We start from the raw sequence: 57,033 nt of genomic DNA on the forward strand, positions 1-57,033 counted from the left end.
CTCGCCGAGTTCGACCGCGAGGAGTCGCACCTGGTGCGCCTGGTCGGCCTTCGTCGCGGAGTAGGCGATGTTGTTCGGGCCGGCGAAGACGCTGTTCTTCGACGAGATGTAGATGACGTCTCCGCCCATCTTCTGCTCGATGAGGGCCTTGGCCGCCGCCTTCGACACGAGGAACGACCCCTTGGCCATGACGTCGTGCTGCAGGTCCCAGTCCTTCTCGGTGGTCTCCAGCAGCGGCTTCGACAGCGAGAGCCCCGCGTTGTTCACGACGAGGTCGATGCCACCGAAGGCGAGGACCGTGGCGTCGATCGCGGCCTGCACGCCCTCGGCATCCGCCACGTTCGCGGCGACCCCGATGGCGACGTCGGTCGATCCGAGCTCGGCCGCGACGGCCCGGGCCTTCTCGAGGTCGAGGTCGGCGACGACGACGCACGCGCCCTCGGCGGCGAGGCGGGTCGCGATGGCCTTGCCGATTCCGGATGCCGCTCCCGTGACGAAGGCGATGCGCCCCTGGTGCGTCTTCGGCTTCGGCATGCGCTGGAGCTTGGCCTCTTCCAGCGCCCAGTACTCGATGCGGAACTTCTCGGCATCCGAGATCGGAGCGTAGGTCGACAGCGCTTCCGCGCCGCGCATGACGTTGATCGCGTTGACGTAGAACTCGCCCGCCACGCGCGCGGTCTGCTTGTTCGCGCCGTACGAGAACATGCCCACGCCCGGCACGAGCACGATGAGCGGGTCCGCACCGCGGATCGCGGGGCTGTCGGCATCCGCGTGCGCGTCGTAGTACGCCTGGTAGTCCTCGCGGTACGCGACGTGCAACTCCTTCAGGCGCGCGATCGAATCCTCGACCGAGGCGTCGGCCGGCAGATCGAGGATCAGCGGCTTGACCTTGGTGCGCAGGAAGTGATCGGGGCAGCTCGTGCCGAGCGCGGCGAGCGCGGGAGCCTTCTCGGATGCCAGGAAGTCGAGCACCACGTCGGAGTCGGTGACGTGACCGACCATCGGCTTGTCGGTCGAGGCGAGACCGCGGATGGTGGGGGCCAGGGCCGCGGCCTTCGCGCGGCGCTCGGCCTCGGGCAGGGCGGCGAAGCCCGCGCGCACCCCGCCGAACGGCTCGGCCGCACCGTGCTCGTCGATGTAGGCCTGCGCGGTGTCGATGATCCACAGGCTGTTGCGCTCGGCCTCCTCGGAGGTGTCGCCCCACGCCGTGATGCCGTGACCGCCCAAGATGGTGCCGATCGCCTGGGGGTTCTTCTCCTTGATCGCGGCGATGTCGAGACCCAGCTGGAAGCCCGGGCGACGCCACGGCACCCACACGACCTTGTCGCCGAAGATGGTCGAGGTCAGCGCCTCGCCGTCGGCCGCGGTCGCGATCGCGATGCCCGCGTCGGGGTGCAGGTGGTCGACGTGGGCGGCATCCACGAGTCCGTGCATCGCGGTGTCGATCGAGGGGGCGGCGCCCCCCTTGCCGTGCAGGCAGTAGTCGAAGGCCGCGACCATCTCGTCTTCGCGCTCGATGCCGGGGTAGACGTCGACGAGCGCGCGCATGCGGTCGAGCCGCAGCACCGCGAGGCCCTTCTCGGTGAGCGTGCCGAGGTCTCCCCCGGAACCCTTGACCCACAGCAGCTCGACCGGCTCCCCGGTGACGGGGTCGATGTCGGTGCCCTTGGCGGAGGTGTTTCCGCCGGCGTAGTTGGTGACCTTCGGGTCGGAGCCGAGGCGGTTGCTGCGCGCGACGAGGTCGGCGGCGGTGGAGCTGGTCATGACGTTCCTCACGGGTGAGAGCGACGGGAAGGAGAACCGGGGCGGCGGTGATTCAGGGCCCACCGCCCCGGTGGTCGAAGGACCGTCGGCGGGCCGACGGTGGGAGGAGGGTCGAGACGGTGGTGAGGCCGCCTCGAGGCCCGGGGCAGCGGGTGACGCGCCGCCCCGGGAGTCGATCAGGCGCCCCAGCCGGCCTGGGTGCCGCCGACGCGCTCCTCGGCGATGCGGGGCAGGTAGCCGGATGCCGCGAACGCGGCCATCGGGTCGGCGGGAAGCCCGCGCGACTCACGCCACTCGGCGAGGGCCGGGCGCACGTCGGTGTAGAAGGCGTCCATGAGCACCGCGTTGGCGCCGAGCACGTCGTTCGCCTGCTGCGCGGCATCCAGAGCGGCACGGTCGATGAGGAGCGCGCGCGCCGTCATCTCCTGCACGTTCAGCACCGAGCGGATCTGCCCGGGGATCTTGTCCTCGATGTTGTGGCACTGGTCGAGCATGAAGGCCACGTCGGGGTTGTTCAGGCCCCCGCCGCGCACGACCTCGGTGAGGATGCGGAACAGCTGGAACGGGTCGGCCGCGCCCACGATGAGGTCGTCGTCGGCGTAGAAGCGCGAGTTGAAGTCGAACGAACCGAGCTTTCCGAGGCGCAGGAGCTGCATGACGATGAACTCGATGTTCGTGCCCGGCGCGTGGTGACCGGTGTCGAGGCACACCATCGCCTTGTCGCCGAGCGAGGCGACCTGGGCGTAGGAGGTCCCCCAGTCGGGAACATCGGTGTGGTAGAACGACGGCTCGAAGAACTTGTACTCCAGCACGAGACGCTGGTCGTCGCCGAGGCGCGCGTAGATCTGCTGCAGCGAGTCCTGCAGGCGGTCCTGGCGGCCGCGCATGTCGTTCTGGCCGGGGTAGTTCGAGCCCTCGGCGAGCCAGATCTTCAGGTCGCGCGAGCCCGTGGCATCCATGACGTCGATGCAGGCGAGGTGGTGGTCGATGGCTTTGCGGCGGATGCGCTCGTCGTGGTGGGTGAGGGCGCCGAACTTGTAGTCCTCGTCCTGGAAGGTGTTCGAGTTCACCGTGCCGAGCTTCACGCCGAGGTCCTCGGCGTGGCGGCGGAGGGCCGAGAAGTCGTCGACGAGATCCCACGGGATGTGCAGGGCCACCGAGGGGGCGAGCGCCGTCAGGCGGTTGACCTCGGCGGCATCCGCGATCTTCTCGAACGGATCGCGGGGCGTCCCGGCGGTGGGGAACACGCGGAAGCGCGTGCCGGAGTTGCCGAACGCCCACGAGGGCAGCTCGATGGCCTGGCCTTCGAGGGTGGAGAGGATCTCGGGAGACAGCGTCGTCATGGGCGGGTGCTTTCGGTCGGGGCGGATGCCGAGGACTCGGCGTTGACGGAGGGAACGGATGCCGCGGGCGCGGCCGCGGCGAGCTGGTCGGCGAGGTGGAACACCTCGGTGAGCGTGGTCGCCGCCTGGTCGGGGCGCCCGTCGAGGCCGAGGAAGAAGGGGGCCATCTCGGCCTCCCATGCGGCTGCGACCGGGGACGCGGCGAGATAGGCCTGCGCGGCCGCGTCGTCGTCGGTCTCGTAGTAGCCGATGAGGCGTCCGCCCGCACCGAGGAAGAGGGAGTAGTTGCGACGACCGGCTGCGGCGATCTCGGCGAGCATGTCGGCGCGGACCGGGGTGTGGCGGGCGACGTACTCGTCGACCCGCTCCGGGTGGACACGGAGTTCGAAGCAGACGCGCGTGGTCTGTGCGGACATGGGGTGGGTCTTCTCTCCCTCGAGAATGAATCGTTTCATCGCACGATACCACAGCGCGTCGGACGGTGCGATATCGTCAACGGATCATGCCGGTGAAGATCAAGGACGTCGCGGCGCACGCGGGTGTCTCGGTGGGGACCGTCTCGAACGTGCTGAACGGTCGCGCGACCGTCTCGCCCGCCGCCGTCGAGCGCGTCCGCGCCGCGATCGACGCCCTCGGCTACGTCCGCAACGACGCCGCCCGGCAGCTGCGGGCGGGACGCAGCCGATCGCTCGCGCTCATCGTGCTCGACGTCGGCAACCCCTTCTTCGCCGCCGTGGCGCGCGGGGCCGAGGCCCGCGCCGCCGCCGACGGGTACATCGTGCTGCTCGGCTCGAGCGGTGCGGACGGCGACCACGAGCGCCTCTACCTCGACCAGTTCCGCGAGCAGCGCGTCGCGGGCGTGCTGCTCACCCCGGCCGACGCCGACGGCGACGTCGTGGAGCACCTGGCGTCGGCCGGCATCCCGGTCGTGCTCGTCGACGAACAGGCCACCGCGGGCGAGGTGTGCACCGTCTCGGTCGACGACGTCGAGGGCGGCCACCTCGCCGTCGCCCACCTGCTCGCGCAGGGGCGGCGACGCATCGCCTTCGTCGCCGGCCCCCTCGCCACCCGCCAGGTCGCCGACCGCCTCACCGGCGCGCGCCGCGCGGTCGCGGAGGTCGAGGGCGCCACGCTGGAGATCATCGAGACGGCCGCCATGACGGTCCTCGCCGGCCGCGCGGCCGGTGAGGGGCTGCGCGAGCGCTCCGACCGCCCCGACGCCGTCTTCGCCGCCAACGACCTGCTCGCCGTCGGGGTGCTGCAGGCGCTCACGATGCTCGGCGACATCCGCGTGCCCGACGACATCGCCCTCGTCGGATACGACGACATCGACTTCGCCGCCGCCACCGTCGTGCCGCTCACCTCGGTGCGTCAGCCCGCCGAGGAGATCGGCTCGACCGCCGTCGATCTGCTGCTGCGCCAGCTCGACGGCGAGCTCGACCCCGCCGAGCGCCAGGTGCGCTTCCGACCCGAGCTCGTCGTGCGGGCGTCGAGCCGCTAGCGCCGTCGCGCGGGCCGGGTGCGTTCCCGCGAGCCGGTCCGTCCGTCCCGTCGCGCGGCCAGGTGCGCTCCCGCGAGCCGGTCCGTCCGTCCCGTCCCGCGGGCCGGGTGCGCTCCCGCGAGCCGGTCGGCCCGCCCCGTCAGGCGCCTCCGCTCCCACCGTTGAGCGTCCAGAACACGCCGTGCACCGCCCCGCGGACGCGGCACGTTCTGGACACTCAACGGGAAGCCCCCCCCCCCCGGTCGAGTGTCTGAGACACCCGGAGACCGCCTCCACGGCATCCGGGATTCGCGGACGCTCGCGGGGCCGGCCGCCGCGGGGCGGGGAAGCCGCGGAACCGCCGAGGCCCGGGGCCGACCTCGGACCCGGAACGCCGACGTCCCGGAACACCGACACCCAGGAACACCGACGCCCCCGGAACGCCGACGCCCCGACCGCCACGAGGGCGGCCGGGGCCGGTGCGGGGCGTCGACTCAGAAGTCGAAGTCCGCGATGTTCGAGGAGTCGAACACGTAGGGGTCACCGAGGAGGACCGTGGCGTCGGCGCCGACGGTGAACTCGCCGAGCTTGCCCGCCTCGAAGGAGTCGCCCTCCTTGCCCGTGATGGTGCCGTCGATCAGCGCCTTGGTCGCGTACGCCGACAGGTAGCCGAGGTCGGCGGGGTTCCACAGGGCGAACGCGGTGATGGTGCCGTCCTGCACGTACTCGCGGAGCTGGTTGGGCGTGCCGAGACCGGTCAGCGCGACCTTGCCCTTGTACTCCGAGGTCGAGAGGTAGCGACCGGCGGCGGCGATGCCGACGGTGGTCGGCGAGACGATGCCCTTGAGGTTCGGGTACGTCTGCAGCAGGGCCGCGGTGCGGTCGAACGAGGTCTGGTCGTCATCGTCGCCGTAGACGACGTCGACGAGCTCGATGTTCGGGTGGTTGGCGGCGAAGTCCGCCTTCATGAGCTCGATCCAGGCGTTCTGGTTCGTCGCGTTGGCCGCGGCCGACAGGATCGCCACCTGACCGGCGTCGCCGATCTGCTTCGCGACGAGGTCGACCTGCACCTTGGCGATGCCCTCGGCGGTCGCCTGGTTGATGAAGAGGTCGCGGCACTTCGCGTCGGTGTCGGAGTCGAACGTGACGACCTTGACGCCGGCGCTGCGTGCCTCGTCGAGCGCGTCGCAGATGGCCGAGGGGTCGTTCGCCGAGATGACGAGGCCGCCCACGCCCTGCTGAGCCGCGGTCTGGATGTACTGCACCTGCGACGTGGGCGTCGCCTCGCTCGGACCGACCTGCTCGAAGGTGCCGCCGAACTCGCCGATGGCCTCCTCGCCGCCCTTGTTCGAGGTCTCGAAGTACGGGTTGCCGAGGTTCTTCGGCAGGAAGGTGATCGCGAGATTGCCCCCGTCGCCCCCAGAACCGGAGCCTCCGCCGGAGCCGCCGGAGCAGCCGGTGGCGACGAGGGTGACCGCCAGGGCGAGAGCGGCGGCAGCGGTGCCGACGCGGGTCTTGCGCGTGAATGCGAACATCGTTGTTTCCTTTCGTGATGCGGGTGTGGTGAGCAGGTCAGACGGTGGCGGCGGGGGCGGAGGCACGCGCGTTCCTGCGCTTGCCGAGGGCGGCCGCTCGGCGGGATTGCACCCAGGCGAGCAGGCTGGCCGACACGACGGAGAGCACGAGGAGCACGCCGGTGATGACGTTGATGATGTCGCTCGTCACCCCCGCGAGCCGCAGCGCGCTGCCGAGGGTGCCGATGAGCAGCACGCCGGCGATCACGCCGTGGAGGGCGCCGCGGCCGCCGAAGATCGACACGCCGCCCAGCAGCACTGCGGCGATGATCTGCAGCTCCATGCCCATGGCGTTCTCGCCGCGGGCGTTGCTGTAGAGCAGGGTGAAGTAGACCCCCGCGAAGCCCGAGACCGTGCCGCTGAGCACGAACAGGACGAACTTCGTGCGGGCCACGTCGATGCCGGAGAACTGCGCGGCCTCCTTGTTGAGGCCGATCGCGTACAGCGACCGCCCGAACGGGGTGAGGTGCAGCAGCACGGCGAACACGATCGCGAGCACCGCGAACGGGATCATGATCAGCGGCAGGGGCGTTCCGGGGATGTTCGCCTTGGCGAGGTCGGTCCAGGTTTCGGGGAACTCCGTGACCGCCTCGGTGCCGAGGAGGCCCACGGCGATGCCGCGGAAGAGCGCGAGCGTCCCGATCGTGACGGCGAGCGAGGGCAGTCCCACGACCGTCACGAGGAAGCCGTTGATCGCCCCGGCCACCAGGCCCACGACGATCGCCGCGAGGGCGGCGACCTCGAACGGCCAGCCCGCCTGCGTGAGGACGCCGACGGTGACGCTGGAGAGACCGACGATGCTCGCGACCGAGAGGTCGATCTCCTCGGTGATGATGATGAGCGTCATCGGCAGCGCGATCAACAGGATCGGTGCGATGTCGCGCAGCAGGTACGTGACGGTGAGCGGGCTGTCGAAGTTGCGCACGGTCGCCAGCGAGACGACGATCACGAGCAGCAGGATGCCGATGATGGCGGCCTCGCGCGTGAGCAGGGCGCGACGCCAGAACGGGCGTCCGTGCGCGCGGTAGGTGCGGGCGCGTTCGCCGACGGTGGTGGAGGTCATCGACCCGTCTCCCTCTCTGCGGTGAGCTTGCGGGACTGCCGGACGGCCAGCACGCGGTCGAGCACGATGGCGCCGAGGATGAGCGCGCCGACCACGGCGCGCTGCCAGAAGTCGTCGATGCCGAGGATCGGCAGCGCGCGGTTGATCGTGAGGAGCAGGTAGGCGCCGATGGCCGCACCCCAGACGGTGCCGACGCCGCCCGAGATCGCGACGCCGCCGATGACGGCCGCCCCGATCGCCTGCAGCTCCCAGCCGAAACCGGCGTTGGAGGCGACGGTGCCGTACCGGGCGGCGTAGAGCACGCCCGCGAGACCGGCGAGGGCGCCGCTGGTGACGAACGCGCCGATGATGCGGCGGTTCACCTTGAGGCCGTACAGGTGGGCGGCGGCCGGGTCGGACCCGATCGCGTACAGCTCGCGCCCGCTGCGGAGGTTGCGCAGGTACCAGGCCGCGACGATCAGCACCACGACGGCGAGGATCGTCAGGATCGGGATGCCGAGGATCTGGCCCGTCCCGAGCCCGCGGAAGTCGGCGGGCAGGTCGGAGGCGTTGACGCGGTTGCTCCCCGCCCACGCGACGTTGATCCCGCGGTAGATGTACATCGTGCCGAGGGTGATGACCAGCGCGGGCACCTTCGCGTAGGCGACGAGCGCGCCGTTGACGAAGCCCAGGATGCCGCCGACCACGATGCCCGCGAGGAAGACGACCACCAGCGGCAGCCCGGGCACGTCGATGAAGAGGCGCCCGGTGAGGTAGGCGGTCAGCCCCACGACCGAGCCGACCGACAGGTCGACGTTGCGCGTGATGATGACGATCGCCTGCCCGACGGCGACGAGCAGCAGCAGCGACGGCGTGAGCAGCAGGTCGCGGAAGCCGTCGGGCGAGAAGAGGAACGTCGGGTTGTTCAGCGTCGCCACGACGATGATCAGCACGAGCGCGAGGACGATGCCGCTCTCGCGCGCCGTGGCGACGTGCGAGACGAGCTTCGCCGCGGGGCTGGTGCCCGGACGGACGGGGGTGGCGGTGCTCATCGGAGGCTCTCCGCTTCAGGGGTGGTCGGGACGGGGAGGAAGGATGCCGCGCTCACAGCGATGCCCCCGCCTCGGCGGTCGCGGCGAACATGACGGCCTCGGGGGTGGCATCCGCTCGCGCGAACTCCCCCGTCAGTCGTCCTTCGCGCATGACGAGGACGCGGTCGGCCATGCCGAGGACCTCGGGCAGTTCGCTCGAGATCATGAGGATCGCGAGGCCCTGCTGCGCGAGCTCGGAGAGGAGGCGATGCACCTCGCTCTTGGTTCCGACGTCGATGCCGCGGGTGGGCTCGTCGACGATCAGCACCTTGGGCTGCGTCGCGAGCCACTTGCCGATGACGACCTTCTGCTGGTTGCCGCCGCTGAGCGTTCCCGTCGTGGCATCCAGGGCCGCCGTCTTGACCTCGAGGCGGCTCGCCCATTCGCGCGCCGCGCGGTTCTCATCGGAGCTGCGCAGGAGTCCCCAGCGCGAGAGCTTCTGTCGGATCGCGAGGGTGATGTTGCGCGAGACGCCCTCGTCGAGGACGAGCCCCTGCTTGCGGCGGTCTTCGGGCACGAGCGCGAGGCCGCGTGCCGTCGCCTGACGCACGGCGTTCTTCGGCAGCACGCTGCCGGCGAGGCGCACGGTGCCCGATTCGTAGGGGTCGACGCCGAAGATCGCGCGGGCGACCTCGCTGCGCCCGGCGCCGACGAGTCCGGCGAGACCGACAATCTCGCCGGCGCGCAGCGTGAACGAGATGTCGCGGAAGACGCCCTTGCGGGTGAGCCCCTCGACCTCGAGCACGACCTCGCCGGGGGTGGACGGCAGCTTCGGGAAGAGCTCGGTCACGTCGCGGCCGACCATCTGCCGCACGAGGTCGTCGACCGTCGTGTCGGCCAGGGGCGTCGTGTGGACGTATGCCCCGTCGCGCATGACGGTCACGGTGTCGCACAGGGCAAAGACCTCGTCGAAGCGGTGCGAGATGAACAGCAGGGCGCGGCCCTCGTCGCGCAGGCTCCGCGCCACCGCGAACAACCGCTCGACCTCGACGCCGCTGAGCGCCGCGGTGGGCTCGTCCATGATCAGCACCCGAGCGTCGAGCGAGATGGCCTTGGCGATCTCGATGATCTGCTGGTCGGCGATCGAGAGCCCCTCGGTCACCCGATCGGGATCGAGGGCGACGCCCAGGCGGGCGAAGATCTGCGTCGCCTCCTCGCGCATCGCGGCGCGGTCGATGCGTCCGAGACGGCCGGTGGGCTGGCGGCCCATGAAGATGTTCTCGGTGACCGACAGGTCGGGGAACAGCGTCGGCTCCTGGTAGATGACCGCGATCCCCGCGGCCTTCGACTGGGCGGTGCTGACGAAATCGACGCTCTCGCCGTCGAGCAGGAAGTCGCCGTCGTCGCGACGGTAGAGGCCCGCGATGATCTTCACGAGCGTCGACTTGCCCGCGCCGTTCTCGCCGATCAGCGCGTGGATCGAACCACGGTCGAGCACGAGGCTCCCCGACCGCAGGGCCACCACGGGGCCGAAGGACTTCATCACGCGGCGCAGCTCGAGGGCGTGGTCGGACGGGGCGTGGGTCGCGTCCATCGCGTCAGCCATGCGGCCTCCTCATTGAGGGTCGGTCCGGTTTCCCGGGTCGAATCTGAAACGTTTCAGATCGGATGCCAGTCACTGTAGGGTGAGCCCGACGACGTGGTCAAGTCGGGATCGCGTCGAGACCGGATCGTGACGTGAGGAGGCGCCGTGTCGGTGAGCATCCGCGATGTCGCGACCCTGGCGGGCGTGTCGGTCGGGACCGTCTCGAACGTGCTCAACCGCCCCGACGCCGTCTCCGCCTCGTCGGTCGAACGCGTCAACAGTGCGATCGAGCAGCTCGGCTACGTGCGCAACGACGCGGCGCGCCAACTGCGCGCGGGAGTGAGCACGACCGTCGGCTTCGTGGCACTCGACGGCCGCAACCCCTTCTTCGCCGACGTCGTGGGCGGCGCCGAGCACGAGGCCACCGCGCGCGGTCTCGCCGTCCTGCACGGCAACAGCGACGAGGACGCCGCCCGCGAGACGCTGTACATCGACCTGTTCGAGCAGCAGATGGTGCGGGGCCTGCTCATCGCGCCGTTCGGCGACGTCACCGCGCGACTCACGCGGCTTCGCGCCCGCGGCATCCCGTCGGTGCTGATCGACCGCTTCTCCGGCGACGGACGCTTCTCGTCGGTCTCGGTCGACAGCGTGGCCGGTGGACGACTGGCGGCCGAGCACCTGCTCTCGCGCGGTCGTCGCCGGATCGCCTTCGTCGGCGGCTCCTTCGACATCCGTCAGGTCACGGACCGTCTCGCCGGAGCCCGCAGCGCGGTCGAGAACAGCGCCCACCCCGCCACGCTCGAGGTCGTCCCCACCCACGCGCTCACGGTCGACGAAGGAGTGGCCGCCGGGCGGCGGCTCCTGGCCCGCGACCGCGCCGATCGCCCCGACGCGGTCTTCGCCGCCAACGACCTCCTCGCCCTCGGACTCCTCCAGGGCCTGGTCGTCGACGGCCGCATGCTCGTGCCGGACGAGATCGCCGTCGTCGGCTTCGACGACATCCCCTTCGCCGCCGCGGCGGCCGTGCCGCTCACCTCCGTCCGCCAGCCGAGCGCGCTCATCGGGGGGACGGCGATGCGCATCCTGCTCGACGAGGCCGACGATCCCGGGCGCCCGACGCGGCAGACGGTGTTCGCGCCGGAGCTCGTCGCCCGAGCGTCCACGGGGGCGCCGTAGCCCGACGCCCCCGCGCCGGCGTCAGTGCGCCGGCATCCCCTCCACGGCCTCGGCCTGCTTCGGCGTCCGCACGAACGCCGCGAGCACGACCACCGCGATCGACAGGCACGCCGCGACGAAGAAGGCGGTGTGGATGCCGGAGGCCGTCGCATCCACGGCACCCGCTCCCCCGCCGGCCGCCGACGCGGCGCCGACGGTCATGAGGGTCACGAACACCGCGGTGCCCGCCGCTCCCGCGAGTTGCTGCACGGTGGACACGATCGCGGAGCCGTGCGGGTAGAGCGCACGCGGCAGCGAGCCGAGCGCCGAGGTCATGAGCGGGGTGAACATGAACGCCAGGCCCAGGCTGAGGACGCAGTGCACGGCGATGACGAAGCCGATCGGCGTCGTGGCCGAGAGCGTCGCGAAGCCCCACAGCGCGACGCTCGCGACGACCGCGCCCGGGAGCACCAGCGGGCGCGCGCCGAAGCGGTCGAAGAGGTTGCCGACGATCGGCGCCATGAGACCCATGAGCAGTCCGCCCGGCAGCAGCATGAGGCCGGTGGGGAGGGTTCCCAGGCCCAGGACGTTCTGCAGGTACAGCGGCAGCAGGATGAGCACGCCGAAGAGGGTGGTCATGGCGACGACGACCAGGATCACGGCCACGGTGAAGGTCGAGTGGCGGAAGACGGCGAGGTTCAGCAGGACGCGTTCGGTCGCGCCGAGCCGCACCTGCCGGACGACGAAGGCGGCGAGCGCGACCGCACCGACCACGAGCGGGATCCACACGGGCACGAGGGCGTGTCCGCCGGCGGCCTCGCCGATGCTGGAGAGTCCGAAGATGATGCCGCCGAAGGCGAGGGCCGACAGCACCACCGAGAGCACGTCGAGGGCGACGCGCCGGGTCTCGGTGAGGTTCTGCACCCAGCGGGCGCCGAGCGCGATCGCGACGAGGGCGATCGGCACCATGACGACGAACATCGCACGCCAGGGGAAGACCGACAGGATGAGTCCCGACACGGTCGGCCCCACGGCCGGGGCCACCGAGATGACGATCGAGATCAGGCCCATCATGCGCCCGCGCCGGTGGGCGGGGACGACGTTGAGCACCGTCGTGAACAGCAGCGGGATCATGATCGCCGTGCCCGACGCCTGGACGATGCGCCCGAGCAGCAGCACACCGAAGCCCGGCGCGACGGCGGCGACGACCGTGCCGAGGGTGAACAGCCCCATCGCGGTGAAGAAGAGCGTGCGGAGCGGGAAGCGCTGGATGAGGAAGCCGGTGGTGGGGATGACCACGGCCATCGTGAGCAGGAAGGCCGTGGTGAGCCACTGCGCGGTGGCGGCGGCGATGTCGAGCTCGCGCATCAGCTCGGGCAGGGCGACGCCCATGATCGTCTCGTTCAGGATGACGACGAAGGCGGCGACCACGAGGAGGGCGATGACCGCACCGGGGCGGACGCCGCTCCTGCCGGGCGGCGTGGCGGTGGTGGGGACGGTTCCGGTGGAGACCATGGGCGACCAATCTGAGCAGGTTCCGACAAGTTGGCAGTTACTGCCAATAAGACATGGACTACTGTATCGGACATGAGCACTCCCGCGGCCCCCGTCGAGGGCCTGCGCGACCGCCGCCGCCGCGAGACCGCCGTCGAGATCTGCGCCGCCGCTCTCGACCTCTTCGAGCAGAAGGGGGTGCAGGGCACGACGGTCGACGAGATCGCCGCGCGCGCGGGCGTGTCCGCACGCACGTTCTTCCGCCTCGCCGGCACGAAGGAAGACGCGGTCTTCATCGACGACGGCCGCTTCGCCGACGCCCTCGCGGGGGTCGGCGACGCCGGCGACGGCATCCGCGCCCTCCTCTCGGCTCTGCGCGACGTCTTCGCCCGTGAACTCCAGCTCCTGGATGCCGACGCCCAGGCGCGCGAACGGTACCTACGCGTGCGGCGACTCATCGCCCACGAGCCCGCCCTGCTCGGCGCCGCCGTGCGCCGGGAGGTCACCTCGGCCGACCGCTTCGTCCCCGAGATCGCCGAACGGGTCGGGCTCGCCGAGCTCGACGTGCGCACGGCCCTCGGAGTGGCCGGCCTCGAGATGCGGACGACCCTCGACGAGTGGGCGCGCCGCTACGACCGCGGCGAGGCGAGCACGCTCGAAGGTCTGCACCGCGAGGTGCGGGCCCGGCTGACGGACGCCGTCTGACTCGCCGACACGACCGCGGCGGTCACGTCTCGCGCGTGATCGTCACCTTCACCTTGAGGTTGCTTTTGCCGGGGCCGGCGTAGACGCCGCGCAGCGGAGGGACGTCGTTGTAGTCGCGGCCGCGACCGACGAGCACGTGACGGTCGCCGATCTCGATGTTGTTCGTGGGGTCGAAGCCCTGCCAGTCGCCCGCGAACCACTCGACCCACGCGTGCGACTCGCCCGTGACCGCCTCGCCGACCTCCGCGGACGGCTTCGGGTGCAGGTAGCCCGAGACGTACCGGGCCGGGATGCCGACCTCGCGCAGCGCTCCGATGGCGACGTGCGCGATGTCCTGGCACACGCCCTTACGGGCCTCCCACGCGTCGATCGCCGTGGAGGTCACGCCCGTGACGCCCTGCATGTACTCGATCGCGTTCCCGATCGCCTCGGCGATGGCGTGCGCGGCCGGGCCGGGACGGTCGTGTTGGGCGGCGATGGACCGCGCCAGTTCGGCCACCTCGGCGTGCGGGGTGGTGCGGCGGGTCTGCGACAACTGCTCCACCGTCGAGATCGATCGGTCCGCCTCGGCGGCGAGCTGCTCCCACGTGATGTCGGCGTGCTCGATCGGTCGAGGGCGCACCTCGACCAAGGAGCGCGCCGTGATCGTGAGCGCGGCATGCGGCGAGAGGACGTCGAACGCCGCGACCCGCGTGCCGAAGTAGTCGACGTACTGGTTGACCGAGGTGGAGGGCTCGATGTCGAGCGACGAGCTCAGCACGAACTGGCTGTCGGTGGAGTGCGGGAGCATGCGCGCCTCGTTGTACGAGGCGACGACGTCGCCCGGGTACACGAAGCCGGTCTGGTGCTCGATGCGCAGGCGCTTCATCGCAGACCCCCCGGGGTCGTCGCGATCGCCGCGGTCATGGCATCCATCATGAGATCTCCCCGATCCAGCTCGGCTCGGCCTGCGTCGGGAAGAACCGCGAGCGGATCGCCTCCGACGCCTCGCGCGTGACCGTCTGCACGCGCTGCATGTGCTCCGGCAGGTCGGTGAGCACGTCGCTGACCGGCCGGTACTCGAGGTCGTTGCGGATCTGACCGAGGGCCCGCAGCACGGTGTTGGAGTGCCCGACACGGTCGGCGCGCGGGTCGATCGCGCTCATGCAGTCCTCGGCCCGCTGGATCGAGTAGATGATCGAGCGCGGGAACAGGCGGTCGAGCAGCAGGAACTCCGCCGCGTTGCGGGCGCTCGGCATGCCTCGATAGGTGCGCAGGTAGGCCTCGTAGGCGCCGCACGACCGAAGGATCGTGGTCCACGACGGCCCCGACACCTCGGTGAGCGACCGGGTCGCGAGCAGGCGGGCCGTCATGTCGGTGCGCTCGATGCTGCGGCCGAGGGTGAAGAACTGCCACGCCTCGTCGCGGTTGGTGGACGAATCGACGATGCCGATCGCCAGGGCGGCGCGTTCGCGCACCCACTGGAAGAACTCGTGCACCTTGTCGGTCTGCAGCCGCCGCGGCATCCGCGAATTCGTGGTGTTGAGGATCTCCCACAGCTCGGTCGAGACGATCTCGCGCGCGCGGCGGGCGTTCTCGCGGGCCGCGGTGAGCGAGTAGGCGATGCTCGACGGGTTCATGCGGTCGACCGCGAGGCGGGCCAGCACGTCGTCGCGGCGCACTGAGTCGACGTTCTCGGGCCAGGCCGAGCCCATCACGCTCAACAGCGACCGGCACGCGGTGTCCTCGTCTATCCAGGGATCCTCGAGCAGCAGCTGCAGGTGCACGTCGAGGATGCGCGCGGTGCCGTCGCTGCGCTCGATGTAGCGCCCGATCCAGAACAGACTCTCCGCGATGCGGCTCAGCATGATCCCCGCTCCCCTCCGTCACCAGCGGGCGCGGCCGAGCGCACAGAGGACCCTGGGCGCACCGAGGACCCTGAGCGTGTCGAAGGGTCCGGTACCCCCTCGCGCGCCTGCTGCTGCTGCTCCGCCTGCGGGCCGTGCTGCACCCCGGCATCCTGCTGCTGCTGTTCCTGCTGCTCCTTGCCGGAGCCCGGGCGCGGGTCGCGCGGGGAGGTGGTGGGCGCGGGCTGACCGTCGTAGATGATCGGGATCGCCTCGGTCACCGCCGCCTGGTCGGCGACGAGACCCGAGACGCCGTTGCCCTGGCCGTACTCGACGTGAGACGGCGCGGATCCGCCGACCACCCATGTGTCCTTCGAGCCACCGCCCTGGCTCGAGTTGACCACGAGCTGACCCTCGGGGAGGGCCACGCGGGTCAGGCCGCCGGGCAGCACCCAGATGTCGTCGCCGTCGTTGACGGCGAAGGGACGCAGGTCGGCGTGCCGCGGTCGCATCCCGTTCTCCACCAGCGTCGGGATGGTCGAGAGCATGACGACCGGCTGCGCGATCCAGCCGCGGGGATCGGCGAGCAGGCGTTTGCGCAGCGCGTCGAGCTCGGCCGGCGAGGCGTCGGGGCCCACGACGAGCCCCTTGCCGCCGGAGCCGTCGACCGGCTTGACGACGAGCTCGGGCAGGCGATCGAGCACCTCTTCGAGCGCGCCCGGGTCTTCCAGCCGCCAGGTGTCGACGTTCTTGAGGATCGGCTCCTCCGCGAGGTAGTAGCGGATGAGATCCGGCACGTACGTGTAGAGCAGCTTGTCGTCGGCGACGCCGTTGCCCACGGCATTGGCGATGGTGACATTGCCCAGGCGCGCCGCGAGCATGAGGCCGGGGGCGCCGAGCATCGAGTCGGCGCGGAACTGCAGCGGGTCGAGGAAGTCGTCGTCGACGCGGCGGTAGATGACGTCGACGCGCTGCGGTCCGCGCGTGGTGCGCATGAAGACCTTGCCGCCGATGCACAGCAGGTCGCGTCCCTCGACGAGCTCGACGCCCATCAGACGCGCGAGCAGCGTGTGCTCGAAGTACGCCGAGTTGTAGACACCCGGGGTGAGCACGACGATGTTCGGGTCGTCGATCCCGGGCGGGGCCGACGCCTTGAGCGCGGCGAGGAGCTTGTTCGGGTAGTCGCCGACGGGGCGGACGCGCATCGACACGAACAGCTCGGGCAGCGTCTGCGCCATGACCCGACGGTTGGAGATGACGTATGAGACACCCGAGGGCACGCGCACGTTGTCTTCGAGCACGCGCATCTCGCCGTGCTCGTCGCGGATGAGGTCGATGCCCGACACCTGGATGCGCACGCCGTTGGCACTGCGGATGCCGGCGGCCTGGCGGTAGAAGTACTGCGACGACGAGATGAGACCCGCGGGCAGGATGCCGTCGCGCACGCAGTGCTGATTGCCGTAGGCGTCGTCGAGGAAGGCCTCGAGGGCGCGCACCCGCTGCTTCACGCCCGCCTCGATGCGCGACCACTCGTCGTAGGCGATGACCCGGGGCACGGCATCCAGGGGGAAGGGCCGCTCCTCGCCCGCGAAGTCGAACGTGACGCCCTGCGCCAGGTACGAGCTCGCCAGAGACTCAGTGCGGCCGCGCAGCTCCTCCTGGGTCATCTGCGCGAGCGTCTGGTAGAGCTCCCGGTACGCCTCGCGAGAGGGGGCGGCGTCTCCGGGCGAGGCCGGGACGCCGAACATCTCGTCGTACGCCGGGATGCCGGATGCGGTCTTGCGCGGCGCCAGCGTGGAGCCGTAACCGTCGAACAGGTCACCCATGCTGAGACTCTACTCAGCACCGTGTTGCGGGAACGTTTCCCCCACACCTCTCCCACGTCCGCACAGCCGATGGATAGAGTGACGCCCACCGTCCGCCGCAACGACCAGGGGTGCCTCCATGCGCGTGCTCGTCACCAGTTCCCGTAACACCTTCGCCCTCGACCTGATCCGCAAGCTCGGCAGCGTCGGACACACGGTGTTCGCGAGCGACACCTACGACGGCGCCGTGGGCAACCACTCGCGCTTCCTCTCCGGGCACCTCGCCACCCCGTCGCCGCGGTTCGAGACCGACGCCTTCATCGCCGCGGTGAGCGACTACGTCGAGAAGCACGACATCGACGTGATCATCCCCACGTTCGAGGAGGTCTTCTACCTCGCCGCCCGCGTGGCCGACCTTCCCCCGGGCGTGCGCCTGTACGCCGGCAGTTTCGCCGATCTGGCGCGCCTGCACGACAAGGCGAGCTTCCAGCGCCTGGCTCAGGATGCCGCGGTGCCCATCCCCGAGACGGTGGTCGTCATCTCGCCCGAGGAGCTGCGCGAGGCGATCGCCTCGTTCCCGCGCTACTTCGCCCGCGCGGCGTTCTCGCGCGGCGGCGTCGGCCTGCTGACCAACACCGGTCCGCTCGCGGGCAAGATCCCGGTCGACGAGTGCGTCCCCACGCCCGAGCAGCCGTGGCTCGTGCAGCCCTTCGTCGATGGACCGATGGTGTGCACCTACAGCGTCGTCGTCGACGGCAAGGTCCAGGCGCACACCACGTACAAGGCCGCCGAGCAGTGGGCGCATTCCACCGCGATCGCGTTCATCGCCGTCGACAGCACCGACACGCTCCGCTACACGCAGCAGCTCGTCGACACCCTCGACCCGGGCTTCACCGGACAGATCTCGTTCGACTTCGTCGACCACGGCAGCGCCGCGGCCCCCGACTACAAGATCATCGAGTGCAACCCGCGGCCGACGAACGGCGTCATCCTGCTCGAGGCCGACGACGTGTCGAAGGCCATCCAGGGCGAGCTCGCCGAGCCGGTCGTGGCCGTGCCCGGCACGGAGCGGCAGATCACCCTCGCCGTGCTCGCCGACGCGTTCACGGAGCCGCTGAAGCACCTGCCGAAGACGCTGCACGACCTGCTGCACGTCCGTGACGTGGGCGCGGGGTGGTGGGACGACGCCGCGATGCTGTGGAGTCCCGCGACCATCGTCCACGGCGCCAAGATCTCGCACGGCGATCGCAAGGAGATCCTCGCGGCCCTCGGCGACGACATCGTGTGGAACGGCGAGCCGATCGAGGGGATGACCCCGGCGGACGCCGAGGCGCTCGAGGCGGTGCACGCCGGTCGGGTCTGACCCTCCGGCATCCGCGATACGTACGCGCGAGTCGCCAGGAATCGTCGCTTCCGGTGCGTTCAGGGCGACAGATCCTGGCGACTCGCGCGCCCGGGATCAGGGGCGGAGCACCACCTTGATGCAGCCGTCCTCCTTCTTCTGGAACGTCTCGTAGAGACCGGGAGCGTCCTCCAGCGGGGCGTGGTGGGTGACCAGATCCATCACGCCGAGGGGGTCGGCGGAGTCCTCGACGAGCGGCAGCAGGTCATCGATCCAGCGCTTGACGTTGCACTGGCCCATGCGCAGGTTCAGCTGCTTGTCGAACATCGTCTTCATGGGCAGGATGTCGGCCTCGCCGGCGTACACCCCGCTCAGCGACACCGTGCCGCCGCGGCGCACCAGGTCGATCGAGGCGTAGACCGCGGCGAGGCGGTCGAGGCCGGCCTTGTCCATGAGCTTCTGCGCGAGGGCGTCGGGGAGCAGCCCGACGGCGTTCTGCGCGAGCTTGATGCCGCCGTTGCCGTGGGCCTCCATGCCGACGGCATCCACCACGCCGTCCGCCCCGCGTCCCTCGGTGAGGTCGATGAGCTCGTCGACGACGGTGTCGGTCAGGTCGTAGGTCAGGATGCCGTGGCGCTCGGCCATCGCGCGGCGCTCCGGCTCGGGCTCGATCGCGAGCACCCGGTAGCCCAGATGCACGCCGATGCGTGCGGCGAACTGCCCCACCGGGCCGAGACCCATCACCGCGAGCGTGCCGCCCTCGGGGACGTTCGCGTACTTCACGCCCTGCCAGGCGGTGGGCACGATGTCGCTGAGGAACAGGTAGCGGTCGTCGGGCAGGTCGTCGCCGACGCGGATGTGGTTGTAGTCGGCCAGCGGCACGCGCAGGTACTCGGCCTGACCGCCGGGGACCTGCCCGTAGAGCTTGGTGTAGCCGAAGAGCGCCGCGCCGCTGCCGTACTCGCGCACCTGCGTGGTCTCGCACTGCGACTGCAGACCGCGGCGGCACATGAAGCAGTGCCCGCACGAGATGTTGAAGGGGACGACGATGCGGTCGCCGACCGCGAGGTTCGTCACGGCCGAGCCGACCTCGACGACGACGCCCATGGGCTCGTGGCCGAGCACGTCTCCCTTGTCGATGAAGGGGCCGAAGAGCTCGTAGAGGTGCAGGTCGGAGCCGCAGATCGCCGTGGAGGTGATCTTCACGATCGCGTCGGTCGGCTCGAGGATCTCGGGGTCGGGGACCTCCTCGACGCTCACGTTGCGGGTGCCCTGCCAGGTCAGTGCCTTCATGGTGATGCCTCTCGTTCCGGGGGACGGCTAGTCTGCAGCGAGACCGGAAGACCGCCGAGGTGGTTGACGAACCCCCGCCTCGTGGGTCAGGCGCCGGTCTCGGCCAGTGGTGGGGAGTCCACCCACGCGTGCACACGGCGCAGGAACGCGGCGTATCCCGCCGGGGTGCGTCCCGTGAACCGCCCCGACGTCTCGACCTCGTGGGTGTCGCTCGCGCGCACCGTCGCCCCGATGGCCCGCACCGCGCGGACCAGGGCGACGTCCTCGTGCTCGGCCAGATCGGGGATCCCGCCGGCCCGCGCATAGACGCTCGCGCGCACGCCGAGGTTGGCGCCGTGCACGTTGCCGGCGGGTTCACCGCGCCGGTGCGTCGCACGCCAGTACGCCGCATGCCGCGCGCTGAGATCGGCGAAGTCGGGACGCACCGTGCCCAGGATGAGATCGACACCGGCATCCATCAGCTCGAGCTGGTGCGTGATCCAGTCGCGGGGCACCGTGGTGTCGGCATCCGTCATCGCGATCCAGGTGTGCGCCGGGTCGCTCCCGAGAAGGCTCAGAGCCCGCTCGACGCCGAGGCGGCGGGCGGTGCCCACGCGCCGCGCCGTGAGCTCGACCGCCTCGATCCCGCGGCGCCGCACCTGCGCCGCCGTGGTGTCGGTGCAGGCGTCCAGGGCGACCACGACCACCGCCGACAGCCCGGGGTCCCGCTCGCGCGCGTGCGCCACCGCCCGCTCGACCGAGGCCAGGCACCGACCGATCAGCGCCTCCTCGTCGTGGGCCGGGATGACCACCGCCAGCGCCGTCACGCGAGCAGGCCCGCCTCGGCCGCGACCGATCGGGCACCCGCTCGCCCGAACACCTCGAGCAGGAAGTCCTCTTCCTCGTGCCGCACGAGGCGCACGAGGTCGGGTCGGGCGCCGATCGCGGCGTGCACCTCGTCGCCGCTCCGCGGGTATTCGGCGACCGGATGCCGCCAGTGGCAGGCGACGAGGTGCCCGTCGGCGCTCAGCGTCGACACGGCCGCCGCGAGCCCCCGCTCGAGGTCGTCGCCCGCCCAGTAGTACGCCACCTCCGACAGCACGATGAGCTCGAACGCCCCCTCCGGCCAGTCGGCGGGCAGCGTCGCTCTCCGCAGCTCGACGTTCCGACGGTCGGCGAGGCGCGCGCGGGCGCGCTCGAGCGCAGCGGGGGCGAGGTCGACGGCGATGACGCGGTCCGCGCGATCGGCGAGCTCGGCGGTGAGCGCGCCCGTCGCGCAGCCGGCCTCGAACACCGCCCGGTAGCGCCGGCGCGGAAGCGCCGCGAGCAGCGCTGCGCGTTTGCGGTGCTCGTACCAGCGCGAATCGAACCCCCACGGATCGTCGTGGCGCGCGTACATGTCGTCGAAGTAGTCCTGCCCGACGGAGGGCGCGGCGGGCATCGCCACCGCGTCCCGCGCGGTCGGTTCTGCGACGGGCTCCGGGGCGAAGAACACCTCGCCGTCGCGCTCGAAGTGCGCGCGCATGCCCGCGTGCACCATCGGCTCGTCGCCGGGCGCGGGCGACAACGCCTGGAGCTGACTCGCGTGCGTGTCGAGGGCGCGGGTCTTGGCATCCCGAGCCGCCGCGTCGAGGGCGAGGCGCTCCGCGCGCTCCCACGGCACGTCGTCGACGCCGCCCCAGTGCCAGAGCCAGATCGGGAAGGAGCGCGAACGCACCCCGCGCGCCGCGCACACGTCCTCCACGATCTCGCCGACCACCCGGTGGTCGCGGTGTCCGTCCCCGCGCCACGGCGAGAGCACGAGCACCCGGTCGGAGGGCTCACGGTCGACCGCGCGCAGCACCGCCGCGGCGATCGCGTCGCGGTGGTCGTCGGTGCCGCCGTCGGGGAGTCCGAGGAACACCGGCTCGCTCTCGATCCCCACGATCGACGCGGCCTCCCGCAGTTCGCGGCGGCGGGCCAGGGCGAGGGTCGCGGGGCTGTGCGTGGGCGAGTCGGGGTGCGACCCCTCGCCGTCGGTCACGACGAGGAGGTCGACCGGGATGCCGCGGGCGGCGGCCGTCGCGATCACGCCGGCGGCGCCGAGGGTCTCGTCGTCGGGATGCGCGGCCACGACGATGACCCGGTCCACGTCGAGGGCGAGCGCCGGGAGCTCGCGCCGCAGGGCGGGGCTCCACACGCTCTCGGCGGTCCCCGGATCGCGGTGGTCGAAGCTCACCACCCTCCGTCCCCCGCGGCGACGTCGGACCCGATGCGGGCGAGGTCCCGCTCGGCGTGATGCTGACGCACGTACACCTGGAGGTCGGCCACCCGCCGGGCGTGCGCCTCGTCGGCGACGAGCGGCGCCGGTCCGAGGGCGTGCGCGGCCGCGGCGATCGTCTGCTCGACGGCGTCGACGACGACCGTGCGCGCGCGGGTGGCGCGCAGACCCGGGGATGCCGACCCGCCGCCGTCGAACACCGTCGCCGTCTCCACCAGGACGGCGCGCGCCGCCCACAGGGCCGCATCGGCGCGTCCCAGGTGCACGCGCGAGAGCTGATCGGCCCGCTCCCCCGCGGCCGCCGCGGCGAGCGCGTCGCGCAGGGGCATCGCCCCTCCCCACCAGCACGCCGCGACACCGACCCCGCCGTGCGCGAATCCGGGTCGGCGCAGGTACCAGCCCGGATCGCCGACGGGGACGGCGATCGCGCCGTCGACGTCGATCGGGGCGCTCACGACCCGGTCGAGGCCCCGGGCGTGCCACGGTCCCGAGCGCGCCGACACGGCCGGGCCGCGCAGGTCGAGCGCGAAGAGCTGCCGGTGGTCGTCGTCGACCCAGGCCGTGACGAGCGCGTGGTCGAGGTCGGCGGCAAGGGAGCACCAGGGCTTCGTCCCGTGCAGGGTCCAGGTGCCGGCATCCCGTCGCGCCTCGAGGCGCGCGCCCGGCCCCTCGGCCGCGAAGACCCCCCACGAACCGTCCGTTTCGGTGTCGAGCACGATCCCGTCGGCGGCCGCCTCGTCGAGGATGGCGAGGGCATCGAGATGCGGCTCGAGCATGCGGGCCGCGGCGACGTCGCGGGCGGCGACCCCGGCGAGCAGCTCCCAGGTCGCCGCGAGCGACCGCGGCCGGGGGACCCCGGTCGCCCAGGCGAGCGTGGCGGCGAGATCGGTGCCGAGGGTCTCCACGGCATCCGCCCGCTCGAGAGCCTCACGGACGCCGTCGAGATCGACCGCGCCGGGCGCGAGGAGCAGGGGGAAGCGGGGATGGTCGCCGTCTGTCACCGACCCACCCTCGGCGCGGGGAACGTTTCACGACAGAGCCTTGACACCGACCCGCCGACGGACAGCGGATGCCGCTCGTCGGCGCCGCGGCTCAGCGGCGGCGGAGCACGCGGCGGCGGACCAGGGCGTCCAGCCGCGCGATCTGCACGAGAAGCGACGGGAACGACGCCGACACACCGGTGCGCGGCAGCCGGTCGAGCGCCGGCTCATCGCCGGGGAGAGCCGCCTGCTGCCCGCGCACGAGCCGCCGGATGGCGTTCAGGAGTGCCATCGGATGGGTGTCGAGGGCGCTGTGACCGTTGTGGAGGCGCACGAGGGTGGCATCCGGAGCCGACGCGACCACCCGCTCGGCGATCGCGGCCGGGGTGCGCAGGTCGCGATCGCCTGAGAGCACGACGAGCGGCCAGTCGAACCCGCGCACGGCCTCGAGCAGGTCGTACGGCTCTCCCGCGAAGGCGGGGTAGCGCGAGGCGAGGGGCAGGTAGGTGCGCACCGGGTCCAGCGGATGCCCGTCGAGGGTGCCCCCGTAGCCCAACTCGCGGAAGGCGATCGTGCCCACGAGGTCGAACTCGTAGATGCGCGGGATGTCGGCGATCTCCGCGTCGCGCGTGGCGTAGGCGGTCAGCGCCCGCCACGCGAGACCGGGCTCGTGACGCACGAGCGGGTGGACGAGGTCGGTCCCGCCGAGCTCGTACGCGGCGCGGACGACGTCGAGCACGATGCGCTCCGAGACCCCCGCCGTCACGAGACGCCGCACCCCGCGGGCCATGTCGTCGTCGGCATCCCAGAACAATCCTCGAACGGCAGCGCGCTCGATGTCGATGTCGTGGGCCGACTGCAGAGCGGAGTCGAGCAGCATCGACGCGACCCGTTCCGGATGCCGCGCCCCGAACGCCATCGCGAGGTAGCTGCCGTAGGAGGAGCCGACGATCACCGCCCGATCGACGCCCTCCGCGTCGAGCACCGCCGCGACGTCGTCGAGCACGGCGGTGATGCGCATCGCCGCGGGAGGGAGCGGGCGGGCGTCGAGGTCGCGGCGGGAGCGCCCGATGCCGCGGTGCTCGATCATGATCACATCGAGCCCGCCGCCGGCCGCCCGTCGCCGCAGGCCGCGGTACGGCAGGACCGACGCCAGTCCCGGGCCCCCGGGGATGATCACGACAGGGGTCGCGCCGCGCGGTCCCGTCCGTACGTACGCCAGGTCGAAGGCGGGCGTGCCCTCGGCCGCCGGGCGCCGGACGTGCCGCAGGCTCTCACGCATGGGGGAACGCTACCGCTGCGGAGCGTGGGTGGGCCCGGATGCGCGCGGACGGTTCCGGTTGGCTGTGAGTTCCGCCCCCGGCGGCACCGGCGCGGTCGGCGCTCCCTAGGCTCCGAAGGTGACCCCCGCTCCCTCCCGCCTGCGCGATCTCCCGGCCGTCGTCGCGGGGATCGCCGCGACCGTGCTCGGGGCGGGTCTCGGCGAGCTCGCCGCGGCGCTCGTCGCCCCTTCCGCGAGTCCCTTCGCGGTCATCGGGGGCGCGATGATCGATCTCGCCCCCGCGTGGGCGAAGGACCTGGCCATCGACCTGTTCGGCACGGGCGACAAGGCCGCGCTGCTGGTCGGCATCGCCGTCCTGCTGCTGGTGGTCGCCGGGGTGGCCGGCGCGCTCGAGAACCGTCGTCCGCCGTGGGGCCGGGTGGTGCTCGCGGGTCTCGGCGCGCTCGGCGCCGTCGTGTCGCTGACGCGCGCCGATGCGGGGCTGCTGTCTCCGGTGCCGTCGCTCATCGCGGGAGCGGGGGCGGCGGTCGTGGGCGCCCTGCTGGTCGGCCGCCTCCGTCGTCCGCCCCGGCGGCCCGTCGCCGATCCGCGCGCGGACGAGGGGGTCACCCGTCGCGGCGTGCTCGCCCTCTCGGGCGTCGCCGTCATGGCCGGCGCCCTCGCCGCCTTCGGTTCGGTGGCGCTGAGCGGCGGCGCGCGGGCGATCAGCGCCGTGCGTTCCGCCCTGCGCCTGCCGCAGCCCGCGACCACGACCACGGTTCCGGATGCCGCCGACCTCGGCATCGACGGCCTCTCCCCCGTCATCACGCCGTCGGCGGACTTCTACCGCATCGACACCGCCCTCGTCGTGCCCCAGGTCGATCCCGCGACCTGGACGCTGCGCGTGCACGGCCTCGTCGAGCAGGAGGTGGTGCTGCGCTGGGACGACCTCGTCGCCCTCCCCCAGAAGGAGACCGTGGCCACCCTGGTCTGCGTCTCGAACGAGGTCGGCGGCTCTCTCATCGGCACCGCGCGGTGGCTCGGCGTGCCGATCCGCGACATCCTCGCGCGGGCGAAGCCGACCGCCGAGGCCGACATGGTTCTCTCGCGCTCCGTCGACGGGTTCACGGCATCCAGTCCCCTGGAGGCGCTCACCGACGACCGCGACGCGCTGCTCGCGATCGGCATGAACGGCGAACCGCTGCCGATCGAGCACGGCTTCCCGGTGCGCATGGTCGTGCCAGGACTCTACGGCTACGTCTCCGCGACGAAATGGGTGAGCGAGCTCGAGGTCACGCGCTTCGACCGCGCCGAGGGGTACTGGACCCCGCGCGGATGGTCGGAGCGCGGACCGGTGAAGCTGCAGTCGCGCATCGACGTCCCCCGCGCGGGTGCACGCGTGGAGCCCGGCTCGACCGTCATCGCCGGGGTCGCCTGGCACAACCACGTCGGCGTCGCCGGTGTCGAGGTGCAGGTCGACGACGGCCCGTGGCAGCCGGCGACGCTGGCGACGGCCATCTCCGCCGACACGTGGGTGCAGTGGAGCCTGCCGTGGGAGGCGACGAGCGGCCTGCACACCGCGCGCTGCCGCGCCATCTCGGCCGACGGCAGCACGCAGACGTCCGACCAGGCCCCTCCCGCCCCCGACGGCGCGACCGGCTGGGACGAGGCGACGATCTCGGTCGCGTGACGCTCACGCGCGAGATTCCGGGATTCGTCGCCGGAGCGGACTCCGAAGAGACGAAATCCGACACCTCACGCGAGAGCGGGTGCGGTCAGGCCGCCAGCACGTGCTTGAGCTGCTCGACGGCCCAATCGAGTTCGGTCGCGCGGATCGTGAGCGGCGGCGCGATGCGGATCGTCTGGCCGTGCGTGTCCTTCACCAGGACGCCGCGGGCCAGCAACTTCTCCGCGATCTCGCGACCGGTGCCCACGGCGGGGTCGATGTCGACACCGGCCCACAGCCCCGCGATGCGCACGGCCGTGACGCCCTGGCCCACGAGCGTCCGCAGGTTCTGCTCGAGGTGCGCGCCCAGCGCCTTCGCGCGGGTCTGGAACTCCCCGGATGCCAGCATCTCGACCACGCGCAAGCCGACGGCCGCGGCCAGCGGATTTCCGCCGAACGTCGAGCCGTGTTCGCCGGGACGGATGACGCCGAGGACGTCCTCGTTCGCGACGACCGCCGACACCGGCAGGATGCCGCCGCCCAGCGCCTTTCCGAGGAGGTACACGTCGGGCACGACGCCCTCTCGGTCGCACGCGAACGTCTCTCCGACGCGGCCGAGACCCGACTGGATCTCGTCGGCGATGAAGAGCACGTCGTTCTCCGTGCAGATCTCGCGCACGCGACGGAGGAAGCCTTCCGGCGGGACGACGACGCCGGCCTCGCCCTGGATGGGCTCGAGGAGCACCGCGGCTGTGTTCTCGTCGATCGCGGCGGCGATGGCATCCGCGTCTCCGTAGGGCACGTGGACGAAACCGGGCGCGTACGGGCCGAAGTCGTCGTGCGCGGTGGGGTCGTCGCTGAAACCGACGATCGTCGTGGTGCGACCGTGGAAGTTGCCGGTGGCGACGATGATGGTCGCGGCGTCCGCGGCGATGCCCTTCGTGCGGTAGCCCCAGGCGCGCGCCACCTTGATGCCGGTCTCGACGGCCTCGGCTCCGGTGTTCATCGGCAGGACCAGGTCTTTGCCGCACAACTGCGCGAGCGCCGTGGCGAAGGGGCCGAGCTTGTCGTTGTGGAACGCGCGGCTCGTGAGCGTCAGCCGGTCGAGCTGCTCGCGGGCGGCGGCGAGGATCGCCGGGTGTCCGTGGCCGAAGTTCAGCGCGGAGTACGCCGACAGCAGGTCGAGGTAGCGCTTGCCCTCGACGTCCGTGACCCAGACGCCCTCGGCGCGCGCGGCGACGACCGGCAGCGGGTGGTAGTTGTGTGCGAGGTGCGCCCCCTCGGCGGCGATGAGCTGCGCGCCGAGGTCGTCGACGGCGGTGCTCATCGGGTGCCCCCGCGCAGTTCGAGCGTGCAGCACTTGATCCCGCCGCCGCCGAGCAGCAGCTCGGACAGATCCACGAGCACGGGCGTGTACCCGCGCTCGCGCAGCTGCGCCTCGAAGCCCTTCGCGCGCGGCGAGATGATGACGTTTTTTCCGTCGCTGGCGGAGTTGAGACCGAACACCGAGCCGTCGGCATCCGAGACCCGGATGGCGTCGGGGAAGCGCTCGCGCAGGATCGCCTGGCTGTGCTCGTCGAAGGCGTTCGGAAGGTACGCGATGTTCGCCTTGTCGACGCCGCCGGGGCCCTCGACCGGGTCGAGCACGGCGAGCGCGGTGTCGAGGTGGTAGAACCGCGGGTCGGTGAGCGTCAGCGACACGACCTCGCGCGAGAACACCTCGCCGACCTCGCGGTGGCTGTCGCCCGTCGAACGGAAGCCGGTGCCCGCGAGGATCGTGTCGCCGACGAGCAGGAAGTCGCCCTCGCCCTCGTTGACCTCGACGGGCTCGGCGACCTCGAAGCCGTTGGCGGCGAACCACTCGATGAACGCGGGCGCCTCGGCGGCCCGCTCGCGGAAGCGGAACTTGGGGCCGTACGCGACCCCGTCGATGACGAACCCGCCGTTGGCCGTGTAGACCATGTCGGGCAGCCCCTCGAGCGGGTCGATCAGGTCGATCTCGTGACCGAGCTCGATGTAGGTGTCGTAGAGCGCCTGCCACTGCTGCACGGCGAGATCCGTGTCGGTGGGACGCGAGGGCTCCATCCACGGGTTGATGCTGTAGCTCACCGTGAAGTGCGAGGGCTTGCACATGAGGTACCGGCGGTGCTGCTGGACGCGCTCGGTCGTCGCCTCGGTGGCGGTGGCGGGGGTAGCGGACATCTCTGCTCCTCGGAGGAAAGGTGCGGCGGACGCTGTCCTGGGGCTCGGTGGCCCTTCGACCCGGAGGCGCCGCTCGAATCGCTGCGGCGCCGTGCGGGGAAAGGTCGGTCCGAGCACGCCGTGGTCATTGTCTCACGAGGCCGGCGCGCAGCCCCGGCGACTTCGCCGATGCGCGGCCGACACGCGGCATCCCCCCCTCGGATCGAGGTTGCGCCTGGCCGATGCGCACTCGAGGGACGACACCGGATGCCGACTCACACGGCCCCGCGGACGCCCTCCGCCCGCAGCCGGGCGACGTCGGCCGCCGAGTGGATCCCCGCATCGGAGCCCAGGCCGGTGGCGACGAGGCTCCCGCAGGCGAGACCGCGCTGCGCGGCTTCCCCGACGCTCGCGCCGTCCAGGAGACCCCAGATGAATCCCGCGCTGAACGCGTCGCCGCACCCGGTCGTGTCGACGACGTCGACGGCATATGCCGCAAAGCGCATATCGCGTTCCTCACGCGTGCTGATGCTCACCCCCGCGGCGCCACGGGTGACGACGAGCGTCTGCACGCCCGCGTCCAGATAGAACGCGATGGCCTCGTCGAGCGCCTGCGTCCCGGCGAACGACAGGGCGTCCTCCTCGCTCGGGAACAGATAGTCGACGAACGGCAGGCACGGGAGTACCGCGTCGCGATCGCCCGCACCCCCGGTCGGGATGAAATCCATCGTCGTCACGATCCCGGCCTCGCGTGCACGACGCAGCAGGTCGACGCTCGGCGGTCCGTCGATCCCCGGGAGCAGGCAGGAGCCGCCCAGGTGGAGGACGGCGACGCCGTCGAGAGCGAGGGAGGCGAGGTCCTCAGGTCGGATCGCGGCGTTGGAGCCGATGACGTGCAGCGCAGGGCGGCTTCCGTCGCGTCGGATCGGCAGCATCGTCGCCGAGGTGGGACGCTCGGGCCGGACGGCGAGCCCGGTGACGTCGACGCCCTCCGCGGCCATCGTCGACCGCAGGAACACGCCCAGCGCATCGTCGCCGACGGCGCCGACGGTCGCGACGGCGACGCCCAGGCGCGCGAGATCGACGGCGGTGGCCGCCGCGGTCCCGGCGACGGTGAGGCGGATCTCGTCGAGCAGAGCGAGCCCCTGTCCGGGCGGGATGGCCTCGACGTAGCGGCCGAGGACGTCGGCGACGTGGAGTCCGACGGTGACGACGCGAGCGGCAGGCTGGGGCATGGGTCTCCTCGGGTGGGCGAACGGGCGAAGCCTACTGAGGGGCACATCGGTGACGGCTTCATTTCACCGTGTGACGCCCGAGTCGAACGCCGTGATGACCCCTCCCTACGATTCGAGAGACCGCTGCCCGGCGGTCCCCACACAGCATCCGCGGCGACGCGCGCACCGACGCGAGCGCCCACCGGCCCCACAGGAGCCCACCGTGAGAAAGTCCCTCTTCGCCCTCCCGGCGCTCGTCGTCGCGGCGGGCCTCGCCCTCGCCGGGTGCACCACCGTCTCCTCGGGAGGCGACGCCGCCCCGAACGGCGACGGCGTCGATCCGAACCAGCCGCTCGCGGGGAAGACGATCGGCATCGCCGTCGTCGGCACGCAGCACTTCTGGGACCGCGAGGCCTTCCAAGGCGCGGTGGACGAGGTCACCAAGCTCGGCGGCACGCCGCTGACCACCGACGGCAACCGCGACAACACCCTGCACGCGCAGAACCACGACATCTTCCTCGCGCAGAACGTCGACGCCGTCATCACGATCCTCGGCGACGCGTCGGTCGACCCCAAGCTCCAGCAGCTGCACGACGCCGGAATCCCGGTCTTCGGGGTGGACCACGCCTCGGAGTACGCGGTGAACAACGCCCAGTCCGACAACCAGGTCGGCGGCACGGCCCTGGGCAAGATCACCGGTGAGGCCCTCGGCGGAGAGGGCAACATCGCCGTCTTCAACGCCTTCGGCTCGAGCCTGTCGTTCTGCGGAGAGCGCTACGACGCGTGGAAGAACGAGCTGTCGACGAACTATCCGAACATCACGCTGATCGAGCCCGAGCTCGCGGAGCAGTTCGCCAACGCCCCGGACGACGCGCGTCAGCAGACGCTCGCGCTGCTGGAGAAGTACCCGGTCGGCACGATCCAGGACATCCACGTCGCGTGCTGGGACCAGCCCGCGATCGGTGTCGTGCAGGCGATCGAGGACTCGGGCCGCACCGACGTCAAGGTCACGGCCTTCGACGCCGGCCCCGACACCCTCGAGATCATGAGCGAGCCCAACAGCCCGTTCGTGGGCAACATCGCGCAGCTGCCGCGCAAGATCGCGACGATCTCGGCCGACAACGTCGGCAAGTACTTCCTCGGCGAGGAGGTCGAGAAGGTCAGCTACGTCGACACCATCCCGGTCGCCGGCCCCGACGAGGCGAAGAAGGTCTCGAAGGAGCTGGGCTACACCCAGTGACCATCAGCTCCTCCCCCCTCGTGACGCCGGTCCTGCAGATGACCGGCGTCACGAAGGCGTTCGCGGGCGTCCCGGCTCTCCGGGGCGCCTCGATCGACGTGCGTCCGGGCGAGGTGCACGGCCTGGTCGGCGAGAACGGCGCGGGCAAGTCCACACTCATCAAGATCCTCGCCGGGATCTACGAGCGCGACGGCGGCGCGGTGGCGATCGACGGTGCGGATGCCGGGCGTCTCACGTCCGCCGACGCGCACGCCGCCGGCATCCGCTTCGTGCATCAGGAGCTCCAGCTCGTCCCCGACATGACGGTGGCCGAGAACATCTGGCTCGGCAACGAGCAGAGCGCGCGCGGGCTGCTGCGGGCTCGAGCGATGAAGGCCCGCGTCGCCGAGGTGCTCCACGATGTGCTGGGCATCCGCCTCTCGCCCGCTCGACTCGTGCGCGACCTCGGCCCCGCCGAGCGCAAACTGGTGCAGGTCGCTCGCGCGCTCGTGGACGACGACGCGCGCCTCATCGTCTTCGACGAGCCCACCGCCCCTCTCGCCAGCGCGGAGGCGGAGCAGCTGCTCGGGATCATCGGGCGCCTGCGCGACCGCGGCATCTCGAGCCTGTACATCTCGCACTACCTCGGCGAGGTCACCCGCATCTGCGACCGTGTGACGGTGCTCCGCGGCGGGCTCGACGTCGGACGCATCGACGCGATGGGCCCCGACAGCGGCCGCGAGATGATCCGCCTGATGATCGGGCGCGAGATCGACGACCTCTATCCCGCCCGTCGCCCCGCCGTCACCGCCGAGCCGGTCCTGCGCGCCCGTGGCCTGCGCGTCGGGTCTGCCGTGCACGGCGTCGACGTCGATGTGCGCCCCGGAGAGATCCTCGGGGTCACGGGACTGCTCGGCTCGGGGGCGTCGGAACTGGCCGAGGCCCTGGTCGGCCTCCACCGTCACACCGGCGACCTCTCGCTCGACGCGCGCCGGTTCCGGCCGTCGAGCCCCGCCGCAGCTCTCGAGGCGGGCGTGGTGCTCGTTCCGCGCGATCGCCGCCACGACGGTGTCGTGCTCGACTTCTCGACGCAGCGCAACCTCACGCTCTCGACCCTCGCCGAGGCGACCCGGGCGGGGCTGCTCGATGACGCCGCGTCCCGGTCTCGCGCCGCCGAACTGGCCGATCGTCTCGACATCCGGCCGCGTGACACGAGCGTGCAGACGCGCCTGCTGAGCGGGGGTAACCAGCAGAAGGTCGTGCTGGGCCGCAGCCTCGCCGCGGGTGCCCGCGTGATCGTGCTCGACGAGCCCACCGTGGGCGTCGACATCGGCGCGAAGCAGGAGATCTACCGCCTGCTGTCCGAGCTCACGGAATCCGGGACCGCGGTGGTGGTCGTCTCGACCGACCCGGCCGAGGTCCTTGGCCTGAGCGACCGCGTCGTCGTCCTCGAGCGCGGGCGCGTGGCCCACGAGGTGACGACGGAGGGGCTCACCCTCGCGCATCTCAGTGCCCTCGTCACCGGAAGCACGAACGAGCGAGCGGAGGGGGATGCCGCGTGAACGCCCTCATCACCGGAAGCGGTGCCCGACCGAGCGAAGGACGTGCCGCGTGAGCGCAGCGACCATCGAGCGCCCCGCCCTCGTCCCGCGCGTGCGCAGCCTGCTGGCCCGCCGCGGCCCACTGCTGGTCGTGCTCGCGATGACCGTGTACCTCGCCGTCACGGCGAAGGGCTTCCTCGGCGTCGCCAACGTGACGGCGAGCCTCACGCAGGCGGCCCCCGTGGCCCTCGTGGCGATGGGTCTCGCCATCGTCGTGATCGGGGGCGGCGACGACGTCGTGGTCGGCGGCATCGACCTGTCGATCCCCGCGACCGCGGCGCTCGCCACCGCGATCGTGAGCGATCAGCTGACCACCTTCGGCACCCCGTTCCCTGTCGCCTTCGCCCTCGGCATCCTGGTCACCACGGCGTTCGGCCTGCTCAACGCCGTCCTGGTCGGGTGGGTGGGGCTGTCGTCGATCCTCGCGACGCTCGCCGTCTACGTCGCCGTCGTCGGCATCACGCGCGTGGTCAGCGGCAATCGCCGCATCGATGTGGCCGATCCCCTCGTCGTGGCGGTGCGCGACACGCGCGTCGCGGGCATCCCCCTGGCCGCGGTGCTCATGCTCCTCGTCGCCGCCGTGCTCGTCTTCGTCATGGCGCGCACGCCGTACGGCCTCCGTCTGCAGGCCGTCGGCGGGAATCGGGATGCCGCGACCTTCGCCGGCATCCCGACCCGGCGCTACATCATGTCGACGTTCGTCATCGCGGGCGCGGTCGCCGGCCTCAGCTCCCTGCTGCTCATCGCGCGGGGCTCCGGCAGCAGCCCCGGGATCGACGAGCGGCTCATGGTCGACATGGTGCTCGCGACGTTCCTGGGCGCCGCCTTCACGCGGCGCGGCACGGTCACCGTCTTCGGCTCCGTGCTGGGCGCGCTGTTCGTCGCCCTCCTGTCGAACGGCCTGATCCTGTCGCGCGTCGCGAACGCGTGGGTCGACGGCTTCAAGGGCGTGCTGATCCTGCTCGTGGTGGCCGCCGCCGCCGCCCGGAAGAACGAGGAGGCCCGCGCGTGAGCATCCCCGCGCCCCGCCCGCGGTGGTCCGGCGTCGCCGGCTCCGCAGCGGCGACCGTCACCCGTTACGGCTTCGTCGCCGCCTTCGCGCTGCTGATCGTGTTCTTCTCGGTCGCGAGCGACGCGTTCCTTCGTCCCAGCAATCTGCTCAACGTGCTCGACGGCGTCGCCATCCTGGTACTCGTGGCCCTCGCCCTCACCGTGGTGGTGTCCTCCGGCGGCATCGACCTGTCGGCCGCCGTGGCCGTCGACTTCGGCGCGTGGTTCGCGATCGTGTCGATGATGTCGTTCGGGATGCCGTGGCCGGTGGCCGTCCTGCTCGGTCTGCTCGGCGGGGCGCTCATCGGCGCACTGAACGCGTTCCTCATCGTGGGACTCGGCGTCACGCCCTTCCTCGCGACCCTCGGCACGTTCTTCATCGGCCGCAGCGCCCAGCAGATCGGCACGAACGGCGGCGCCAGCGTCAGCTTCCGCGCCGCGCCCGAGGGTTTCACCTTCCTCGGCTCGGGGGATGTGCTGGGGATCGGCGTGCCGGTGATCATCGCCGCGATCGCCGCGGTGGGGATCGGCATTCTGCTCCACCGCACGCCGGCGGGCGTGCGCATCCAGGCGATGGGCCTGCAGGATCGCGCGGCCGTCGTCGCGGGACTGCGCACCCGACGGATCCGCGTGCTGGTGTACGTCGGCGCCGGCGTGCTGTGCGCGGCGGGCGGCATCCTGCTCAGCGCGTCGTTGCGGCTGTACACCCCGCTCGCGGGGTTCAGCTACCTGCTCGACGCCATCGCCGCGGTGTTCATCGGCGCGTCGATGCACCCGCGCTCTCGCCCGAACGTGCCCGGCACGGTCGTGGGGGTGCTGTTCCTCGGCGTGCTGGCCAACGGGCTTGACCTGCTCGGTCTCGACTTCAACGTCAAGGCGGCGGTGCAGGGCGTGGTGCTGCTGGTCGCGCTCGTGCTGGCCTACACCGTCGCGCAGCGCGCGCGGGCGGCCGCCGAGCGCAGGCCCGCGGCGAAGCGCCCGCACGGCGCCCCCGCACAAGACGTCGCGCCGGCCGGAGCCGCGACGGCGACGCGTCCGAAGCTCGGCGACACCACTCCGGGAGGCGGCGCATGACCCCCGCCGTGCTCGGCATCGACGCCGGCACCACGGCGGTCAAGGCCGTGCTGTACTCGCTCGAGGGGGAGACCCTCGCCGCCGGGCACCGCTCGGTCGCCGTCGTGCGCACCGCCGACGGCGAGGCCGAGAGCGACATCGACCTGGTGTGGGAGGCCGTGGTCGGCGCCGTCCGGCAGGCTCTCTCACAGGCCCGCAGCGCGGGTCCCGATGTCGTCGCCGTCGGCGTGACCGGCCAGGGCGACGGCGCGTGGCTCGTCGATGCCGAGGGTCGTCCCGTGCGTCCGGCAGCGCTGTGGCTCGACGGTCGAGGTGCCGACCGGGTCACGGCGTGGCAGCACGACGGACGGGATGCCGCGGTCGTCTCCGCGACCGGATCGGCGAGCTTCCCCGGCACCCTTCCGGTGCTGCTCGACGTCTTCGCCGATACCGAGCCGGACGTGCTCGCCCGTGCCGCGCACCACCTCAACTGCAAAGACGCCGTGCGTCAGCGCCTCACCGGCGAGATCGCGACAGACCCCTCCGAGGCGTCGCGCACCTACCTCGACCCCGCCACCCTGGCCTACTCCGACGACATGATCGACGCGCTCGGCCACCGCCGCTTCGCGCATCTGCTCGCTCCCGTCCGCGCCCCGCACGAGCGCGGCGGCGCCCTCACCGCGTCCGCCGCCGACGAACTCGGGCTGCGCGCCGGCGTCCCCGTCGCGGTCGGGCTCGTCGACTCCGCCGCGTGCCCCGTGGGGCTCGGCGCCCTCTCCGATCAGGACGGCTGGGTCGTGCTCGGCACGACCGCCACGGTGGCCGTCAACCGCGTCGACCGGGCGGCTGCCGACAGCGGCATCGGCATCCTCATCCCCACCGGGCGCGGCACCCAGGTGCTCGAGGCCCTGTCGTCGATGGTCGGCACGCCCAATCTCGACTGGGCGCGCGACACGCTGGGCCTGTCCGACCGCGGGTGGAGTGAGCTCGAGCGTCTCGCGCGCACCGCGCCCGACGGCAGCGGCGGCGTCGTGTATCTCCCGTACGGCTCGCCGAGCGGCGAGCGCGCACCGTTCGTGGATGCCGCGGCTTCGGCATCCTGGGTCGGGACCACTGTCGCGACCACCCCCGCACAGCTGCTGCGGAGCGTCTTCGAGGGACTCGCCTTCTCGGTCGCCGAGTGCCTCGATCTCCTCGACGCGGGAGATCGCGTCCCGGTGTGCGGCGGCGGCGCGCGCAGCGACCTGATGTGCCAGCTGCTGGCCGACGTGTCGCAGCGGACGATCGTCCGCACCGCCGACCCCGAGGTCGGGGCGCGCGGAGCGGCGACGCTCGCGGTGGTCGCGGCGGGCCTGGCCCCCGACCTCGAGGCGGCGGTGCGGGTGTTCCCCGTCGGCAGCGTCGAATTCGCACCTCGCGCGTCGCCCGCCCTCTCGGCGGCGCGCGATGTGTTCGCACGGGTACGCGCGGCACTGCGCCCGGAGTGGCCGGCCCTGCGGGCGCTCGCGCGAACGGCCGCGAACGCCGACGGAGTCGGAGCGCCGACGCCCGATGAGTCCCTCATCGCCGCGGAGCGCGTCGACGCCGCAGCCCCCGCTGCCCACCTCGACGCCACCGTCGTCGACGTCCCCGCCCCCGAGAGGACCCCCGCGTGACCCGCATCGTCATCACCGCCCCCTTCGATCCGCGTATCGCCGCCGACCTGCCGGGCGACGTCGCCACGGCATCCGAGGCCGAGACGGGGCAGTCGCTCGGAGCGCGCGCGGCCGCCGACCCCGTCTTCGCCGAGATCCTCGCCGAGGCCGACGTCGTCATCGCCGAGCTCGACCGCATCGACGAGGCGGCGCTGGCTGCGGCCCCGCGTCTGTCGCTGGTCGTCGCCTGCCGCGCCAACCCCGCTAACGTCGACCTGGCCGCCTGCGCCGCCCGCGGGGTCGAGGTGCGCACCACTCCGGGTCGCAACGCCGATGTCACCGCCGATTTCACCCTCGCGCTGCTGCTCGCGACCGTGCGTCACGTGCCCGCCGCCTCGGCGTGGCTGCGCGAAGGCAACTGGAGTGCGGACGACGTGTTCGAGCCCTACGCGCGGTTCCGCGGCATCGGCCTGTCGGGGCGGCAGCTGGGCGTCGTGGGCGGCGGTGCGGTCGGTCGACGCGTGGTGCGCCGCGCGCAGGGCTTCGGCATGCGCATCGCCGTCTACGACCCCTTCCTCGCCCCGGGCGCCCTCGGTGACGACGTGGCGCACCTCGACCTCGACGACCTGCTCTCCTCGAGCGACATCGTCACGCTGCATGTGCCGCTCACCCCGGAGACGACCGGGCTGATCGGCGCGCGCGAGCTCGCCGTCCTCCGCCCCGACGCGTACCTCGTCAACGCCGGGCGCGCGGCCCTCGTCGACCGCGACGCGCTGCTCGAGGTGCTCCGCGAGCGGCGCATCGCCGGTGCCGGCTTCGACGTGTTCCACGACGAGCCGCTGGCCGGCGACGACGAGCTGCTGCGCCTGCCGAACGTCACGCTGACGCCGCACATCGCCGGAGCCTCCGACGACGTGGTCGTCGAGCACTCCCGCCTCGCCGCGGCCGCCGTGGCATCCTTCCTCTCCCCCGCCCCCGAAAGAGAGAACCTCCAGTGACCATCTCCGCCACCGCCGACGTCGTCGTGCTCGACATCGAGGGCACCACCTCGGCCGCCGGCTTCATCCTCGGCGACCTCTACGACTACGCCCGCCCGCGCCTCGACGAGGTGCTCGGCCGCGATGACGACACCGTGCGCGACGCCCGCGCCGACGCGATCTCCGAGACGGGCCTGGATGCCGATGCCTCCGACGCCGAGATCGCGGAGGCGCTGCGCGGTCTCATGGCGCAGGACGTCAAGTCGACCCCGCTCAAGACCCTGCAGGGCACCATCTGGGCCGAGGGATTCGCCGCGGGCGAGATCCACTCCCAGTTCTTCGACGACGTGCCCCCGCGTCTTCACGCGTGGCACGAGGCCGGGATCCGCCTCGCCGTGTACTCCTCCGGCTCCGTCGCCTCGCAGGTGCCGTGGTTCCGCCACGCGCCGCAGGGAGATCTGACCCCGCTCGTCGAGGACTTCTTCGACACCGTCAAGGCCGGCCCGAAGAAGGAGAGCGCGTCGTTCGACATCATCGCCGCCGCCCTCGGCGTCGCCCCCGAACGAGCCCTCTTCCTCACCGACCACCCCGACGAGGTCTCGGCCGCCCTCGCGGCCGGCTGGCAGGTGATCGCCCTCGACCGCGCGGGCGAGCCGTGGGCGGGGGCCGACTTCGCCGCGCCCGCCGTGGCATCCTTCGACGAGATCGAGGTGACCCGATGACCGCGCTCCCCTCCCTCGACCGCGTCCGCGAGGCCGGTGCCGCCCTGGCCGCCGAAGCCTCCCGCTTCTCGGGATACGGCTGGATGCGCGGCACCTCGGGCAACCTCTCCGTGGTCGTCGAGCGCGACCCGCTCGTGCTGGCCGTCACCGCCTCGGGCCTCGACAAGTCGCTGCTCACCGACGCCGACGTCGTGCTCATCGACGCCGACGGCCGGGCGATCGACCCCGACGACCATCGTCCCCCGTCGGCCGAATCCGGGCTGCACGCCCATATCGCCGCGCGTACCGGAGCGAACGCGGTGTTCCACGTGCACGCGTTCGACGCGGTCGTCGCCGGGCACCGCTGGCCGGGCGGCGTGGAGATCCGCGACATGGAGATGCTCAAGGGCATCGGCCACCTCGCCGACGACGAGACCGTGACGATCCCCGTCATCCGCAACCACCAGGACATGAGCGTCGAAGCCGGGTGGTTCAACGAGGTGTACCGCCCCGCCACCCCCGAGGTGCCCGAGGTGCCCGCGCTCATCGTGGCGAATCACGGCATGTACGCCTGGGGCAGCGATGTGGCCGCGGCGCGTCGCCACCTCGAGATCACCGAGTGGCTGCTGCGCTTCGCCGTCGCGACGCGCTGAGCCCGGCATCCACCCCACCGAGAACACCCCACGAAAGGAGCGGCCATGACCCTGCTGACCGTCTGGAAAGAGACCGACCCGAGCACACCCGTCCTCGAGACCACCGACGAGGCCGAGATCCGCGACGCCCTCGCCGGACTCGGCGCCCGCTTCTCGCGCTGGGAGGTCAAGGACGTCGCCCCCGGCGCCTCGCAGGACGAGGTGCTCGCCCTGTACGCCGACGAGATCGGAGAGGTCAAGCAGCGCGAGGGGTACACCCTCGTCGACGTCGTCGCCCTCGACCCCGCGCAGGCCGACTACGACGACCTCAAGACGCCATTCCGTGAGAAGTTCCTCTCGGAGCACGCGCACGACGACGACGAGGACCGCTACTTCGCCAAGGGGGCGGGCGTGTTCTACCTGCACGCGAACGAGAAGGTGCACGCGGTGTACTGCGAGGCGGGCGACCTCATCTCGGTGCCGGCAAACACCACGCACTGGTTCGACATGGGCACGTCCCCCCACTACGTCAGCGTGCGCTTCTTCCACGACGACGACGGTTGGGTCGGCCACTTCACCGGCAGCCCGATCGCCGAGTCGTTCGCGACGTTCGACCAGCTCGCGGAGCGCCGCGCGCAGCTGGCCTGACGCCGCCGGAACGCCCGTCCTCGCCGGCATCCGGGATGCCGCGGGGCGGGCGTTCCGCGTGTCACCGCGGTGAGCGACGCGCCAGGCCCGTCCGCCGCGTGCACCTCGGTGATGCGCACACCCTCAGCCGCTTCCCTCTCGAGACGGCTGAGTTCGTGCGGATCGCTGAGATCGTGAGCGTGGGCCTGTGCCGGTCACCCCCGCCGCAGCGACAACGCGGCCCACGCGATGGGCGGGAGCGTGACGTGCAGGATGCCGTCCGTCAGGCGTGTCTCGAGCGTCCGGGGCTGTACGCGCTCGGGGTCGTCGAGGGTGTTGCTCGCGTACGGGTCGTCGTCGTGCAGCACGTGCGCCTCGACGATCTCGACGTCTCCGAGACCTGCCACGTCGATCCGGAGCTCGACCGCGTCGCCGCGCCCGCGGTGGACGAGGAAGAGGGCGCTCTCCCCGGTCTCCGCGTCGTGGGTGGCCACGGCATCCACCGCGGGCACGGTGCCGTATCTCGCGGTGTCGATCGTCGGCGCCTCGACCTGCGGGCGGAGCACCTCTCCCCGCGCGAGCCGCGACGTGATCGCGAAGGGGAAGAACGTCGTCTGCCGCCAGGACGCGCCGCCGGGCTCCGTCATGATCGGCGCGATGACGTTGACGAGCTGGGCCAGGGAGGCGGATGCCACGCGGTCGGCGTGCGAGAGCAACGAGATCATGAGGCTGCCGAAGACCACCGCATCCAGGGCCGAGTAGACGTCCTCGAGCAGGCGCGGGGCGACGGGCCAGTCGTCGATCGCGGTCGGCTTCACGGACTCGACGCGGTCCATGTACCAGATGTTCCACTCGTCGAAGGAGATGTCGATCTTCTTCGCGCTGCCCCGCACGGCGCCGACGTGGTCGGCGGTGGCGACGACGGCGTCGATGAAGCGGTCCATGTCGACCGCCGAGGCGAGGAAGGAGTCGATGTCGCCGTCGTGCTCCTGGTAGTACGCGTGGCACGAGATCATGTCGACGTCGTCGTAGGTGTGGGTCAGCACCTCGCGTTCCCAGTCTCCGAACGTCGGCATCTGGGCGCCCGACGATCCGCACACGACGAGTTCGATCGACGGGTCGAGCTGTCGCATGCCCTTCGCGGTCCGGGCTGCGATCTTGCCGTAGTCGTCGGCGGAGCGGTGGCCGAGCTGCCACGGGCCGTCCATCTCGTTGCCCAGGCACCACACGCGCACGTCGAACGGGGACTCGCGGCCGTTGTCGATGCGCTGCTGCGACAGAGCCGTGCCGCCGGGGAGGTTGGCGTACTCGAGCAGGTCGATCGCCTCGAGCGTGCCCCGCGTGCCGAGGTTGACGGCGAGCATGAGCTCGCTGCCGGCCTTGTCGAGCCAGTCGGCGAACTCGTGCAAGCCGACCTCGTTCGTCTCGGTCGAATGCCACGCGAGGTCGAGGCGGCGTGGGCGCCGGTCTCGCGGTCCGACGCTGTCCTCCCAGCGGAAGCCCGAGACGAAGTTGCCGCCGGGGTAGCGGATCATCGTCACCCCGAGCTCGCGCACGAGCTCCAGGACGTCCCGACGGAAGCCCTGCTCGTCGGCCTCGGGGTGGCCGGGCTCGTGGATGCCGTCGTAGACGTGGCGGCCGAGGTGCTCGACGAACCCCCCGAACAGCCGGCGGCGCACGGCGCCGATCGGGAAACGGGGGTCGACGGTGAGTCGGGCAGCGGTCATCGGTGCTCCTCGCGTTCGGCCTCCGACGCTACCCGCCCGCGTCGCGGCCGCCCAGGGTTTTCGAAACCACCCCACGGCCGGCGACGCGGCGGGCGCACGCCCCGGTCGCGCGCTCGCGCCCCGCACCGGCGCGAGACCACGCGACCTGGGCGAACACGCGCGCCACGACCCGTGACCTCGACCACCGGGCAGGGGCCGCCCAGGGCGCAGCGAGAGCACGCCTCAGATCACCTCGGCGCTCCAGGGGTCGACGCGACCGAAGCGGAACGCGCCGATCGACACGGCCTGCTCGCGCAGGAACGGCAGCAGTTCGAGGCGACCCGCCGTTGTCACCTCGTCGGCGTAGAGGGTGAGCGACACGTCGGCGCCGACCGTCTCGGCGACCGCCGCGCGCACCGCCTCGACCGTCGCCGCGGGACCCACCAGGCGCACACGCCCCGGCCGCGGAGCGACGATCGGCGTCTCGCCGCCGGTCTCGGCATCCGGGATGCCACCCGCCAGGCGCTGCAGCCACTCCTGGTCGCTCTCGACCGACACCGCGATCTCGCTCTCGCCGAGCAGGTGCCGCACGGCGGCGGGGAGCCCCACCGGCGTGCTGAGCGAGAACGTCGAGCCCGATCGCACCGCCGCCACGAGCACGCGCAGCACCGCCTGCCACGACGCGTCGGCCGTCGCCCGCACGGCCACGTCGGCCGGACGGTAGCGGCGGAGATTGCGTTCGACGCCGAGCCGCGAGACGTCGCGCACGCGGCCGTACTCGCGATCCCACGCCACGGCGTCCGACAGCGCTCCGCGGCGGAGCCAGTCGAACGCCTCGTACGACAGGGTCGGCTGCGCGGCCTCGATGAGCGCGGTGATGCGACTGTCGAGTCCGCGCAGGTGCAGCGTCGACGACGACGCCCCGCCGGTCGAGGGCCGCCACGAGCCGAGCGTCACGAGCCGGTTCGGCCCGCCCGACATCGCACCGTTGCCGACCGCGGCCTCGCCCCACCCGCCGATCGGCTCGCGCTGCACCACCGCGCCCGTCGAGGCGCGGCTCACCCGCAGCACGGCGGCTTCCACGGTGTCGAGCCAGAGGTCGAGGTCGGCCGCGTCGCGCGTGTGCAGCCCCGCGACGAAACCCGAGCCGATCGCGTTCTGCAGCTCGATCGCCCGCGTCACGGTGGGGGCGTGCAGGATGCCGAGCACCGGAGCCGCCACCGCGGCCCGTGTCAGGTGCGACCCGGCGGTGACCCCCGTGCGTACGCCCGGCGACCAGAACCGCCCGGCCGTCTCGGGACCGAGGTCGAGTTCCCGCGGCTCGACGAGCCACCGTTCGCCGTCGCCGAGCACGGTCAGGGCACGCCGCACCTCGCCTGTCGGCTCCTCGACCAGGGGCCCGACATCGGACAGCGGGTCGTCGGCCGGTCCCACGCGCAGCGAGGACACGGCATCCTTCAGTTGGTCCGTGAACCGCGCGGAGCGCGCGGCCGCACCGACGAGGATGACGAGCGAAACCGCGGTGGCCGCCTGCCCCGCCCGCGCGAAGGCGCCGGTCACGATGTCGGCCACGGCCTCGTCGAGGTCGGCGGAGGGCGCGACGATCACGGCGTTGCGACCGGCGGTGAGCGCCTGCATCGCCAGCGCGGGACGCCAGGCGGCGAAGCGCTCGGCCGTGGTCCGGGCACCGGAGAGCAGCACGCGGTCGACACCCGGGTGGGCGATCAGCGCCCGGCCTGAGGCGTCTTCGTTCAGGTCGACGTAGGCGAGCACGTCGCGCGGCACCCCCGCCGCCCACAGCGCGTCGGCGACGACCGCCCCCGCGCGGCGCGCCCGCGGCGAGGGCGTGAGCAGGACGCCTGACCCCGCGGCCAGGGCGGCGAGCGTCTCGCCCGCGCACAGTCCCACCGAGGCGTTCCACCGGGGCGCGACGACGGTGAGGCGATCGGGGACGAACACGGCCCCCGGCACCCGGTCGAGCTCCTTCGCCGTCGAGGCGTAGTACGCGGCGGCGTCGACTGCCTGACTCACCTCGGCGTCGGCTTCGGCGAGAAGCGCGCCACCCTCCGACGCGAGCACCTCGATCAGCTCGGCGCGGCGAGCGGCGAGCGTCCGCGACGCCGCCTGCAGGACGGCCGAGCGATCGGCGGCGGCCAACGCGCCCCACGCGTGGGCACCGGTGCGCACGCGCGTCACGGCCTCGTCGAGGCCGCTCTCGTCGTCGATGCGCCCCGCGGCGGCCGTCGCATCTCCCGCGGTCGAGCCGCCGACGCGGTCGAGCACGGCGAGGGCCCAGGAGCGGTCAGCGGCGACCGTCGGGTCGGTGTCGGCGCTGTTGCGGAAGCCCGCGGCTCCCCCGGCGAGCTCCGCGCTCTCTCGTGCCGAGAACACCGCGGTGTCGACGAACGCCTGCCCGCCGAACAGCATCTGCTGCACGTCGGGGCCCAGGGCGGAGGTGTCCTCGGATGCCGCGGCCTCGCGCGCGATGCCGAGCACGGCCTGCGTGAGACCCGGGTCGTCGTCGTCGGCATCGGCGGGGTCGCGCAGGATCGCCGGCTCCGGCGCGACGTCGCGCAGCGGCAGGCGGCCCGCGGGCGGCGGTGCGTCGGCTCCGGCGAGCGCGCGGCGCGCGCGGGCGGCGACCGCGGCGGTCTCCGGTGTCGCGGCGTCGGGCTCGTCCTCGTCGCCCGACGCCCCGCCGGAGGCGCTGGTCGGCCCAGCCGGCGGGAGCCCCGCAGTGGTCGCGACCATCGCGGCGGCGGCAGCGGCGAGCGGTGCGGCGACCGCGTCGAGGTCGTCGGGGTGCACGACCGCCACCGCCCGGACGCAGGCGGCGTCGGGGATCCACGGCGTGGCCCGCGGCAGCACGAGTGCGACCTCGGCACCGGCGTCATCGCCGAGCGCGAGGGCGAGGGCGGCGCGCTCCGGGTCGGCCGTGGCGACCTCGACCCGCAGGCCGTCGCGGGCGCGCGTGCTCAGCGCTTCGCGGAGGACGCGCACCAGGGCGGCGTCGACGTCGTCGCGCGCGGTGACCGCGGGCGCCTGCCATCCGTGGCGGGCGGAGGTCGCGGCATCCGGGGTCTCGATCGGGGCGTCGTCGAGACGCACCGTGAGGCGCTCGCCGGCATCGTGCGTGCGCTGCCGTGCCCACGCCGCGAGCTCCCGCGCGGCCTCGACCGTCTCGGAGACGGCCACGGGGAGGGCGATGCCCGCGCGCATGCCGGTCAGACGCGGTTCCTCGAGCACGCGGGTGAGCACGGCGACGGTCACGTCGAGCTCGGCGCGGTCGCGGACGACGAGGGTGAGGTGCGTGCCGGCGGCGAGCGCGTCGAGGAACAGGGGCAGGACGCGCTCGGCCGCGTGCTCGACTTCGGCGTCGAAAGCCCATGCCGACCGGCCCGCCACCGCGTCGGCGAGCGGGAGCGAGACGCGTTCGACGTCGTCGCGGGAGACGAGCGACCGGATGCCGTCGAGCCGACGTCGCGCGGCGGTGTCACCGAGGACGGCGGGTCCGACCAGGCGGAGATCGGGGGTCTCCCCCTCGGTGGCGAGCGCGGCGAGGTCGGCGGCGAGACCCTCGGGACGCGCGTCCACGACGAGGGAGCCGACGAGATCGCGCAGGGCGCGCTTGGCGAGGGGCACGGCGGGCGTGGGCATCACCGGGGCGACCGCGCCGCCGAGCTGGAGCGCCCCGCGCACGAACCACGGGAGCGAGGAGGGCACGACCTCGGCCAGGCGGTGCAGGGCCGCGGCCGACGCGGTGAGACTCTCGGGCCGGAGCACGCCGTCGACGGCTGCGGCGGTGAAGTCCGCGGCCTCCGCGTCGGTGGCGAGGTCGCCGCCACGGGCGGGGGCGACGGGCCGCGGCGAGAACGCGGCGATCCGCGCTGCGGCACGCTCGGCGACGTCGGAGGAGAGCGCAGGACCGGTGGCGCGAGGGTCGTTCGTGCTCATGAGCGCCAGCCTAGGCATCGCGCGCGTGGCATCCCGGCGGCCCGCCGCGCAAGCGGCGGATCCGACGCGCACCACTCGGATGACGACCCGCGCACGACCGGCCGCAATGCGATGACACCGTGACGGGCACCGGATCGTCTCCTTCGCTACTGTCGGTGCAGCCCCCACATCGACGGAGATCCGCATGGCCCAGACTTTCACCGACCTTCCCCTCGAGCTGCTCCGCGAGTACCGTCCCGCGCTCACCGCGCCCGACGACCTCGACGCGTTCTGGGACGAGACGCTCGCTGAGGCCCGGGCGGCCGCTCGCCCCCTCCGGCTGGCCGAGGTCGCGTCGCCCGTCCGAGCCCTCCGCGTGCAGGACCTCACCTTCACCGGCTTCGGCGGCGACGAGATCCGCGGCTGGGTCGTGCGCCCGCACGGCGACGAGGAGCTGCCCGCGGTCGTCGAGTTCATCGGCTACGGCGGCGGACGCGGCCTCCCCGGCGAGAAGACCGCCTGGGCGACGGCGGGTTACGTCCACGCCATCATGGACACCCGGGGCCAGGGGTCGACGTGGAGCGTCGGCGACACACCCGATCCGCACGGATCGGCCGCCGCCTTCCCGGGCGTGATGACCCGCGGCATCCTCGACCCCCGCGATTACTACTACCGCCGGCTGTACACCGACGCCGTGCGGCTGGTCGACGAGGTCTCGCGGATGGAGGGCGTCGACGCCTCGCGCATCGCCGTGACCGGCGGGAGCCAGGGCGGCGGACTCTCGATCGCCGCCGCGGCGCTGTCGGGAGAGGCGGTGGCCGCGCTCCTGCCCGACGTGCCGTTCCTCGCGGACTTCCCGTCGGCGATCGTGCGCACCCCCCTCGCCCCCTTCACCGAGATCACGCGGTTCCTGTCCGTCCACCGGGATGCCGAGGACGCGGTGCTGCGCACCCTCTCCTACGTCGACGGAGCGATCCTCGCCCGCCGCATCACCGCTCCCGCGCTGTTCTCGGTCGCGCTGATGGACGACGTCGTGCTGCCCTCGGGCGTTTTCGCGTCGTTCCACGCGCTGGCATCCACGGATACCGCGATCGAGGTCTACCGCTACAACGGGCACGAGGGCGGCGGCTATCGCCACTTCATGAAGCAGGTGGCCTGGCTCGACGCGCGCTTCGGCCGCTGAGCCGCTCGGCGGCGGCTGCGGGGTCGGCGCTCAGCTCCAGACGCTCGGCGCCGGGCGCTTCGTCGACGGCAGCGACGAACCCGCGGCCCAGTCGTGCACCCACGACTCGATGTCGGGCAGCCCCTCCGGCCGACCGACGGCGGCGAAGAGCTCGTCGTGCGGGACGGTCCCGCCGGTGCGGCGCAGGATGCGTGCCCGGATGATCGCGCGGGCGTAGATCTCGCCCTTCACCAGCGCGCGGTGCTCGAGGTACACGGCGCGGTCGTCGTGCCCGATCAGGCGCGTCTCGAGCTCGAAGCGCTGCCAGAGCTCCAGCGAGCGGCGGAAGGTGATGGTCTCAGCCGCCACCACGGCGTACCAGCCCTGCGTCGTCATCGCCGACATCAGTCCGGCGCGGGTCAGCAGGTCCCAGCGCCCGAGGTCGAACAGCGACAGATACCGCCCGTTGTTCAGGTGGCGCAGTAGATCGATGTCGGTCGGCAGCACGCGGATGCGCAGGCGCGCCACCGTGTTCGGGTCGATGGGCCCCTCGCGGCGTAGACGACGGCGGGCACGGACGAGCACGAGAAGCGTGCGCCAGAGGACGTTCACGAGGGGCGAGCGTAGCGAGTCGACGACGGATCGGCGATTGCGTTGTCACATATCCACAGGATGACCGGTCGATCCCTGTGGCGTCGGCTCCTCGGCATCCGGCCTGCGCGGCGGATAGACCCACGTGACGAGCACCACCGAGACGATCATGAGCAGGAACCACGACGACAGCTTCGACGCGTCGACCGGATGCCACCCGCCCACCTGCGAGGGGTAGAGCCAGGCTCCCGCGTAGGTGGCGATGTTCTCGGCGAGCCAGATGAACAGCGCCACGCCCGCGAACGCCAGGAGCAGCGGCATGCGGAACGTCCCCCGGAAGAAGCGGAAGTGCATGGTCGTGCGGCCCCACAGCACGACGACGGCCAGGACGAGCCCCCAGCGCAGGTCGACGATCCAGTGGTGCGAGAAGAAGTTGACGTAGACGAGCGCCGCGACCACGGCGGTGAGCCACCGTCGCGGGTACCGCGAGAAGCGCAGGTCGAACAGCCGGTACACGCGGACCATGTAGCTGCCCACCGCGGCGTACATGAACCCGCTGTACAGGGGCACCCCGCCGAGGCGCAGCACGCCGTCGGCGGCGTACATCCACGAGCCGACGTCGGTCTTGAACAGCTCCATCACGGTACCGACGACGTGGAAGAGCACGACGACCCGCAGCTCGCGCAGGGTCTCGAGGCGACCGGCGACCATGGCGACCTGGATCAGCACCGCGGCGATCGTGAGGGCGTCGTTGCGGGCGAGCGCGGCGCCGTCGGGGTACCAAAGCTTCGCCGCGAGGACGACCACCAGGAAGGCCGCCCCGAACACGCAGGCCCACGCCTGCTTGAGCACGAAGACGGCGAACTCCACGGCCCGCGCCCGTGCCCCCAAGGTGGGCGCGCCGGCGAGCAGACGGTTCGCGACCGCGTCGATGCGGGCCTCGACGGGGGTGAACGAGCGACGATCCGGCACCCGCGCATCGTGGCACACCGCGCCGGACAGACGCCTCTCTTACCCCATCGCCTCGCGCGCTCACCCCGATTTCACCTCCGCCGTGCCCGCGCGTAGAGTCGCGCCATGACTGCGGAAACCCGAACCGACATCGTCGTCCGTCCGGTGCGCGATGTGGATGCCGAGGCCCTGGGCCGCGTGCACGCCACCTGCTGGCACGAGACCTACGACCACCTCATCAGCAAGGCGGCCCTCGAGGCCGTCTCCCCGCGTCGCATGGCCGAGCTCTGGACCCACTGGGCCGCCCAGGGCGACGGATACCGCATGCACGCCGCCCTCGTGAACGGCGAGATCGTCGGCTTCGTCGGCTCGGGTCCGGCGCGCAATGACGACGCCCCGCGCGAGCGCGAGCTGTACTTCATCTACCTGCTCGACGCCTACCACGGCACGGGCATCGGCCAGCAGCTCTTCGACGCCGCCGTCGAGGAGGGCGAGGGCCTGTACCTCTGGGTCGCCGAGGACAACCCCCGCGCGCACCGCTTCTACACGCGCAACGGCTTCGCTCTCGACGGCGCCTCGCACACCGAGCCCTTCCTCGGCGAGGAGCTCACCGAGGTGCGCTTCGTCCGCTGATCGTGCTGCAGATCTGGGCCCTCGACGGCATCCGTGAGATCACCCCCGGCGACGACCTCGTCGGGGTGATCCTGGATGCCGTCGACGGACCCTTGCGCGACGGCGACATCGTCGTCGTCACGAGCAAGATCGTGTCGAAGGCGGAGGGGCGCATCATCGAGGCCGCCGACCGCGAAGACGCGATCACGCGCGAGACCGTGCGCCTCGTGGCCTCCCGCACCTCCCCCACCGGACACGTGACGCGCATCGTCGAGAACCCCCTCGGCATCGTCTCGGCCGCCGCCGGCGTCGACGCGAGCAACACCCCCGAGGGCACCGTGCTGCTGCTGCCCGTCGACCCCGACGCCTCGGCGCGGGCCCTCGCCACCGGGCTGCGCACGGCGACGGGCGCGCACGTGGGCGTGATCATCACCGACACGCTCGGCCGCGCCTGGCGCGAGGGCCAGACCGATCACGCGATCGGAGCCGGTGGCATCCACGTCTTCGAAGACCTCCGCGGAACGGTGGATGCCGAAGGCCGCCCCCTCGTGGTGACCCTGCCGTGCGTGGCCGACGAGATCGCCGCCGCCACCGATCTGGTCAAGGGAAAGGCCGCGCGCCGGCCCGTCGCGATCGTGCGCGGGCGCGCCGACCTCGTCGGAGACCTCGACCTTCCCGGTGCGCGCTCGATCGTGCGCGACCCGGTGCGCGACATGTTCCGCCAGGGCGCCGACGAGGCCTACGCCGAGGGCTTCGCGGCGGGCCGCGCGGCGGGGGCGTAGCGGGGCGCCGAGTCGCTCGAACCACGCCGTTGGCGATGGTGAGGAGACGTCAGCGCACCCCGCGGGCGGCGAGCGCCTCGCCGAGCTGGTCGGCGTGCCGGAGCGACAGCACGACGAAGGGGAGGATGCCCGCGCGCAGCGACGGCCGGATGCCGCGGGCGCGCTGCGCCTCGCGCACCTCTGCGGCCAGCCGCGCGAGGACCGGGACCGTCGTGATCGTGACCGCGAGCAGGAGCGCCGCGCGGTCGGCATCCATCCCGATCCTGCGGAGCGGGCGGAGGCCGCGCTCGAGGGCGTCGAGCATGTCGTCCACGCGGGTGGTCAGCGGCAGCAGGGCCGCGATGAGCAGCGCCGCCGCGACGCGCGCCGTGTTCGCCAACGCGGGTTCGGGGCCGAGGAAGACGAGCTGGCCGGTCGCGGTGATCGCCAGGATCCAGCGCAGGCCTCGGAGCTGCCGCCCCAGCTCGAGCACTCCGAGGCCGGACACGGCATAGGCGAGGACCACGGCTCCGCCGCAGACGGCGGCGGCCCACGCCGCGCTCGGCAGCGACGCCAGCCCGATCGCGACGATCGCGAGCAGGAGCATCGTGGGGCCCGCGGGCAACCGGTGCAGGATGCCGCCGCCGGGCCGGTAGAGGCTCAGCACCTCAGCGCCCGTTCGTAGGCGTCCACCACGTCGAATGCCGCGCCCGCGGCGCTCACGGACCCCTCCGCGAACAGCACGGCGGCCTCGCACCGTCGCGCGAGGGCCAGGTCATGGGTCGCGAGGATCAGGGCGTGCCCGGTGTCGGCCAGGAGGTGGCCGCCGACGCGGCGCGCGTTGCGGGCGTCGAGGAACGCCGTGGGCTCGTCGGCGACGACGAGGTCGGGCTCGCGGATGAACGCGCCGCACAGCGCCAGCAGCTGCTTCTGCCCGCCGGACAGGTCGTGCGCGGGCCGATCGGCGACGTCGGCGAGCGCGAATCGCGCCAGGGCGCGGGCCACCCGCTCCGCGCGCTCCGCCTTCGACAGGCGTTCGGTGCGCAGCGAGAACCCGACGTCGTCCGCGACGACCGGCATCACGATCTGCGCGTCGGGGTTGCTGAGGACCAGGGCGACGCGGCGGCGCAACTCGGCGGCATCCCGATCGGGATCGAGGCCCCGCACGGTCAGCTCTCCCGCCGAGCGCGGGAGGAGGCCCGCCACGAGCCGCGCGAACGTGGACTTGCCCGAACCGTTGTCGCCGACGACGGCGATGGTGCGGGCGGTGAGGTCGAGCGTGACGTCGCGCAGCACCTCGCGACCGCCGAGGCGGGCCAACAGCCCGTCGCAGCGGATCGTGCTCACGCCGTGGTTCCGACCGCGACCGGCGCAGGGGCCGCCTCGCGCCAGTCCCGACGGAAGCCGCGGGGGTAGGCGCGCACGAGGGCGGTCACCACCACCGTCGCCAGCGCCGCCTTGAGCAGATCCCCGGGCACGAAGACGAGGCTGGAGAGGGCGGTCTCTCCGAGCGGAAGTCGGGTGACGAGGCTCTGGACGGGGATGCCGAGGGCGTAGATCGCTCCGACGCCGCCGGCGAGCATCGCCAGGGCGGTGCGCCAGACGACCGGGCGGCGACCTCCCGCGTGGACGAGGAGGCCGATGACGATCGCGCCGAGGATCCACCCGAGCGCGTATCCGGCGGTGGGGCCGAAGAAGACGCCGATCCCGCCTCGCCCCCCGGCGAGCAGCGGGAGACCGACCGCGACCAGGGCGAGCAGCACCGTCACCGACAGCGCGCCGAGCCAGGGGCCGAGCACGGCACCGGCGAGCATGACGCCGAGCGTCTGAGCGGTGATCGGCACGCCGCCGAAGACCGGAAAGCTCCCGGGGAGCCCGAGCGCGGCGATGAGGGCGGCGAAGACGGCGACGCGGGCGAGGTCGGTGGCGTCGAGGGTGCGAGTCATGGGGAGCCTTCCTGAACGGTGTTCACCTGAACGGCGTTCACTATACTCATCCCCATGGCACCTCGGGGACACTCCGCCGACGACGTCGCCCGCACGGCCCTGCGCATCCTCGACGACCACGGCCTTCCCGACCTGACGATGCGTCGCCTCGCGACGGCGCTCGAGGTGCAGCCGAGCGCCCTGTACTGGCACTTCCCCAACAAGCAGTCGCTGCTCGCGGAGCTCTCGGATCGGATCGTCGGGCGGATGGCATCCCGCCCGGCCGTCGATCTCGTCCGCGAGGCGCACGCCCTTCGCGACGCCCTGCTCGCCTATCGCGACGGCGCCGAGGTGGTCTCGAGCACGCTCGCCATGGGCTTGGGGTCGTCCGTCGCGGTCGAGCGCCTGTCGTCGACCGTCGTCGGCGCCGGATTCGACGCCGGCACCGCTCGTCGGGTCGCGACGACCGTGCTGCACTACGTGCTCGGATTCGTCTGGCACGAACAGCAGCGCCTGCAGTACGACAGCGCGGGCGCGCGTCCCGATCTCGCCGCGGCATCCGGTCTCGCTGACGCGGGTCTCGATCGCACCGCCGCGCGTTCCGGCAGCGCCGCCGCGGATTCCGGCATCGCCGCTGCGGGCTCCGCCGGCGCACCGGCGGGCCTGGCCGGCGATGACTTCGCGTTCGGCCTGGAGCTCATCGTCGCCGGCCTCCGCGCGCGCGTCTGAGGGCACGACGGGCCGGGGCCCGGGGCCTCCTCACGGGTCGCGGGCTTCCGCCGAGACCGCGTGGTCGCGCCGAGACCGCATGCGTTCGCTGCCGATCCCGTGCGGTCTCGGCGACCGGTGATGTCTCGGCGACAGGGACGCGGGGCGCGCGGCGTCAGCGCTGCTTCACCTCGCCGAACAGGCGGGCGATCGGCACGAGCACCGCGGGGCGCGCGGCGATCCACGCCGCCGCCATCACGACGAGGGATGCCGCGAAGATCAGCAGTCCGGTCGGGTCGCCGGTGAACGCCTCGGGGTCCACCGACCCGCGGGCGGCGTACATGTGGTTCAGGTTGCGCAGGGCGCCGGTCGCGAGCACGAGGGCGACGTGCACCACGATGAAGGCCACGAAGAAGAGCATCGTCGGGAAGTGGACCTTCCGCGCCCACTCGGCTGGGTACAGCCGGTCGAGCTTGTCGGCATCCTTCGGCCAGACGCCCGACAGGCGCACGCCGCTGACGATCGCGAGGGGCGCGGCGACGAAGGTGACGGCGAAGTACGACAGCTGCTGGAGGCTGTTGTAGTTCACCCATCCGTTCTCGGTGGGCCAGTCGAGCGAGGCGTACTGGAGCGCGGCCGAGAGGGCGTTCGGGAACACCTCCCACGAGGTCGGCACGATCCGCATCCACTGCCCGGTGACGAACAGCAGCACGACGAACACCACGCCGTTCGCGATCCACAGGATGTCGAGCGCCTGATGGAACCAGAGGGCGAGGCTGATGCGCCGCTTCCGGTTGTTCCGCGGGGACCAGAAGGCGGAGGGTCTCTTCTCGCGACGCACCTGCCAGCCGGTGCGGATGATCAGCAGCAGGAAGAAGCTGTTGAGGAAATGCGACCAGTTGAGCCACGCGGGCAGACCGACGGGCGCGGATGCGGGGAGGGGGTACTCGCCGGGGAACGCCGCGAGGAACTCCCGCCCGGGCCCGAGCGCGAGCACGAAACGCGCGAGCAGCACCACGATGCCGACGAGGGCGAGGGCGAAGACGCCGAGCACGGCGGCCGAGCCGAGGAGCTGCACGGGCGAGTAGTCGCGCAGAGCGGCCGGGGGCGACCACGCCGAGGCCGGCCGGGCCGCGCCACCGGCGGGGACGGATGCCGCGCGGGCGGCCGTTCCGGGAACGGCGTCGCGTCCAGCAGCCGCTCGGCGCGCGGCGGCTCCGGGCCAGACGGTGCGGCGAACGGTGAGCGGAGGGCGCGGGGCCGCGGGCGCGGAGGGCGCGGAGGCCATGAGGGGTGCGGGAGTCGCGCGCGCCCCGGGCTCGGCCGTCTCCGCCGCGGACACGACGCCGGGCTCGGACGACTGCCGCGACGTCGGCCCCGCGGACGCCCCCGATCCGATCCCGTCGCTCCGGCCCGATTCCGGCGTCGGCTGCGTGCCCACCGCGACGGATGCCGGCGGCCAGGGCTCGCCGCCCGGCGTGCGCGGGAGCCCACGGCGCACGCCTCCGGTCGCGGCATCCGTCACCGGAGGCGTGACGGCCGGGTCGGAGTCGCTGGTACCGCCCGAGGGTTCGACGGCATCGGAGGCGAGCACCGGATCCGCGGGGGAGGGCGTCTCCGCTGCGATCCCGCTGCGCCGAGCGGATCCCGTGGGGGGCGTTCCCGGCGAGGCGGATGCCGGCGGCCACGGCTCGCCGCCCGGCTCGCGGGGGAGACCGCGGCGCACCGTCGGCACCGCAGCGCCCCCCACCTCGAGCGAGCCGGGCTCGGGGCGCGCATCCTCCGTCCGCGCCTGTGACGTCGTTGCACCGCCCGCATGTCGCGGCCCGGGGTCTGCGAGCTCCGCACCGCTTCGCAGGGTCGCGGCAGAGCCCGCGTCTTGCTCCGCAGCCACCGCGGCATCCGCGCCGTCTCGCACGGACGCGCCGGAACCCGCGGGCGGCCAGGGCTCCCCACCGGGGACGCGCGGCAGCCCGCGTCGCGGAGTGCGGGGTGTGGACGCCATCTACTTCTTGTGGGCCTCTAGCGCGCTGATGAGTTGCGGGACGACGGTGAACAGGTCTCCGACGATACCGAAGTCGGCGATGTCGAAGATGGGAGCGTCGGGGTTCTTGTCGACCGCTACGATCACGCCGGCCGTCTGCATCCCCGCCCGGTGCTGGATCGCCCCCGAGATGCCCAGGGCCACGTACAGCCGCGGCGAGACCGACACCCCGGTCTGTCCCACTTGCGTGCTCGCGGGGGCGTACCCCGCGTCGACGGCCGCGCGCGAGGCACCGACGGCCGCGCCGAGCACGTCGGCGAGGTGCTCGACGAGCGCGAAGTCCTCCTTCGAGCCCAGCCCTCGGCCACCGGCGACGACCGCGCCCGCTCCGCGCAGCTCGGGCCGCGTCGAGGGGGCCACGGTCTCCGAGAAGTCCTCGACCCGGGCGGACGGAGCCCCGGATGCCGTCACCTGCAGGCCGCGCACGGCGAGCGGCTGCGCCTCGAGGCGCGCGTCCACCGCCCCGGGGCGCAGGGTCGCGACGAGGGGACCGAAGGTCGGCGCCCCGTCGACCGTGAACGCACCGCCGAAGGCCGCGTGGTGGGCGACGACGCCGAGGTCGTCGCGCCCGACCCCGACGACGTCGGTCGCGAGCGGCAGGCGCAATCGCACCGCGAGGCGGGCCGCGGCATCGCGCGACTCGATCGCGTTCGAGGCGAGCACGAGGTCGGGGCTCTCGGCGGCCACCGCCGCGGCGAGCGCATCGACGACGGGGCCGGTGAGCACCGCGGGATCGACCTCGGCGGTGAGGACGCGCACCGCGCCGAACCCCGCGGCCTGCTCCGCCGCGCGATCGAGCACGTCGGCGGGAGCCGCGAGGACGGCGACGGGCTCCCCCGCTTCCGCGGCGGCGGCCAGCAGCCCGGCCGACGAGGCGGCGAGTGCGCCCGAGGGCAGCACCTCGAGCAGGACCAGCGCGACGCTCATCACGCCACCCCCTCGGCCACGAGGAAGGCGGCGAGCTTCTCGCCCGCATCGCCCTCGTCGACGATCTTCGTACCGGCGGCGCGCGGGGGCCTCTCGGTGACCGACAGCATGATGTAGCGCGCCTGTGCGGGGTCGTCGGCCTCGACGCCGAGCTCGGCGAGATCCCACGTCTCGAAGGGCTTCTTCTTGGCGGCCATGATGCCCTTGAAGGTCGTGAAGCGCCCCTCCGGAAGCGCCTCGGTGATCGACACCACGGCGGGGAGGGATGCCGACACCCGCATCGTCCCGGCATCGCTCACGCGGTCGCCCGACACGGAGTCGTCGGCGACCTCGAGGCTCGACAACGCCGTGAGCTGCGGCACGCCGAGCATCTCGGCGACCATGGCGGGGACGACTCCTCCCCCGCCGTCGGTGGAGAGGTTGCCCGCGATCACGAGGTCGAAGCCCGTGCGGCGGATCGCCGCGGCGAGCACGTCGGCGGTCAGCAGCAGATCGGCGCCGCGCAGAGCGTCGTCGACGACGTGAACGGCCGAGGTCGCCCCCATCGCCAGGGCCTTGCGCACGGTCGCCGTGGCCGAGGCGGGGGCCATCGTGACGACGACGACCTCGGTGCCGGGGTGCGCGTCGGCGTGCGCGAGCGCCGCCTCGACCGCGCGCTCGTCGATCTCGTCGAGCACCGGGGCCGACGAGGAACGGTCGGTCAGACCCGTCTCCAGGTCGAGACGACGGTCGCCCCACGTGTCGGGGACTTCTTTGATGAGCACCACGATCTTCATCGACGCGGCTCCTTCGTTCGGGGGACGGATGCCGCGACGTCGCGGCGACGGGTTGACTGCTTCACGGACGGGCCCGGGAGTCGCCGACCCGGCCGACCGGACCGAGCCCGCGGAGGGTTCGACGGGCTCAGCCACCGCCTTCCCGCGGCCGAGCAGCGAAGCGGCCCCTCCCCGGCGAGGCGGAGGTCCCTGAGCCCGTCGAAGGGACCGGGTCGCGCAGAGGCGTCGACCGGCCTCGGAAGGCTCAGCCACCGCCGTCCCCTCGGAGAGCGGGCCGCCGCGCCGCCCGAGCGGTACCGTGACAGGCGAGGAGGATCCATGACGCGACGACTGCCGGTCGACCCGATCGCCGAGGCCAAGCGCCAGTGGCTCGCGCACGGGTGGGACGACGCGGCCGACGGCATGACGGTCGTGACCTCGGTGATCCGGGCGCACCAGTTGCTCATGGCATCCATCGACCGGGCGTTGAAGCCCTTCGATCTGTCGTTCTCGCGCTTCGAGATGCTGCGGCTGCTCGCCTTCACCCGCGAGGGACGGATGCCGATGGCGAGCGCGATCGCGCGCCTGCAGGTGCATCCGACGAGCGTGACCAACACCGTCGAGCGCTTGGCCCGCGACGGGTACGTCACGCGTGAGCCGCACCCCACCGACGGGCGCGCCGCACTGCTCGCGCTGACCGACGCCGGGCGACGACGGGTCGATGAGGCGACGACCGCGCTCAACGACGTGTTCGCCGACCTCGGCCTCGACGACGACGATGCGAGGGCTCTCGTGCGCATCATCGCGCGCTTCCGCAAGGGAGCCGGTGACTTCGCCGACCCCGCCCCGGTGCCCGACCCGCTCTGAGCACCGACGGGTGACGCGTCGCACGCCCCCGGCCGCCGGTCGCGCGCGGGCGCGCCGATCCGCGAGGCGACGTAATCGCCTGCGTGGGCCGGGCTGACGGGGCTCATCTGTGCGTGAACGACGGCGACCGCTTCTCGCGGAACGCCGCCATCCCCTCCTTCTGGTCGGCGGTGTCGAAGAGCGCGGCGAACGCCTGCCGCTCGAAGCGCACGCCCTCGGCGAGCGTGGACTCCAGAGCGACATCGAGCGCCGCCTTGGCGGCGTAGAGCGCCGGCAGGGGCTTCTCGGCGATGGTGCGGGCGGTGCTCTCGGCGTCGTCGAGCAGCTCGGCGGCCGGCACCACACGGGACACGAGGCCCGCGCGCTCCGCCTCGGCGGCGTCGATCATGCGCCCCGTGAGCACCAGCTCGGCGGCCTTGTAGTACCCGAGCGCGCGGACCAGCCGCTGCGTCCCGCCCATTCCGGGGATGACACCCAACTGCACCTCGGGCTGGCCGAACTTCGCGCGATCGGATGCCAGGATCACGTCGCACATGAGGGCGAGCTCGCATCCGCCGCCCAGCGCGTAGCCCGACACCGCGGCGATGACCGGCGTGCGCACCGCGGCGAACCGCGTCCAGGCCCCGAAGTGGTCGGTGAGCATCATGTCGAGTCCCGACTTCTGCTCCATCTCCTTGATGTCGGCTCCGGCCGCGAACGCCTTCTCGCTGCCCGTGACGACGATCGCGCCCACGCCCTCGTCGGCATCGAACGCCTCCGCCGCCGCGACGACGTCTCGCATGGTCTGCGTGTTCAAGGCGTTGAGAGCCTCGGGTCGGTCGAGGGTGATCCACCCGACGCGGCCCCGCTGCTCGACGCGGATCGTCTCGTACTCGGCATCCTGGTCCGTCATGTCACTCCCGTCGTGTCACCGCGGTCGGCCCCGCTCCTGGCATGCTCGCACGCGCCCCCGACATCCGCCGAGGGGGTTCCGCCGCCGGCCCGTCGACGTCGTGCCGGGGCCGCGAGGCTGTCGAGTCCGGCGCGCGTTTCGCGCTGCGGGGCGTGGCACGTACGCTCCGACGCGCGGATTCCGCCCCGAATCGGGCCGGCCCCGTCCGCGCCCGCGCCACGCCCACCGAATCGCCCCGCACGAGCCCCAGCCTCTCAGGCGGTGTCACGCCGCGAGGACGCTGCGGCCGACGATGAGGCGCATGATCTCGTTCGTCCCCTCGAGGATCTGGTGCACGCGCAGGTCGCGCACCACCTTCTCGATGCCGTAGTCCTGCAGGTAGCCGTAGCCGCCGTGCAGCTGCAGGGCCTCGTTGGCGACACGGAAGCCCACATCGGTCGCGAAACGCTTGGCCATCGCGCAGCGGGTCGCGGCGTCGGGCGCCTTGGCATCCAGGGCCCGGGCGGCGTCGCGCACGAGCAGACGTGCGGCGTCGAGCTCGGTCGCCATGTCGGCCACGGCGAAGATCACGGACTGCTTCTCGCTGAGGGCCTCGCCGAAGGTGAACCGCTCGTGCACATAGGCGACCGCCCGGTCCAGCGCCCACCGCGCACCCCCGAGGGAGCACGTGGCGATGTTGAGCCGCCCGCCGTTGAGCGCGTTCATCGCGATCGAGAACCCGCGCC

The 57,033-nt window shown here is 72.5% G+C and carries 50 protein-coding genes (2 of these 50 only partly in view); 19 read left to right on the top strand and 31 right to left on the bottom strand.

What is annotated here, in order from left to right:
- From AB0N80_RS00720 to AB0N80_RS00730, 3 genes are all read right to left on the bottom strand, one after another.
- A protein-coding gene (locus tag AB0N80_RS00720; RefSeq protein WP_363576948.1) for a bifunctional aldolase/short-chain dehydrogenase crosses the window boundary here: on the bottom strand, positions 1–1,764 show its 5' portion. Its footprint begins 273 nt before the window's first position; the window shows 1,764 of its 2,037 coding nt (coding positions 1–1,764); its start codon is at positions 1,762–1,764; its stop codon lies off the left edge, out of view.
- Positions 1,765–1,940: 176 nt separating this feature from the next.
- On the bottom strand, positions 1,941–3,107 hold the full coding sequence (rhaI, locus tag AB0N80_RS00725; protein ID WP_363389079.1) for an L-rhamnose isomerase: 1,167 nt from the start codon (positions 3,105–3,107) through the stop codon (positions 1,941–1,943).
- Positions 3,104–3,523 (bottom strand): L-rhamnose mutarotase, encoded by a 420-nt coding sequence (locus tag AB0N80_RS00730; RefSeq protein WP_315994429.1) that lies wholly within the window; start codon positions 3,521–3,523, stop codon positions 3,104–3,106. The genes rhaI and AB0N80_RS00730 overlap by 4 nt, the downstream gene beginning before the upstream one ends.
- A gap of 86 nt (positions 3,524–3,609) precedes the next feature.
- Here AB0N80_RS00730 and AB0N80_RS00735 point away from each other — a divergent pair, with 86 nt between their 5' ends.
- Positions 3,610–4,608, top strand: a complete 999-nt coding sequence (locus tag AB0N80_RS00735) for a LacI family DNA-binding transcriptional regulator (RefSeq protein ID WP_363576951.1) — start codon at positions 3,610–3,612, stop codon at positions 4,606–4,608.
- Positions 4,609–5,081: 473 nt separating this feature from the next.
- Here AB0N80_RS00735 and rhaS read toward each other — a convergent pair whose 3' ends face one another.
- Genes rhaS through AB0N80_RS00755 form a run of 4 tightly spaced genes read right to left on the bottom strand, consistent with a single transcriptional unit; the run spans position 5,082 to position 9,840 of the window.
- Complete coding sequence (rhaS, locus tag AB0N80_RS00740; protein WP_315994427.1) at positions 5,082–6,122, bottom strand: rhamnose ABC transporter substrate-binding protein; 1,041 nt, start codon at positions 6,120–6,122, stop codon at positions 5,082–5,084.
- A 37-nt stretch (positions 6,123–6,159) separates the two neighbouring features.
- Entirely contained in the window at positions 6,160–7,224 is a 1,065-nt protein-coding gene (locus AB0N80_RS00745) for an ABC transporter permease (RefSeq protein ID WP_363576953.1), read from the bottom strand.
- Entirely contained in the window at positions 7,221–8,255 is a 1,035-nt protein-coding gene (locus AB0N80_RS00750; protein ID WP_315994425.1) for an ABC transporter permease, read from the bottom strand. The genes AB0N80_RS00745 and AB0N80_RS00750 overlap by 4 nt, the downstream gene beginning before the upstream one ends.
- Positions 8,256–8,307: 52 nt before the next feature.
- Positions 8,308–9,840 carry a sugar ABC transporter ATP-binding protein gene (locus AB0N80_RS00755; RefSeq protein WP_363576955.1) on the bottom strand — a complete coding sequence of 511 codons (1,533 nt, stop codon included), beginning with the start codon at positions 9,838–9,840 and terminating at the stop codon, positions 8,308–8,310.
- Positions 9,841–9,984: 144 nt separating this feature from the next.
- On the opposite strand from AB0N80_RS00755, the gene AB0N80_RS00760 reads away from it, so the two are divergent.
- On the top strand, positions 9,985–10,995 hold the full coding sequence (locus AB0N80_RS00760; protein ID WP_363389065.1) for a LacI family DNA-binding transcriptional regulator: 1,011 nt from the start codon (positions 9,985–9,987) through the stop codon (positions 10,993–10,995).
- Between the two features lie 21 nt (positions 10,996–11,016).
- On the opposite strand, the gene AB0N80_RS00765 is transcribed toward AB0N80_RS00760, so the two are convergent.
- Positions 11,017–12,489: an MDR family MFS transporter gene (locus tag AB0N80_RS00765; RefSeq protein WP_363576957.1), complete on the bottom strand. Its 1,473-nt coding sequence runs from the start codon at positions 12,487–12,489 to the stop codon at positions 11,017–11,019.
- A 72-nt stretch (positions 12,490–12,561) separates the two neighbouring features.
- Here AB0N80_RS00765 and AB0N80_RS00770 point away from each other — a divergent pair, with 72 nt between their 5' ends.
- Positions 12,562–13,173, top strand: coding sequence for a helix-turn-helix domain-containing protein (locus AB0N80_RS00770; RefSeq protein WP_315994421.1), 612 nt, complete (start codon positions 12,562–12,564; stop codon positions 13,171–13,173).
- Between the two features lie 22 nt (positions 13,174–13,195).
- Here AB0N80_RS00770 and AB0N80_RS00775 read toward each other — a convergent pair whose 3' ends face one another.
- From AB0N80_RS00775 to AB0N80_RS00785, 3 genes are read right to left on the bottom strand one after another with little or no spacing between them, the layout of a single operon-like run.
- A complete protein-coding gene (locus AB0N80_RS00775; protein ID WP_315994420.1) occupies positions 13,196–14,041 on the bottom strand; it encodes a transglutaminase family protein in 846 nt (281 codons plus the stop codon).
- Between the two features lie 46 nt (positions 14,042–14,087).
- On the bottom strand, positions 14,088–15,020 hold the full coding sequence (locus AB0N80_RS00780) for an alpha-E domain-containing protein (RefSeq protein ID WP_315994419.1): 933 nt from the start codon (positions 15,018–15,020) through the stop codon (positions 14,088–14,090).
- Entirely contained in the window at positions 15,014–16,825 is a 1,812-nt protein-coding gene (locus AB0N80_RS00785) for a circularly permuted type 2 ATP-grasp protein (protein ID WP_363576960.1), read from the bottom strand. The genes AB0N80_RS00780 and AB0N80_RS00785 overlap by 7 nt, the downstream gene beginning before the upstream one ends.
- A gap of 118 nt (positions 16,826–16,943) precedes the next feature.
- On the opposite strand from AB0N80_RS00785, the gene AB0N80_RS00790 reads away from it, so the two are divergent.
- The gene (locus AB0N80_RS00790) at positions 16,944–18,167 is read left to right on the top strand and encodes a carbamoyl-phosphate synthase large subunit (protein ID WP_363576962.1); all 1,224 of its coding nucleotides are present in this window, start codon (positions 16,944–16,946) and stop codon (positions 18,165–18,167) included.
- A 96-nt stretch (positions 18,168–18,263) separates the two neighbouring features.
- Here the strand turns inward: AB0N80_RS00790 and AB0N80_RS00795 are convergent, their stop codons facing one another.
- From AB0N80_RS00795 to AB0N80_RS00815, 5 genes are all read right to left on the bottom strand, one after another.
- A complete protein-coding gene (locus AB0N80_RS00795; protein ID WP_315994416.1) occupies positions 18,264–19,439 on the bottom strand; it encodes a zinc-dependent alcohol dehydrogenase in 1,176 nt (391 codons plus the stop codon).
- Positions 19,440–19,525: 86 nt separating this feature from the next.
- Positions 19,526–20,245, bottom strand: a complete 720-nt coding sequence (locus AB0N80_RS00800) for a glycosyltransferase (RefSeq protein ID WP_315994415.1) — start codon at positions 20,243–20,245, stop codon at positions 19,526–19,528.
- Positions 20,242–21,636 (bottom strand): bifunctional PIG-L family deacetylase/class I SAM-dependent methyltransferase, encoded by a 1,395-nt coding sequence (locus AB0N80_RS00805; protein ID WP_363576964.1) that lies wholly within the window; start codon positions 21,634–21,636, stop codon positions 20,242–20,244. The genes AB0N80_RS00800 and AB0N80_RS00805 overlap by 4 nt, the downstream gene beginning before the upstream one ends.
- A complete protein-coding gene (locus tag AB0N80_RS00810; protein WP_363576966.1) occupies positions 21,633–22,679 on the bottom strand; it encodes an acyl-CoA dehydrogenase in 1,047 nt (348 codons plus the stop codon). The genes AB0N80_RS00805 and AB0N80_RS00810 overlap by 4 nt, the downstream gene beginning before the upstream one ends.
- Before the next feature lie 91 nt (positions 22,680–22,770).
- Positions 22,771–23,940, bottom strand: a complete 1,170-nt coding sequence (locus AB0N80_RS00815; protein WP_315994412.1) for an alpha/beta fold hydrolase — start codon at positions 23,938–23,940, stop codon at positions 22,771–22,773.
- Positions 23,941–24,058: 118 nt separating this feature from the next.
- Between AB0N80_RS00815 and AB0N80_RS00820 the strand changes: the two genes are divergently transcribed.
- A complete protein-coding gene (locus tag AB0N80_RS00820) occupies positions 24,059–25,609 on the top strand; it encodes a molybdopterin-dependent oxidoreductase (protein ID WP_363576969.1) in 1,551 nt (516 codons plus the stop codon).
- 85 nt (positions 25,610–25,694) lie between these two features.
- Here the strand turns inward: AB0N80_RS00820 and rocD are convergent, their stop codons facing one another.
- From rocD to AB0N80_RS00835, 3 genes are all read right to left on the bottom strand, one after another.
- Positions 25,695–26,912 (bottom strand): ornithine--oxo-acid transaminase, encoded by a 1,218-nt coding sequence (rocD, locus tag AB0N80_RS00825; RefSeq protein ID WP_315994410.1) that lies wholly within the window; start codon positions 26,910–26,912, stop codon positions 25,695–25,697.
- The gene (gene ddaH, locus AB0N80_RS00830) at positions 26,909–27,787 is read right to left on the bottom strand and encodes a dimethylargininase (RefSeq protein ID WP_363576971.1); all 879 of its coding nucleotides are present in this window, start codon (positions 27,785–27,787) and stop codon (positions 26,909–26,911) included. The genes rocD and ddaH overlap by 4 nt, the downstream gene beginning before the upstream one ends.
- Before the next feature lie 254 nt (positions 27,788–28,041).
- Positions 28,042–29,001 (bottom strand): sugar kinase, encoded by a 960-nt coding sequence (locus AB0N80_RS00835; RefSeq protein WP_363576973.1) that lies wholly within the window; start codon positions 28,999–29,001, stop codon positions 28,042–28,044.
- A 202-nt stretch (positions 29,002–29,203) separates the two neighbouring features.
- Here AB0N80_RS00835 and AB0N80_RS00840 point away from each other — a divergent pair, with 202 nt between their 5' ends.
- From AB0N80_RS00840 to AB0N80_RS00880, 9 genes are read left to right on the top strand one after another with little or no spacing between them, the layout of a single operon-like run.
- A complete protein-coding gene (locus AB0N80_RS00840; RefSeq protein WP_315994407.1) occupies positions 29,204–30,220 on the top strand; it encodes a sugar ABC transporter substrate-binding protein in 1,017 nt (338 codons plus the stop codon).
- Complete coding sequence (locus AB0N80_RS00845; RefSeq protein WP_363576975.1) at positions 30,217–31,761, top strand: sugar ABC transporter ATP-binding protein; 1,545 nt, start codon at positions 30,217–30,219, stop codon at positions 31,759–31,761. Before AB0N80_RS00840 ends, AB0N80_RS00845 begins: the two co-directional genes overlap by 4 nt.
- A gap of 49 nt (positions 31,762–31,810) precedes the next feature.
- Complete coding sequence (locus AB0N80_RS00850) at positions 31,811–32,812, top strand: ABC transporter permease (protein ID WP_363576977.1); 1,002 nt, start codon at positions 31,811–31,813, stop codon at positions 32,810–32,812.
- Positions 32,809–33,924 carry an ABC transporter permease gene (locus AB0N80_RS00855; RefSeq protein WP_363576979.1) on the top strand — a complete coding sequence of 372 codons (1,116 nt, stop codon included), beginning with the start codon at positions 32,809–32,811 and terminating at the stop codon, positions 33,922–33,924. The genes AB0N80_RS00850 and AB0N80_RS00855 overlap by 4 nt, the downstream gene beginning before the upstream one ends.
- Complete coding sequence (locus AB0N80_RS00860; RefSeq protein ID WP_363576981.1) at positions 33,921–35,558, top strand: FGGY-family carbohydrate kinase; 1,638 nt, start codon at positions 33,921–33,923, stop codon at positions 35,556–35,558. The genes AB0N80_RS00855 and AB0N80_RS00860 overlap by 4 nt, the downstream gene beginning before the upstream one ends.
- Complete coding sequence (locus AB0N80_RS00865) at positions 35,555–36,535, top strand: NAD(P)-dependent oxidoreductase (protein ID WP_363576983.1); 981 nt, start codon at positions 35,555–35,557, stop codon at positions 36,533–36,535. Before AB0N80_RS00860 ends, AB0N80_RS00865 begins: the two co-directional genes overlap by 4 nt.
- On the top strand, positions 36,532–37,236 hold the full coding sequence (gene mtnC, locus AB0N80_RS00870) for an acireductone synthase (protein WP_363576985.1): 705 nt from the start codon (positions 36,532–36,534) through the stop codon (positions 37,234–37,236). Before AB0N80_RS00865 ends, mtnC begins: the two co-directional genes overlap by 4 nt.
- Positions 37,233–37,868 (top strand): methylthioribulose 1-phosphate dehydratase, encoded by a 636-nt coding sequence (gene mtnB / locus AB0N80_RS00875; RefSeq protein ID WP_363576987.1) that lies wholly within the window; start codon positions 37,233–37,235, stop codon positions 37,866–37,868. Before mtnC ends, mtnB begins: the two co-directional genes overlap by 4 nt.
- 45 nt (positions 37,869–37,913) lie before the next feature.
- Entirely contained in the window at positions 37,914–38,495 is a 582-nt protein-coding gene (locus AB0N80_RS00880; protein WP_363576989.1) for a cupin, read from the top strand.
- A 194-nt stretch (positions 38,496–38,689) separates the two neighbouring features.
- On the opposite strand, the gene AB0N80_RS00885 is transcribed toward AB0N80_RS00880, so the two are convergent.
- The gene (locus AB0N80_RS00885) at positions 38,690–40,201 is read right to left on the bottom strand and encodes an alpha-L-arabinofuranosidase C-terminal domain-containing protein (RefSeq protein ID WP_363576991.1); all 1,512 of its coding nucleotides are present in this window, start codon (positions 40,199–40,201) and stop codon (positions 38,690–38,692) included.
- A 222-nt stretch (positions 40,202–40,423) separates the two neighbouring features.
- Entirely contained in the window at positions 40,424–44,134 is a 3,711-nt protein-coding gene (locus AB0N80_RS00890) for an aldehyde dehydrogenase family protein (protein WP_363576993.1), read from the bottom strand.
- Between the two features lie 184 nt (positions 44,135–44,318).
- On the opposite strand from AB0N80_RS00890, the gene AB0N80_RS00895 reads away from it, so the two are divergent.
- The gene (locus AB0N80_RS00895) at positions 44,319–45,296 is read left to right on the top strand and encodes an acetylxylan esterase (RefSeq protein ID WP_363576995.1); all 978 of its coding nucleotides are present in this window, start codon (positions 44,319–44,321) and stop codon (positions 45,294–45,296) included.
- Between the two features lie 30 nt (positions 45,297–45,326).
- Here AB0N80_RS00895 and AB0N80_RS00900 read toward each other — a convergent pair whose 3' ends face one another.
- Together AB0N80_RS00900 and AB0N80_RS00905 are read right to left on the bottom strand one after the other, a co-directional pair.
- Positions 45,327–45,887, bottom strand: a complete 561-nt coding sequence (locus AB0N80_RS00900) for an acyl-CoA thioesterase (protein ID WP_363389000.1) — start codon at positions 45,885–45,887, stop codon at positions 45,327–45,329.
- Between the two features lie 45 nt (positions 45,888–45,932).
- Positions 45,933–46,838, bottom strand: a complete 906-nt coding sequence (locus tag AB0N80_RS00905) for a DUF817 domain-containing protein (RefSeq protein WP_363576997.1) — start codon at positions 46,836–46,838, stop codon at positions 45,933–45,935.
- A gap of 105 nt (positions 46,839–46,943) precedes the next feature.
- On the opposite strand from AB0N80_RS00905, the gene AB0N80_RS00910 reads away from it, so the two are divergent.
- Both AB0N80_RS00910 and cofE read left to right on the top strand, forming a co-directional pair.
- A complete protein-coding gene (locus AB0N80_RS00910; RefSeq protein ID WP_363576999.1) occupies positions 46,944–47,450 on the top strand; it encodes a GNAT family N-acetyltransferase in 507 nt (168 codons plus the stop codon).
- A gap of 2 nt (positions 47,451–47,452) precedes the next feature.
- Complete coding sequence (cofE, locus tag AB0N80_RS00915; protein ID WP_315994392.1) at positions 47,453–48,211, top strand: coenzyme F420-0:L-glutamate ligase; 759 nt, start codon at positions 47,453–47,455, stop codon at positions 48,209–48,211.
- A gap of 49 nt (positions 48,212–48,260) precedes the next feature.
- Here cofE and AB0N80_RS00920 read toward each other — a convergent pair whose 3' ends face one another.
- Genes AB0N80_RS00920 through AB0N80_RS00930 form a run of 3 tightly spaced genes read right to left on the bottom strand, consistent with a single transcriptional unit; the run spans position 48,261 to position 50,136 of the window.
- Positions 48,261–48,857, bottom strand: a complete 597-nt coding sequence (locus AB0N80_RS00920) for an energy-coupling factor transporter transmembrane protein EcfT (protein WP_363388991.1) — start codon at positions 48,855–48,857, stop codon at positions 48,261–48,263.
- On the bottom strand, positions 48,851–49,537 hold the full coding sequence (locus AB0N80_RS00925; RefSeq protein ID WP_363577001.1) for an ABC transporter ATP-binding protein: 687 nt from the start codon (positions 49,535–49,537) through the stop codon (positions 48,851–48,853). The genes AB0N80_RS00920 and AB0N80_RS00925 overlap by 7 nt, the downstream gene beginning before the upstream one ends.
- Positions 49,534–50,136, bottom strand: coding sequence for a biotin transporter BioY (locus AB0N80_RS00930; RefSeq protein WP_315994389.1), 603 nt, complete (start codon positions 50,134–50,136; stop codon positions 49,534–49,536). The genes AB0N80_RS00925 and AB0N80_RS00930 overlap by 4 nt, the downstream gene beginning before the upstream one ends.
- A gap of 54 nt (positions 50,137–50,190) precedes the next feature.
- On the opposite strand from AB0N80_RS00930, the gene AB0N80_RS00935 reads away from it, so the two are divergent.
- Positions 50,191–50,844 (top strand): TetR/AcrR family transcriptional regulator C-terminal domain-containing protein, encoded by a 654-nt coding sequence (locus tag AB0N80_RS00935; RefSeq protein ID WP_363577003.1) that lies wholly within the window; start codon positions 50,191–50,193, stop codon positions 50,842–50,844.
- Between the two features lie 154 nt (positions 50,845–50,998).
- Here the strand turns inward: AB0N80_RS00935 and AB0N80_RS00940 are convergent, their stop codons facing one another.
- The 3 genes from AB0N80_RS00940 to AB0N80_RS00950 form a co-directional block, all read right to left on the bottom strand.
- Positions 50,999–52,549, bottom strand: coding sequence for a cytochrome b/b6 domain-containing protein (locus AB0N80_RS00940; protein ID WP_363577005.1), 1,551 nt, complete (start codon positions 52,547–52,549; stop codon positions 50,999–51,001).
- Between the two features lie 279 nt (positions 52,550–52,828).
- A complete protein-coding gene (locus AB0N80_RS00945) occupies positions 52,829–53,794 on the bottom strand; it encodes an electron transfer flavoprotein subunit alpha/FixB family protein (protein ID WP_363577007.1) in 966 nt (321 codons plus the stop codon).
- A complete protein-coding gene (locus AB0N80_RS00950) occupies positions 53,794–54,570 on the bottom strand; it encodes an electron transfer flavoprotein subunit beta/FixA family protein (RefSeq protein ID WP_363577009.1) in 777 nt (258 codons plus the stop codon). The genes AB0N80_RS00945 and AB0N80_RS00950 overlap by 1 nt, the downstream gene beginning before the upstream one ends.
- Positions 54,571–54,888: 318 nt before the next feature.
- Here AB0N80_RS00950 and AB0N80_RS00955 point away from each other — a divergent pair, with 318 nt between their 5' ends.
- On the top strand, positions 54,889–55,416 hold the full coding sequence (locus AB0N80_RS00955) for a MarR family transcriptional regulator (protein ID WP_363577011.1): 528 nt from the start codon (positions 54,889–54,891) through the stop codon (positions 55,414–55,416).
- Positions 55,417–55,519: 103 nt separating this feature from the next.
- Here the strand turns inward: AB0N80_RS00955 and AB0N80_RS00960 are convergent, their stop codons facing one another.
- Together AB0N80_RS00960 and AB0N80_RS00965 are read right to left on the bottom strand one after the other, a co-directional pair.
- Positions 55,520–56,308 (bottom strand): enoyl-CoA hydratase-related protein, encoded by a 789-nt coding sequence (locus tag AB0N80_RS00960; RefSeq protein ID WP_315994383.1) that lies wholly within the window; start codon positions 56,306–56,308, stop codon positions 55,520–55,522.
- Between the two features lie 264 nt (positions 56,309–56,572).
- Positions 56,573–57,033, bottom strand: partial view of an acyl-CoA dehydrogenase family protein gene (locus tag AB0N80_RS00965; RefSeq protein ID WP_363577013.1) — the end only. Its footprint extends 718 nt past the window's final position; only the last 461 of its 1,179 coding nucleotides appear in the window; its start codon lies beyond the right edge, outside the window; its stop codon occupies positions 56,573–56,575.

The sequence above is a fragment of the Microbacterium sp. NPDC089188 genome (assembly GCF_040685155.1).
In the GTDB taxonomy this organism is placed as follows: Bacteria; Actinomycetota; Actinomycetes; order Actinomycetales; family Microbacteriaceae; genus Microbacterium; species Microbacterium galbum.

Coding starts and splice junctions, on each gene's coding strand:
- AB0N80_RS00780 (WP_315994419.1), bottom strand. CDS start 15,020: ATGCTGAGCCGCATCGCGGAGAGTCTGTTCTGGATCGGGCGCTACATC.
- AB0N80_RS00785 (WP_363576960.1), bottom strand. CDS start 16,825: ATGGGTGACCTGTTCGACGGTTACGGCTCCACGCTGGCGCCGCGCAAG.
- AB0N80_RS00910 (WP_363576999.1), top strand. CDS start 46,944: ATGACTGCGGAAACCCGAACCGACATCGTCGTCCGTCCGGTGCGCGAT.
- AB0N80_RS00835 (WP_363576973.1), bottom strand. CDS start 29,001: ATGCCCCAGCCTGCCGCTCGCGTCGTCACCGTCGGACTCCACGTCGCC.
- AB0N80_RS00755 (WP_363576955.1), bottom strand. CDS start 9,840: ATGGCTGACGCGATGGACGCGACCCACGCCCCGTCCGACCACGCCCTC.
- AB0N80_RS00815 (WP_315994412.1), bottom strand. CDS start 23,940: ATGCGTGAGAGCCTGCGGCACGTCCGGCGCCCGGCGGCCGAGGGCACG.
- rocD (WP_315994410.1), bottom strand. CDS start 26,912: ATGAGCACCGCCGTCGACGACCTCGGCGCGCAGCTCATCGCCGCCGAG.
- AB0N80_RS00885 (WP_363576991.1), bottom strand. CDS start 40,201: ATGACCGCTGCCCGACTCACCGTCGACCCCCGTTTCCCGATCGGCGCC.
- AB0N80_RS00895 (WP_363576995.1), top strand. CDS start 44,319: ATGGCCCAGACTTTCACCGACCTTCCCCTCGAGCTGCTCCGCGAGTAC.
- rhaS (WP_315994427.1), bottom strand. CDS start 6,122: ATGTTCGCATTCACGCGCAAGACCCGCGTCGGCACCGCTGCCGCCGCT.
- AB0N80_RS00860 (WP_363576981.1), top strand. CDS start 33,921: ATGACCCCCGCCGTGCTCGGCATCGACGCCGGCACCACGGCGGTCAAG.
- AB0N80_RS00770 (WP_315994421.1), top strand. CDS start 12,562: ATGAGCACTCCCGCGGCCCCCGTCGAGGGCCTGCGCGACCGCCGCCGC.
- AB0N80_RS00750 (WP_315994425.1), bottom strand. CDS start 8,255: ATGAGCACCGCCACCCCCGTCCGTCCGGGCACCAGCCCCGCGGCGAAG.
- AB0N80_RS00935 (WP_363577003.1), top strand. CDS start 50,191: ATGGCACCTCGGGGACACTCCGCCGACGACGTCGCCCGCACGGCCCTG.
- ddaH (WP_363576971.1), bottom strand. CDS start 27,787: ATGTCCGCTACCCCCGCCACCGCCACCGAGGCGACGACCGAGCGCGTC.
- AB0N80_RS00930 (WP_315994389.1), bottom strand. CDS start 50,136: ATGACTCGCACCCTCGACGCCACCGACCTCGCCCGCGTCGCCGTCTTC.
- AB0N80_RS00790 (WP_363576962.1), top strand. CDS start 16,944: ATGCGCGTGCTCGTCACCAGTTCCCGTAACACCTTCGCCCTCGACCTG.
- AB0N80_RS00890 (WP_363576993.1), bottom strand. CDS start 44,134: ATGAGCACGAACGACCCTCGCGCCACCGGTCCTGCGCTCTCCTCCGAC.
- AB0N80_RS00730 (WP_315994429.1), bottom strand. CDS start 3,523: ATGTCCGCACAGACCACGCGCGTCTGCTTCGAACTCCGTGTCCACCCG.
- AB0N80_RS00880 (WP_363576989.1), top strand. CDS start 37,914: ATGACCCTGCTGACCGTCTGGAAAGAGACCGACCCGAGCACACCCGTC.
- rhaI (WP_363389079.1), bottom strand. CDS start 3,107: ATGACGACGCTGTCTCCCGAGATCCTCTCCACCCTCGAAGGCCAGGCC.
- AB0N80_RS00955 (WP_363577011.1), top strand. CDS start 54,889: ATGACGCGACGACTGCCGGTCGACCCGATCGCCGAGGCCAAGCGCCAG.
- AB0N80_RS00795 (WP_315994416.1), bottom strand. CDS start 19,439: ATGAAGGCACTGACCTGGCAGGGCACCCGCAACGTGAGCGTCGAGGAG.
- AB0N80_RS00745 (WP_363576953.1), bottom strand. CDS start 7,224: ATGACCTCCACCACCGTCGGCGAACGCGCCCGCACCTACCGCGCGCAC.
- AB0N80_RS00960 (WP_315994383.1), bottom strand. CDS start 56,308: ATGACGGACCAGGATGCCGAGTACGAGACGATCCGCGTCGAGCAGCGG.
- AB0N80_RS00735 (WP_363576951.1), top strand. CDS start 3,610: ATGCCGGTGAAGATCAAGGACGTCGCGGCGCACGCGGGTGTCTCGGTG.
- mtnB (WP_363576987.1), top strand. CDS start 37,233: ATGACCGCGCTCCCCTCCCTCGACCGCGTCCGCGAGGCCGGTGCCGCC.
- AB0N80_RS00945 (WP_363577007.1), bottom strand. CDS start 53,794: ATGAGCGTCGCGCTGGTCCTGCTCGAGGTGCTGCCCTCGGGCGCACTC.
- AB0N80_RS00765 (WP_363576957.1), bottom strand. CDS start 12,489: ATGGTCTCCACCGGAACCGTCCCCACCACCGCCACGCCGCCCGGCAGG.
- AB0N80_RS00950 (WP_363577009.1), bottom strand. CDS start 54,570: ATGAAGATCGTGGTGCTCATCAAAGAAGTCCCCGACACGTGGGGCGAC.
- AB0N80_RS00775 (WP_315994420.1), bottom strand. CDS start 14,041: ATGAAGCGCCTGCGCATCGAGCACCAGACCGGCTTCGTGTACCCGGGC.